General features: G+C 73.6%; 52 protein-coding genes (2 of these 52 running past the window's edge). 17 read left to right on the top strand and 35 right to left on the bottom strand.

Annotated features, from left to right (window positions below; genetic code table 11):
* From BKA00_RS31500 to BKA00_RS31475, 6 genes are all read left to right on the top strand, one after another.
* A protein-coding gene (locus BKA00_RS31500; protein ID WP_185031235.1) for a PP2C family protein-serine/threonine phosphatase crosses the window boundary here: on the top strand, positions 1-843 show its 3' end. The gene continues 876 nt to the left of window position 1, outside the view; only the last 843 of its 1,719 coding nucleotides appear in the window; its start codon lies beyond the left edge, outside the window; its stop codon occupies positions 841-843.
* The gene (locus tag BKA00_RS31495; RefSeq protein WP_230299054.1) at positions 840-1,982 is read left to right on the top strand and encodes a cobalamin B12-binding domain-containing protein; all 1,143 of its coding nucleotides are present in this window, start codon (positions 840-842) and stop codon (positions 1,980-1,982) included. Before BKA00_RS31500 ends, BKA00_RS31495 begins: the two co-directional genes overlap by 4 nt.
* Complete coding sequence (locus BKA00_RS31490; RefSeq protein ID WP_185031231.1) at positions 1,979-2,380, top strand: STAS domain-containing protein; 402 nt, start codon at positions 1,979-1,981, stop codon at positions 2,378-2,380. The genes BKA00_RS31495 and BKA00_RS31490 overlap by 4 nt, the downstream gene beginning before the upstream one ends.
* Positions 2,381-2,489: 109 nt before the next feature.
* The gene (locus tag BKA00_RS31485; protein WP_185031228.1) at positions 2,490-2,687 is read left to right on the top strand and encodes a hypothetical protein; all 198 of its coding nucleotides are present in this window, start codon (positions 2,490-2,492) and stop codon (positions 2,685-2,687) included.
* Positions 2,688-2,690: 3 nt separating this feature from the next.
* Complete coding sequence (locus BKA00_RS31480; protein WP_185031226.1) at positions 2,691-4,103, top strand: B12-binding domain-containing radical SAM protein; 1,413 nt, start codon at positions 2,691-2,693, stop codon at positions 4,101-4,103.
* A gap of 206 nt (positions 4,104-4,309) precedes the next feature.
* Positions 4,310-9,826 (top strand): ATP-binding protein, encoded by a 5,517-nt coding sequence (locus tag BKA00_RS31475; protein WP_185031224.1) that lies wholly within the window; start codon positions 4,310-4,312, stop codon positions 9,824-9,826.
* Positions 9,827-9,881: 55 nt separating this feature from the next.
* On the opposite strand, the gene BKA00_RS31470 is transcribed toward BKA00_RS31475, so the two are convergent.
* Together BKA00_RS31470 and BKA00_RS31465 are read right to left on the bottom strand one after the other, a co-directional pair.
* A complete protein-coding gene (locus BKA00_RS31470) occupies positions 9,882-10,223 on the bottom strand; it encodes a HEAT repeat domain-containing protein (protein ID WP_185031222.1) in 342 nt (113 codons plus the stop codon).
* Positions 10,224-10,297: 74 nt separating this feature from the next.
* Positions 10,298-10,528: a helix-turn-helix domain-containing protein gene (locus tag BKA00_RS31465; protein ID WP_221493371.1), complete on the bottom strand. Its 231-nt coding sequence runs from the start codon at positions 10,526-10,528 to the stop codon at positions 10,298-10,300.
* A gap of 142 nt (positions 10,529-10,670) precedes the next feature.
* Between BKA00_RS31465 and BKA00_RS31460 the strand changes: the two genes are divergently transcribed.
* Complete coding sequence (locus tag BKA00_RS31460) at positions 10,671-12,065, top strand: hypothetical protein (RefSeq protein WP_185031220.1); 1,395 nt, start codon at positions 10,671-10,673, stop codon at positions 12,063-12,065.
* A gap of 42 nt (positions 12,066-12,107) precedes the next feature.
* Here the strand turns inward: BKA00_RS31460 and dacB are convergent, their stop codons facing one another.
* The 7 genes from dacB to BKA00_RS31420 form a co-directional block, all read right to left on the bottom strand.
* A complete protein-coding gene (dacB, locus tag BKA00_RS31455) occupies positions 12,108-13,667 on the bottom strand; it encodes a D-alanyl-D-alanine carboxypeptidase/D-alanyl-D-alanine endopeptidase (protein WP_185031218.1) in 1,560 nt (519 codons plus the stop codon).
* Positions 13,668-13,801: 134 nt separating this feature from the next.
* Positions 13,802-14,845 carry a maleylacetate reductase gene (locus tag BKA00_RS31450; protein WP_185031217.1) on the bottom strand — a complete coding sequence of 348 codons (1,044 nt, stop codon included), beginning with the start codon at positions 14,843-14,845 and terminating at the stop codon, positions 13,802-13,804.
* Between the two features lie 169 nt (positions 14,846-15,014).
* Positions 15,015-16,286, bottom strand: coding sequence for a cytochrome P450 (locus BKA00_RS31445; protein ID WP_185031215.1), 1,272 nt, complete (start codon positions 16,284-16,286; stop codon positions 15,015-15,017).
* A gap of 1 nt (position 16,287) precedes the next feature.
* Entirely contained in the window at positions 16,288-17,106 is an 819-nt protein-coding gene (locus tag BKA00_RS31435; protein WP_230299053.1) for a TetR family transcriptional regulator, read from the bottom strand.
* 399 nt (positions 17,107-17,505) lie between these two features.
* Positions 17,506-18,324, bottom strand: coding sequence for an IclR family transcriptional regulator domain-containing protein (locus BKA00_RS31430; RefSeq protein ID WP_221493370.1), 819 nt, complete (start codon positions 18,322-18,324; stop codon positions 17,506-17,508).
* A 69-nt stretch (positions 18,325-18,393) separates the two neighbouring features.
* A complete protein-coding gene (locus tag BKA00_RS31425) occupies positions 18,394-18,798 on the bottom strand; it encodes a hypothetical protein (RefSeq protein WP_185031213.1) in 405 nt (134 codons plus the stop codon).
* A 117-nt stretch (positions 18,799-18,915) separates the two neighbouring features.
* The gene (locus BKA00_RS31420) at positions 18,916-19,332 is read right to left on the bottom strand and encodes a PGPGW domain-containing protein (RefSeq protein WP_185031211.1); all 417 of its coding nucleotides are present in this window, start codon (positions 19,330-19,332) and stop codon (positions 18,916-18,918) included.
* Positions 19,333-19,588: 256 nt separating this feature from the next.
* On the opposite strand from BKA00_RS31420, the gene BKA00_RS31415 reads away from it, so the two are divergent.
* The 6 genes from BKA00_RS31415 (at position 19,589) to wecB (ending at position 28,070) form a co-directional block, all read left to right on the top strand.
* Positions 19,589-20,725, top strand: coding sequence for an acyltransferase family protein (locus BKA00_RS31415; protein ID WP_185031209.1), 1,137 nt, complete (start codon positions 19,589-19,591; stop codon positions 20,723-20,725).
* 274 nt (positions 20,726-20,999) lie between these two features.
* Positions 21,000-22,424: a bifunctional cytidylyltransferase/SDR family oxidoreductase gene (locus BKA00_RS31410; protein ID WP_268248238.1), complete on the top strand. Its 1,425-nt coding sequence runs from the start codon at positions 21,000-21,002 to the stop codon at positions 22,422-22,424.
* 105 nt (positions 22,425-22,529) lie between these two features.
* Complete coding sequence (locus BKA00_RS40700) at positions 22,530-24,338, top strand: CDP-glycerol glycerophosphotransferase family protein (protein WP_185031205.1); 1,809 nt, start codon at positions 22,530-22,532, stop codon at positions 24,336-24,338.
* Between the two features lie 38 nt (positions 24,339-24,376).
* Entirely contained in the window at positions 24,377-26,356 is a 1,980-nt protein-coding gene (locus BKA00_RS31400; protein WP_185031203.1) for a glycosyltransferase family 2 protein, read from the top strand.
* Positions 26,353-26,976: an acyltransferase gene (locus BKA00_RS31395; protein ID WP_185031201.1), complete on the top strand. Its 624-nt coding sequence runs from the start codon at positions 26,353-26,355 to the stop codon at positions 26,974-26,976. Before BKA00_RS31400 ends, BKA00_RS31395 begins: the two co-directional genes overlap by 4 nt.
* On the top strand, positions 26,973-28,070 hold the full coding sequence (wecB, locus tag BKA00_RS31390; RefSeq protein ID WP_185031199.1) for a non-hydrolyzing UDP-N-acetylglucosamine 2-epimerase: 1,098 nt from the start codon (positions 26,973-26,975) through the stop codon (positions 28,068-28,070). Before BKA00_RS31395 ends, wecB begins: the two co-directional genes overlap by 4 nt.
* Positions 28,071-28,079: 9 nt before the next feature.
* On the opposite strand, the gene BKA00_RS31385 is transcribed toward wecB, so the two are convergent.
* The 15 genes from BKA00_RS31385 to BKA00_RS31315 all read right to left on the bottom strand — a co-directional run bounded on the left by BKA00_RS31385 (position 28,080) and on the right by BKA00_RS31315 (position 43,023).
* Complete coding sequence (locus tag BKA00_RS31385) at positions 28,080-28,634, bottom strand: hypothetical protein (RefSeq protein WP_185031197.1); 555 nt, start codon at positions 28,632-28,634, stop codon at positions 28,080-28,082.
* Between the two features lie 20 nt (positions 28,635-28,654).
* Positions 28,655-30,028: a glycosyltransferase gene (locus BKA00_RS31380; protein WP_185031195.1), complete on the bottom strand. Its 1,374-nt coding sequence runs from the start codon at positions 30,026-30,028 to the stop codon at positions 28,655-28,657.
* Positions 30,029-30,033: 5 nt separating this feature from the next.
* Positions 30,034-30,600, bottom strand: coding sequence for a hypothetical protein (locus tag BKA00_RS31375; RefSeq protein WP_185031193.1), 567 nt, complete (start codon positions 30,598-30,600; stop codon positions 30,034-30,036).
* A complete protein-coding gene (locus BKA00_RS31370) occupies positions 30,597-31,817 on the bottom strand; it encodes a glycosyltransferase (protein ID WP_221493369.1) in 1,221 nt (406 codons plus the stop codon). Before BKA00_RS31370 ends, BKA00_RS31375 begins: the two co-directional genes overlap by 4 nt.
* Before the next feature lie 3 nt (positions 31,818-31,820).
* Positions 31,821-33,377 carry a glycosyltransferase family 4 protein gene (locus BKA00_RS31365; RefSeq protein WP_221493368.1) on the bottom strand — a complete coding sequence of 519 codons (1,557 nt, stop codon included), beginning with the start codon at positions 33,375-33,377 and terminating at the stop codon, positions 31,821-31,823.
* Positions 33,378-33,589: 212 nt separating this feature from the next.
* Entirely contained in the window at positions 33,590-33,835 is a 246-nt protein-coding gene (locus tag BKA00_RS31360; protein WP_185031191.1) for a hypothetical protein, read from the bottom strand.
* A complete protein-coding gene (locus BKA00_RS31355) occupies positions 33,820-34,122 on the bottom strand; it encodes a hypothetical protein (RefSeq protein ID WP_185031189.1) in 303 nt (100 codons plus the stop codon). Before BKA00_RS31355 ends, BKA00_RS31360 begins: the two co-directional genes overlap by 16 nt.
* A 65-nt stretch (positions 34,123-34,187) precedes the next feature.
* Positions 34,188-35,576, bottom strand: coding sequence for a glycosyltransferase (locus tag BKA00_RS31350; RefSeq protein WP_221493367.1), 1,389 nt, complete (start codon positions 35,574-35,576; stop codon positions 34,188-34,190).
* A gap of 4 nt (positions 35,577-35,580) precedes the next feature.
* Positions 35,581-36,120 (bottom strand): hypothetical protein, encoded by a 540-nt coding sequence (locus BKA00_RS31345; RefSeq protein WP_185031187.1) that lies wholly within the window; start codon positions 36,118-36,120, stop codon positions 35,581-35,583.
* A complete protein-coding gene (locus BKA00_RS31340) occupies positions 36,117-37,340 on the bottom strand; it encodes a glycosyltransferase (protein ID WP_221493366.1) in 1,224 nt (407 codons plus the stop codon). Before BKA00_RS31340 ends, BKA00_RS31345 begins: the two co-directional genes overlap by 4 nt.
* 2 nt (positions 37,341-37,342) lie before the next feature.
* Positions 37,343-38,677, bottom strand: a complete 1,335-nt coding sequence (locus BKA00_RS31335; protein WP_185031185.1) for a nucleotide sugar dehydrogenase — start codon at positions 38,675-38,677, stop codon at positions 37,343-37,345.
* 3 nt (positions 38,678-38,680) lie between these two features.
* Positions 38,681-40,285: a glycosyltransferase family 2 protein gene (locus tag BKA00_RS31330; RefSeq protein ID WP_221493365.1), complete on the bottom strand. Its 1,605-nt coding sequence runs from the start codon at positions 40,283-40,285 to the stop codon at positions 38,681-38,683.
* Entirely contained in the window at positions 40,275-41,306 is a 1,032-nt protein-coding gene (locus tag BKA00_RS31325) for a Gfo/Idh/MocA family protein (protein ID WP_185031177.1), read from the bottom strand. Before BKA00_RS31325 ends, BKA00_RS31330 begins: the two co-directional genes overlap by 11 nt.
* Complete coding sequence (locus BKA00_RS31320) at positions 41,303-41,827, bottom strand: DegT/DnrJ/EryC1/StrS family aminotransferase (protein WP_185031176.1); 525 nt, start codon at positions 41,825-41,827, stop codon at positions 41,303-41,305. Before BKA00_RS31320 ends, BKA00_RS31325 begins: the two co-directional genes overlap by 4 nt.
* Positions 41,824-43,023: a hypothetical protein gene (locus tag BKA00_RS31315; RefSeq protein ID WP_221493364.1), complete on the bottom strand. Its 1,200-nt coding sequence runs from the start codon at positions 43,021-43,023 to the stop codon at positions 41,824-41,826. Before BKA00_RS31315 ends, BKA00_RS31320 begins: the two co-directional genes overlap by 4 nt.
* Positions 43,024-43,076: 53 nt before the next feature.
* Between BKA00_RS31315 and BKA00_RS31310 the strand changes: the two genes are divergently transcribed.
* Positions 43,077-44,405 (top strand): SDR family NAD(P)-dependent oxidoreductase, encoded by a 1,329-nt coding sequence (locus tag BKA00_RS31310; RefSeq protein WP_230299052.1) that lies wholly within the window; start codon positions 43,077-43,079, stop codon positions 44,403-44,405.
* A 4-nt stretch (positions 44,406-44,409) separates the two neighbouring features.
* On the opposite strand, the gene BKA00_RS31305 is transcribed toward BKA00_RS31310, so the two are convergent.
* Genes BKA00_RS31305 through BKA00_RS31295 form a run of 3 tightly spaced genes read right to left on the bottom strand, consistent with a single transcriptional unit; the run spans position 44,410 to position 48,072 of the window.
* Positions 44,410-46,026 (bottom strand): hypothetical protein, encoded by a 1,617-nt coding sequence (locus tag BKA00_RS31305; protein ID WP_185031172.1) that lies wholly within the window; start codon positions 46,024-46,026, stop codon positions 44,410-44,412.
* 23 nt (positions 46,027-46,049) lie between these two features.
* A complete protein-coding gene (locus BKA00_RS31300) occupies positions 46,050-47,411 on the bottom strand; it encodes a DUF2201 family putative metallopeptidase (protein ID WP_185031171.1) in 1,362 nt (453 codons plus the stop codon).
* A gap of 58 nt (positions 47,412-47,469) precedes the next feature.
* Positions 47,470-48,072, bottom strand: a complete 603-nt coding sequence (locus tag BKA00_RS31295) for a TetR/AcrR family transcriptional regulator (protein WP_185031170.1) — start codon at positions 48,070-48,072, stop codon at positions 47,470-47,472.
* Between the two features lie 35 nt (positions 48,073-48,107).
* Between BKA00_RS31295 and BKA00_RS31290 the strand changes: the two genes are divergently transcribed.
* Complete coding sequence (locus BKA00_RS31290; RefSeq protein ID WP_221493363.1) at positions 48,108-48,701, top strand: maleylpyruvate isomerase family mycothiol-dependent enzyme; 594 nt, start codon at positions 48,108-48,110, stop codon at positions 48,699-48,701.
* A gap of 62 nt (positions 48,702-48,763) precedes the next feature.
* Here the strand turns inward: BKA00_RS31290 and BKA00_RS31285 are convergent, their stop codons facing one another.
* The gene (locus tag BKA00_RS31285) at positions 48,764-49,318 is read right to left on the bottom strand and encodes a TetR/AcrR family transcriptional regulator (RefSeq protein WP_185031168.1); all 555 of its coding nucleotides are present in this window, start codon (positions 49,316-49,318) and stop codon (positions 48,764-48,766) included.
* A gap of 132 nt (positions 49,319-49,450) precedes the next feature.
* Between BKA00_RS31285 and BKA00_RS31280 the strand changes: the two genes are divergently transcribed.
* Positions 49,451-50,035 carry a DUF2867 domain-containing protein gene (locus BKA00_RS31280; RefSeq protein WP_185031166.1) on the top strand — a complete coding sequence of 195 codons (585 nt, stop codon included), beginning with the start codon at positions 49,451-49,453 and terminating at the stop codon, positions 50,033-50,035.
* Positions 50,036-50,141: 106 nt separating this feature from the next.
* Here the strand turns inward: BKA00_RS31280 and BKA00_RS31275 are convergent, their stop codons facing one another.
* The 6 genes from BKA00_RS31275 to BKA00_RS31250 all read right to left on the bottom strand — a co-directional run bounded on the left by BKA00_RS31275 (position 50,142) and on the right by BKA00_RS31250 (position 56,378).
* On the bottom strand, positions 50,142-51,752 hold the full coding sequence (locus tag BKA00_RS31275) for a solute symporter family protein (RefSeq protein ID WP_185031164.1): 1,611 nt from the start codon (positions 51,750-51,752) through the stop codon (positions 50,142-50,144).
* Complete coding sequence (locus BKA00_RS31270) at positions 51,749-52,102, bottom strand: DUF485 domain-containing protein (RefSeq protein ID WP_230299050.1); 354 nt, start codon at positions 52,100-52,102, stop codon at positions 51,749-51,751. The genes BKA00_RS31275 and BKA00_RS31270 overlap by 4 nt, the downstream gene beginning before the upstream one ends.
* Positions 52,103-52,260: 158 nt before the next feature.
* A complete protein-coding gene (locus tag BKA00_RS31265; RefSeq protein ID WP_185031160.1) occupies positions 52,261-53,991 on the bottom strand; it encodes a sodium/solute symporter in 1,731 nt (576 codons plus the stop codon).
* Positions 53,988-54,296: a DUF485 domain-containing protein gene (locus BKA00_RS31260; RefSeq protein WP_229810239.1), complete on the bottom strand. Its 309-nt coding sequence runs from the start codon at positions 54,294-54,296 to the stop codon at positions 53,988-53,990. The genes BKA00_RS31265 and BKA00_RS31260 overlap by 4 nt, the downstream gene beginning before the upstream one ends.
* An 86-nt stretch (positions 54,297-54,382) precedes the next feature.
* Positions 54,383-55,132 carry a LytR/AlgR family response regulator transcription factor gene (locus tag BKA00_RS31255; RefSeq protein ID WP_185031159.1) on the bottom strand — a complete coding sequence of 250 codons (750 nt, stop codon included), beginning with the start codon at positions 55,130-55,132 and terminating at the stop codon, positions 54,383-54,385.
* A 55-nt stretch (positions 55,133-55,187) separates the two neighbouring features.
* Positions 55,188-56,378 carry a histidine kinase gene (locus BKA00_RS31250; protein WP_185031157.1) on the bottom strand — a complete coding sequence of 397 codons (1,191 nt, stop codon included), beginning with the start codon at positions 56,376-56,378 and terminating at the stop codon, positions 55,188-55,190.
* A 392-nt stretch (positions 56,379-56,770) separates the two neighbouring features.
* Between BKA00_RS31250 and BKA00_RS31245 the strand changes: the two genes are divergently transcribed.
* Positions 56,771-57,382: a 2'-5' RNA ligase family protein gene (locus BKA00_RS31245; RefSeq protein ID WP_230299057.1), complete on the top strand. Its 612-nt coding sequence runs from the start codon at positions 56,771-56,773 to the stop codon at positions 57,380-57,382.
* A gap of 34 nt (positions 57,383-57,416) precedes the next feature.
* Here the strand turns inward: BKA00_RS31245 and BKA00_RS31240 are convergent, their stop codons facing one another.
* A protein-coding gene (locus tag BKA00_RS31240; protein ID WP_185031153.1) for an acyl-CoA dehydrogenase family protein crosses the window boundary here: on the bottom strand, positions 57,417-57,671 show its final stretch. 828 nt of this gene lie beyond the right edge of the window; the window shows 255 of its 1,083 coding nt (coding positions 829-1,083); its start codon lies beyond the right edge, outside the window; the stop codon is at positions 57,417-57,419.

Genomic DNA, 57,671 nt, shown 5'->3' with positions numbered 1-57,671 from the left:
GCCCGGGCCGGCGCGGCGATGTCGTCCGCCCGCGTTTACGCCGAGCAGGCGTCCATCACCGAGACGCTGATGCGCGAGCTGCTTCCGCCGCGCACCCAGCACCTCGACGAGGTGGAACTGGCGGCCCGCTACCGGCCGTCGGGCGCCGGGGAGCGCGTCGGAGGCGACTTCTACGATCTGCACCCGGCGGCCGACAGCCCCGACGCGGAGCAGGAGTCGCTGGTCGTGCTGGGCGACGTGTGCGGCAAGGGCCTGGAGGCCGCCGTGCTCACCGGCAAGATCCGCAACACGCTGCAGGCGCTGCTGCCGCTGGCCGACGACCACAAGCGGGTGCTGGAGCTGCTGAACGGGACGCTGCTGAGCAGCGAGTCAACCCGCTTCGTGACCCTCGTACTGGCCTCGATCCGGCGGGAGGGCGGCCACGTGCGGCTGCGCCTCACGAGCGCGGGCCACACCCGCCCGCTGATCGTGCGGGCCGGCGGCGAGGTCGAGACCCCCGAGACCGGCGGGTCGCTGATCGGCGTGCTGGACAAGATCACGTCCAAGTCCGCCACCGTGCTGCTGGAGCCGGGCGACACGTGCCTGCTCTACACCGACGGCATCACCGAGGCCTTCGGCGGCCCGCTGGGCGACGAGATGTTCGGCGACGAGCGGCTGGGCGCCGAGCTCTCCCGCTGCGGCGGCATGCCCCCGGAGGCGCTCGTGGAACGGGTGCACATGCTCGCCGCCGAATGGGTGGGCACCGGCAAGCACGACGACATGGCGGTGGTCGCCATCACCGCTCCCCGGCGCTTCCACCTGAGCGCCGTAGGGGGGCAGGGACCGGGGAGGTTCACGGCGTGACCGGAACCGCACGGCACCGGCCGCCTCCCCTCGGGGCCGACGCGTGGGCGGACGGACTCTGGGACGCCGTCATCGCCGGAGACGAGTACGCCGCCGCCGACGCCGTCACGACCGCGCTGGAGCGGGGAGCCGACGCCGAGACCGTCCTGCTGGAGATCATCGCGCCGCTTCAGGCCCGGGTGGGCCGGGAGTGGGCGGCGAACCGGCTCACCGTCGCGCAGGAGCACACCGCGACGGCCATCAACGAGCGGACCATCGCGGCGCTGGCGCACCACCCGGCCGTCCGCGAGTCGCCGGCGCGGCGCCGCGGGGCGCCGCGCGGCCGGGTGGCGGTCGCGTGCATCGACGGCGAGTGGCACGCGCTGCCCGCGCGGATCCTGGCCGAGGTGCTGCGGCTGCGCGGCTGGCAGGTCGACTACCTCGGCGCCCAGGTGCCGACCCCGCACCTGATCGCCCACGTGCACCGGACGAACCCGGCCGTGGTGGCGCTGTCCTCCTCGATCGCCACCCGGCTGCCGTCCGCGCACGCCGCCATCACCGCGTGCCAGGCGACCGGTACCCCCGTCCTGGTGGGCGGCGCCGCGTACGGGCCGGACGGCCGGTACGCCGCGCTGCTCGGCGCCGACGGCTGGGCCGCCGACGCCCGCTCCGCCGCCGACCGGCTGGCGGAGGGGCCGCTCCGCAAGCCGCCGCCCGTCCACCAGGTCCTCGACGACCTGCCGCACCTGGCCGACCAGGAGTACACGCAGATCAGCCGGACCGCGCGCGGGCTCGTGCGGCACGTGATGACCGAGCTGCCGAAGCGCTTCCCGGCGATGGCGGACTACACCGACCAGCAGCTCCGCCACACCGCCGAGGACATCGCCCACATCGTCGACTTCCTCGGGACCGCCCTCTACGTGGACGACCCCGATCTGTTCACCGGCTTCATCGGCTGGACGGCGGGCATCCTCTCCGCGCGCGGCGTGCCCGCCCGGAGCCTGCTGCCGGGCCTGGACCTGCTGGCCGAGCAGCTCGTCGACTATCCCCGGGCCGCGGACCTGCTGTCCCGCGCCCGCGACACCCTCCGGCAGCCGCTGCCGGACGCCGCCGACGCCGTTCCGGGCAAGGTGAGCCGCTCCGAAGGAAGGACCGCATGACCGCCTTTGTTCCCGATACTCCGCTGCGCGTGGTCGCCACCCTCTCCGGGACGCGCGCGCTGCGGATCGAGATCGAGGGTGATCTGGACTTCTCCACCGCCGACGGGCTGGTGGCCACCGTCCGGACGCAGATGGAGGACAACCCGGACGTCCGCGACCTGGAGCTCGCCTGCGGCGGGATGGGCGTGTGCGACTCGGCCGGCCTGGCCGCGCTGCTGATGGTGCGCCGCCGGACGTCCGCGGCCGGCGTCCACCTCTCGCTGACGGGCCGGAGCGCGCAGCTCGACCGGCTCCTGGACATCACGGGGACGCTGCACCACCTCACCGGCGCCTCGGCCGAGACCGCCAAGGACCAGCAGCGGGAGCAGGACCAGGAGCATGAACTGCCCCGGCAGTGACCTGCTGACGACCGCCGGAGGTCCGGACCAGGTTCTGTTCAGGTAGGCGAGGACGGCGAGGACGCGGCGGTTGCCGTCGCCGTCGTCGGGAATGCCGAGCTTGCCGAACATGGAGGTGCAGGGCGTCGGCGCGGCGCCGGCGGGCGGGGTGGTCCAGGCGGCGGCGCCCACCGCCGCCATGGCGATCACGGCCGCCGCCTCGGTGGCCGTCACCCTCGCCCTGACCCCGGGGGCTGCGTCCGCACACGATCTCCACACGATCCGCACACGGCGGACGCCACCGGCGCGGCGGCGCGGCGTCCAATGAGGCATGCGCGTGAAGATGATCCTCCCGGCCCTGACCGAGGCGACCTCGCCCTTCTTCCGTCCGATCAAGTACTCGCTGTTCCCGCCGCTCGGGCTGGCCACGCTCGCCGGATACCTCGACCCGGACGACGAGGTGACGGTGACCGACGAGCACGTGCAGAAGGTCGACACCTCCGACGAGCCCGACCTCGTGGTGATCCAGGTCTACATCACCTCCGCGCGGCGGGCCTACGAGCTCGCCGACCTCTACCGCGCCCGGGGCGTCCGCGTCTGCCTGGGCGGGCTGCACGTCACCTCGCTCCCGGACGAGGCGGCCCGGCACGCCGACACGATCTTCTGCGGGCCCGGCGAGGACACCTGGCCCCGCTTCCTCGCCGACCTGCGCGCCGGGCGCCCGGCGGCCCGCTACGACTCCTCCGAGCGGACGCTCGCGGCGCTGCCGCCCGTCCGCCGCGACCTCATCGCCCGCGAGCGCTACCTCGTCCCGAACTCGATCGTGGTGTCGCGCGGCTGCCCCCACGTGTGCGACTTCTGCTACAAGGAGGCGTTCTTCGAGGGCGGCAAGTCGTTCTACACCCAGACGGTCGACGCGGCGCTCGCCGAGATCGACCGGCTGCCGGGGCGGCACCTGTACTTCCTGGACGACCACCTGTTCGGCAACGCCCGGTTCGCGTCCGCCCTGTTCGACGGGATGCGCGGGATGGGACGGCTCTGGCAGGCGGCCGGGACGGTCAAGGCGGTGCTGAACCCCGGGCTCCTGGAGAAGGCCGTCGAGTCGGGGCTGCGGAGCCTGTTCGTCGGCTTCGAGACCGTCAACGCCGGGAACCTCACCGAGCAGCGCAAGTGGCAGAACATCGACCGCGACTACGGCGCGGTCGTCCGCCGGCTGCGCGACAACGGCGTGATGGTCAACGGCAGTTTCGTGTTCGGGATGGACGAGGACGACCCGTCGGTGTTCGACCGCACCGTCGAGTGGGCGATCGGCCAGGGGATCGAGACGGCCACCTTCCACATCCTGACCCCGTATCCGGGCACGCGCCTCTACGACCGCATGGCCAAGGCCGACCGCCTCCTGCACTCCGAGTGGGACCGGTACGACACCCGCACGGTCGTCTTCAAGCCCGCCAAGATGACCGCCCAGCAGCTTGAGGACGGCTACTGGCGCGCCTACCGCGACTTCTACCGCTGGGGTTCGATCCTGCGCGGCGCCGCCACCAAGCCGACGCTGCGCGGCAAGACCCGGCACGTCGCCTACGCCGGGGGATGGAAGAAGTTCGAGCCGGCCTGGGACGTGGTCATCCGCGCGAAGAGGGCGGGCCGGGCGCTTCCGCTGCTGGAGGCGACCCTGTCCGGCTTCGGCAGCCGTCCGGCCCGCTCCGAGCCTCACCGGGAACCGGAGCCGGTTTCCGTATCCTGATCCTTTCGCGCGTGCGGCGTGGGCGACCGGTTTTGCAGGTTTCCTACAACTACGGCGGCGCAGCGTGCGTTGTCGGCGGCATGGCGCCTTCGCCCTTCGGGCGGAAAGGTGAGTGTGTCCGGGTGCACCGTGTCCCGGCGCCGCACATCGTCAGGCAGCGCGCACCGTCGGGCAGCGCGCATCGTCCAACAGGAGGGCTCGGTCGGGTGTTCAGTCGTGTCGCCATCGTGAACCGGGGTGAGGCCGCCATGCGGCTCATCCACGCCGTACGGGACATCGCCGCGGAGAGCGGGACGCGGATCGAGACCGTCGCCCTGTACACCGATGTCGACCGGACGGCCACCTTCGTCCGCGAGGCGGACCTGGCCTACGACCTCGGTCCCGCGTCCGCCCGGCCGTACCTGGACCTGGAGGTCCTGGAGCGCGCGCTGGTGGAGACCGGCGCCGACGCCGCGTGGGTCGGCTGGGGCTTCGTCGCCGAGGACCCGGCGTTCGCGGAGCTGTGCGACCGGATCGGGGTGGCCTTCGTCGGGCCGAGCGCGGAGGCCATGCGCCGGCTCGGCGACAAGATCGGCGCGAAGCTGATCGCCGAGGAGGTCGGCGTGCCGGTCGCGCCGTGGAGCCGCGGCGCGGTCGAGACCCTGGACGAGGCGATCGCGGCGGCGGCGCGGATCGGCTACCCGCTGATGCTCAAGGCGACCGCGGGCGGCGGCGGGCGCGGCATTCGAGTGATCACCAGCGAGGCCGAGCTGGCCGACGCCTACGAGCGCACCAGCCAGGAGGCGGCGCGGGCGTTCGGCAGCGGCGTCGTGTTCCTGGAGCGCCTGGTCACCGGCGCCCGGCACGTCGAGGTCCAGGTGATCGCCGACGGCGAGAGCGCGTGGGCGCTCGGCGTGCGCGACTGCTCGGTGCAGCGCCGCAACCAGAAGGTCATCGAGGAGTCGGCGTCGCCGGTGCTCGGCGCCGAGCAGACCGCCGAGCTGAAGGCGTCGGCCGAGCGGCTCGCCGTCGCGGTCGGGTACCGCGGCGCGGCGACCGTCGAGTTCCTCTACCACCCCGGCGACCGCATGTTCGCGTTCCTGGAGGTCAACACCCGCCTCCAGGTCGAGCACCCGATCACCGAGTCCACCACCGGGTTCGACCTGGTCAAGGCGCAGCTGCACGTGGCCTCCGGCGGACGGCTCGAAGGCGCGCCGCCGGCGGAGCGCGGGCACGCGGTCGAGGCGCGGCTGAACGCCGAGGACCCCGACCGCGACTTCGCGCCCTCGCCGGGCCGCATCGCCCGCCTGGACCTGCCCGCCGGGCCGGGCATCCGGGTGGACACCGGCGTCAGCGAGGGCGACACGATCCCCGCCGACTTCGACTCGATGATCGCCAAGATCATCGCCTACGGCCGCGACCGCGACGAGGCGCTCGGCCGGCTGCGCCGCGCGATGACCCAGACCACGGTGATCATCGAGGGCGGCGCGACGAACAAGAGCTTCGTGCTCGACCTGCTCGACCGGCCCGAGGTGATCGACGCGAGCGCCGACACCGGCTGGATCGACCGCGTCCGCGCCGACGGCGGCCTCGTCACCCACCGGCACTCCGCCGTCGCGCTCGCGGCCGCCGCCATCGAGGCCTACGAGGAGGCGGAGGGCGCCGAGCGGCGGCGGCTGCTGTCGACGGCGTCCGGCGGGCGCCCGCAGGCGCGGCACGAGAGCGGCCGGCCGCTGGACCTCAAGTTGCGCGGCGCCGGCTACCGGGTGCGGGTGGCCCGGGTCGGCGCGGACCGGTTCCGCGTCGCCGTCGAGGCGGGCGGCGAGGTCCGCACCGCCGACGTCGAGCTGGAGCGCTTCGACCGGCACCTCGGCCAGATCACCGTCAACGGCTCCCGGTACCGCCTGCTCACCGGCACCCACGGCCCGGTCCACTTCGTCGAGGTGGACGGCGTGGCGCACCGGGTCAGCCGCGACGAGGGCGGCGTCGTCCGCTCGCCCGCGCCCGCGCTGGTCGTCGCCACGCCCCTGGAGGTCGGCGCCGAGGTCGAGGCGGGCGCGCCGGTGCTGGTCCTGGAGAGCATGAAGATGGAGACGGTGCTGCGGGCGCCGTTCAAGGCGCGGCTGAAGGAGTGCGTCGTCTCCGTCGGCAGCCAGGTGGAGACGGGGGCGCCGCTGCTGCGGCTGGAGCCGCTCGCCGACGAGGCCGAGGTCGCGGACGTCGCGGCGTCCGGGGCCGTCGAGCTGGACCTGCCCGCCGCGCCCGAGGCCGTCCCGGCGCGCGAGCGCGCCGCGCGCGGCCAGGAGGACCTGCGCAGCCTGCTGCTCGGCTTCGACGTCGACCCGCACGACGAGCGCCGGGCCCTGGACGGCTACCTCGCCGCGCGCCGCGCCGCCGCCGCGGAGGGGCACCGGCCGGTGGCCGAGGAGCTCGGGCTCATCGACGTGTTCGCCGACCTCGCCGAGCTGGGCCGCAACCGGCCGGCGGGCGGCGACGGCACCGACGGCGGCCACGTGCACAGCCCCCGCGAGTACTTCCACACCTACCTGCAGAGCCTCGACGTCGAGCGGGCCGGGCTGCCGCAGGCGTTCCAGGCCAAGCTCGCCAAGGCGCTCGGCCACTACGGCGTCACCGACCTGGAGCGCACCCCCGAGCTCGAGGCGGCGGTGTTCCGGATCTTCCTGGCGCAGCAGCGGGCGTCCGCCGACGCCTCGGTCGTCGCGACGCTGCTGCGCGAGTGGCTGGGCGAGCCGCCGCCGGAGGAGGCGCTGCGCGAGTCCGCCGGCCTCGCGCTGGAGCGGCTGGTGGCCGCGACGCAGGTCCGGTACCCGGTGGTCTACGACCTGGCGTGCGGCGTGGTGTTCGCCTGGTTCGCCCAGCCGCTGCTGCGCCGCAACCGCGCCGCCGTCTACGCCCGCGTCCGCCGCAACCTGCGGCACCTGGACGCGCACCCGGACGCGCCGGAGCGCGAGGAGCTCATCGCCGAGATGGTGCGCAGCACCGAGCCGCTGGTGCGGCTGCTCGGCCAGCGGCTCGCGCGCGGCAACGGCGGCAACGCGGTGATGCTGGAGGTGCTCACCCGGCGGTACTACGGGAACAAGGGCCTCACCGGCCTGCACACCCGGGAGGCGGGCGGCTGCTCGTTCGTGGTCGCCGAGCACGCGGGCTCGCGCCTGGTCTCCTCGGCGGTGCGCTTCGACGCGCTCGGCGCCGCGCTGCGCGGGCTCGCGGAGCTGGCGGACGGCGGCGACGACGTCGACGCCGACATCTACCTGTCCTGGGAGCGGCAGCCCGAGGACTTCGACGCGATGGCCGCCGCGCTGCAGGAGGTCGTCAACGCGCACCCGCTGCCGCCGCGGGTCCGCAGGATCACCGCGACGGTCGCGGGCAGCAGCGGCGCGGTGATGCACCACCACTTCACGTTCCGCCCGGCGGAGGGCGGCGGGACGGATGAGCGGAGCGATCCGGGGGGTGTGGGGAGTCGTCCCCCCACAGGAGGCATGGCCGAGGATCGGCTGATCCGCGGCCTGCACCCGTTCATCGCGCGGCGGATGCAGATGGAGCGGCTGCACAAGTTCGACCTCACCCGGCTGCCGTCCTCGGACGAGGAGGTCTACCTCTTCCAGTGCGTGGCGCGCGACAACCCGTCCGACGACCGGCTCGTCGCGTTCGCGCAGGTGCGGGACCTGACCGCGCTGCGCGACGGCGACGGGAGGCTGCGCTCGCTGCCGACGGCCGAGTACACCCTCGCCACCTGCCTGGACTCGATCCGCAGGGCGCAGGCGCGGCGGCCGTCCAAGAAGCGGTTCCCCACCAACCGCATCGTGATCTACGTCTGGCCGACGAGCGACCTCACCCGCGCCGAGCTGCAGCGGCTGGCGGGCCGCATGCTGCCGGCGGCGGCGGGCGCCGGGCTGGAGGAGGTCCTGCTCATCGCGCGGCAGCGCGACCCGCGGACGGGCGAGCCGGTCAAGATCGCCGTGCGGGTCTCCTTCGACGCCGCGGGCGGCACCCGGCTGACCGTCGGCGCGCCGTCGGACGCGCCGGTCGAGCCGCTCGACGGCTACCGGCAGAAGGTGCTGCGGGCGAGCAGCCGCAACACCGTGTACCCGTACGAGCTGACCGGCCTGCTCGGCGACTTCGTCGAGCACGACCTCGACGACGCGAACGTCCTGGTCCCGGTGGACCGGCCGAAGGGGCGCAACACCGCGGCGATCGTCGCGGGCGTCGTCACCAAGCGGACCCGGCGGCACCCGCAGGGCGTCACCCGGGTCGTGCTCCTCGGCGACCCGACCAAGTCGCTCGGCGCGCTGTCGGAGGCCGAGTGCCGCCGCGTGATCGCCGCGCTGGACCTCGCCGAGCGGATGCGGGTGCCGCTGGAGTGGTACGCGCTGTCCTCGGGCGCCCGGATCTCCATGGAGTCGGGCACGGAGAACATGGACTGGGTGGCCGCGGCGCTCAAGCGGATCGTCGAGTTCACCCAGGACGGCGGCGAGATCAACGTCGTCGTCGCGGGCATCAACGTCGGCGCCCAGCCGTACTGGAACGCCGAGGCGACGATGCTCATGCACACCAAGGGCGTGCTGATCATGACGCCGGACTCGGCGATGGTGCTCACCGGCAAGCAGGCGCTCGACTTCTCCGGCGGCGTCTCGGCCGAGGACAACTTCGGCATCGGCGGCTACGACCGGGTGATGGGCCCGAACGGGCAGGCGCAGTACTGGGCGCCGAACCTCGTCGCCGCGCGGGACGTCCTGATGTCGCACTACGACCACACCTACGTCGCGCCCGGTGAGCCGGGGCCGCGCAGCGCCGGCACGACCGACCCCGTCGACCGGGACGTCTCGGCCTTCCCGCACGTCCTGGAGGGCAGCGAGTTCACCACGGTCGGCGAGATCTTCTCTCCCGAGGCGAACCCGGACCGCAAGAAGCCGTTCGACATCCGGACCGTGATGCGGGCGCTGTCCGACCAGGACCACCCGGTGCTGGAGCGCTGGGCGGGCATGGCCGACGCCGAGACCGCGGTGGTGCAGGACGTGCACCTCGGCGGCATGCCGGTGTGCCTGCTCGGCATCGAGTCGCAGTCGGTGCCGCGGCGCGGCTTCCCGCCCACCGACGGCCCGGACGCCTACACCGCCGGCACGCTGTTCCCGAAGTCGTCCAAGAAGGCCGCGCGGGCGATCAACGCGGCCAGCGGCAACCGGCCGCTGGTGGTGCTGGCGAACCTGTCGGGCTTCGACGGCTCGCCGGAGTCGATGCGCCAGCTCCAGCTGGAGTACGGGGCCGAGATCGGCCGGGCGATCGTCAACTTCCGCGGCCCGATCGTGTTCTGCGTGATCTCCCGGTACCACGGCGGCGCGTTCGTGGTGTTCTCCAAGGCGCTGAACCCGAACATGACCGTGCTGGCGCTGGAGGGCTCGTTCGCGTCGGTGCTCGGCGGCGCCCCGGCCGCCGCGGTGGTGTTCGCCGCCGACGTCAACGCCCGGACGGCCGCCGACCCGCGGGTGCGGGACCTGGAGGGCCGCGTCGCGGCGTCCTCGGGGCCCGGCCGTGCCGCGCTGACCGCGGAGCTGGACGAGCTGCGCGCGACGGTCCGCACGGAGAAGCTCGGCGAGGTGGCCGCGGAGTTCGACCGCGTGCACGACATCCGCCGCGCGGTCGAGGTCGGCTCGGTCGACGCCGTCATCCGCGCCGCCGAGATGCGCCCGCGGATCATCGAGAGCATCCGGTCGCGGACGAAGTGACCGCCGGGCGGCGCGGGGGCACGGCCCCCGCGCCGCCCGCGGCGCGGCCGCGGCGCTAGGAGATCCAGCCCGCGCCCTGCGCCTGGTCGAGGACCTCCTCGGCCTCCCGGGTGTCGAGCATCTCCAGACCGCGGACCGCCCAGAACCGCAGCGACTCGTCGGAGCTCTCCAGTTCGCCGCGGAACACCTCCAGGGCCTCCGGCGACCGGGCCTCGGCGATCAGTTCGAGCAGCCAGCAGCGCAGGCCGGGGTCGTCCCGCTCCGCCGCGAACTCCGCGATCAGCTCGCCGGTGTAGGCGTCGGCGTGCTCGCGCAGGAAGTCGAACGCGTCCTCCCGGACCCGCGGCTCCCTGGTCCGCATGAGCTGCATGGCCTGATCGAAACGCCGCCGCGACATGCGCCGACCCTACGACCGCCCGCTGACAGAACGCACACCCGCGGACGTACCGGGCACCCGTCGCCGGGAACGGGTCAGCGGATGCCCTTCCAGAGGTCGGCCAGGAGGGCGGACAGGTTCTGGACCGTGTCGACGTGCCGCTCGGCGAGGGCCTGCTCGTGCGCGCGGGCCAGCGCCTCCAGCCGCTCCAGCTTGGCGCGGCCCAGGTCGGAGACGTGCACCGACACCCGGCGGCGGTCCCGGGCCGAGTGGGACCGGTAGAGGAAGGCGGAGTCGACCGGCGTCCACGCGCGTCTGCGTGACACCGCCGAGAGCTACCTCTCCCAGCGCTGACGACGCCGGGCCCGGCCTTCCACGTCACCCACTCTCCGTGTTCATATAATTCCGATGCGTTGCGACGTTCGGGGGCGGAGCGCGGCCGCGCGCTCCGCGGGAGGGGTGTGCGTCTTGAGGACGAACTGGAGAGTGGCGGGCGTGGCCGCCGGGACGGCCGCAGCCGCGGTCGTGTCCGCGGGCTGGTCCGCCGGGACCGCCGGAGCCGGAGACCCGGGAGGCGGCGGCCGGTGGAGGCTGGTCGCGCAGGAGGAGTTCGACCGGCCGCTGCGCGTCGACGGGGCGCCGTGGCGGCGGGACCCGCAGGGGCCGCGCAGCCCGTGGGCGGTCGACGCGTTCGACGACGACGGGGCGGCCTGGAAGAAGATCAGCGGGCCGCTGTTCGAGCGGCAGATGAAGACCCTCGACGTGTTCCGCAAGCGGGTCGCCTTCGGGCGGCGGGGGTGGCTGACGGCGGAGGTCGCCGCCGTCGACAAGGACCGCGACGGGCGTCCCGACTCCCGGCCGGGGCTGTCGGCGGTGACGCTGCCCGGCGGGCACCGCGTCGCGCGGATCTCCGAGCCGAGCTGGGACGCGGGCGTCCTGATCCGGCCGACCCGCCCGCTGCCCCGGTACTACCGGGTCGAGATGACGCTGCGGGGAATCCGGTTCGGCGGCGAGCGGGGCGGCACGTTCGACTACGACGGCAGGCACAACGGGTACACCAGGGAGCCCTGCAAGACCCGGTACCCGTGGACGTTCCAGGGCGCGCTGCCCGGGAAGTCCCGGTGCCAGTACCCCGACGTGACGCGGGAGAACGGGTTCTACTACCTGACGATCCTCGACCACGCGAACCCGGCGCCGCACGGCAACCCCGGCATCCACTTCCGGCGCAAGGCCATCATGGACGGCTACTACAGCGACGACGCCCGCTGGAAGAACGCCGCGACCTGCAACCCGAAGACCCGCGAGATGTACCGGACGTTCGACGGCACCTTCAACGGCGTCAACGCGCTGTTCCCGCGCGGCGACCTGTTCCGCGAGACCGCCAACAACAACATCAGCAACGAGTACTACGCCAAGACCGCGTGCGGCGAGGCGTCCATGGACCGGCGGTACGGGCCGGGCGGCCGGTTCGAGGGGCACCTGACCAGCGCCGAGCTGCGGCCGGAGCTGATGCCGAAGGCCGCCTACCGGTTCGCCATCGAGCGCGACCGCACCGGGTACACGCTGGAGATGAGCGGCCCGTTCCTGCACACCGGGCAGACGACGCTGCGCGTCCACCACGACTTCGTGGAGAACGGGCGCCCGATCTGGCACTACAACCAGACGCCCGGCGAGTACGACGGCCGGTTCGACCGCAGGCTCGTCCACAAGGGCCCCGCCGGGACGTACACGACCGAGCACAGCTGGCCCAAGGGCTCGGCCTACCCCGACTCCTTCATCATCGGCGACCCGCACCTCAACTACTACGAGGGCGAGGCGTACGTCGACGACGTCCGCCTCTACGTCCCCGGGCACCAGGGCTGACCGGCGGCGGCGGGGCGCGTTCCACCGCGCGCCCGCCGCCGTTCAGCAGCGGACGATCCAGGAGCACTCCAGCTGCGGGGCGTTCCCGGAGGTGCGGAACGTCCGGACCGCGGCGGGGTCTCCCCCGGCCAGCCGGATCGCTACCTTGTCCTCGATGTCCTTGGGCGCCCCGCCCTGGTAGCCGTTCAGCACGACCGAGAAGACGAGCCGCCTCCCGGACGGGTCGGTGACGTAGCCCGACAGCGCGGAGGCGCCCGTCAGCGTTCCGGTCTTGGCGTGCACGTTGCCCGCGGCCGGGGTGTTCCGCATCCGCGACCGCAGGGTTCCGCCGTCGAGGCGGTCGGGGTCGCCGGCGACCGGCAGCGCCCGGTACCAGGTGCCGAACCACGGCGCGCTCTGCGCCTTCTTCAGGATGGTGCTGACGTCCTGCGCGGTCGTGCGGTTCTCGCGCGACAGTCCGGATCCGTCGGCCATCGCCAGCCGCGCGGTGGGGACGCCCTGGCCGCGGGCGTACCTCTCGATCACCGGCAGGCCCGCCGTCCAGCTCCCCTCCCCCGCCTTCTTCCGGCCGATCGCCTTGACCAGGGTCTCGGCGACCATGTTGTTGCTGAGCTTGAGGAACGGCACCATCAGCTGCGACAGCGGCATCGAGGAGCGGGCGGCGAGCGCGGCGGCGCCCCTCGGCGTCCTGCCGCGCTCGGTGGCGCCCTCGACCTCGACGCCGTGCGCCCGGAGCGCGCTCCGGAAGACGTCCGCCGCGTACAGGCTGGGGTTCTCGACCGTGCGCAGGGTGGTGTAGGCCGCGGCGCCCGCCGGGTAGGAGCCGCTCACCACGATGGCGCCGCTGCCGTTGGCCCGGTCGACCGACAGTGTGGACGGGGACCCGGGAGCGCCCGTGACCGCCTTGTTCTCGATCTTGACGGTGTGCGTGGCCGGGGCGAGCCCGGCCTCGACCGGTGCGCCCTCGGCGGCGCCCGGCCTCACCGACACCTCGACCGAGCCGGCGTCGAACTCGTCGTCGGGCGCGACGGTCAGCGCGGACGTCTGCGCGGCGTAGTAGTACTGAAGGTCGGTGGGGTCCCAGTGGGAGGGCGTGCGGACGGCGTCGAACCAGGTGTCGTCCGCGACGAGGCCGCCCTCGACGCGCCGGACGCCCCGCGCCGCCACCTGGGCGGCGAGCCGGTCGTAGTCGGCGGCCCGCGTCGTCGGGTCACCGGTGCCCTTGAGGTAGAGGTCGCCCTTGACGGCCGATCCGGACACCGTCCGGGCGTACACGCCGGTGCGGAACCGGTACCCGGGCCCCAGCAGCGACAGCGCCGCGCCCGACGTGTAGAGCTTCATGTTCGAGGCGGGCATCACCTGCGCCGTCGCACCGCGCGAGTAACGGACGGCGCCCGTGCGCGCGTCCCGCACCACGGCGCCGACGGTGGCGCCCTTGAGACGGCTGTCGGCGAGGATGGCGTCGAGATCCTTGCCCAGATCTCCCTTGGCGGCGGTGCCTGCCTTGGCGGTGGCAAGCGCCGCGGGGTGCATGGTGGGAGCGGCGAGCAGGGACGCCCCGGCGACCAGGACGGACGTGATTCGCACCAGTGGTCCACGCATGGGGTGTGAGCGTAAAGCACCGGCCGGACCATCGCAGCGAAACGACACGACCCCATCAGTCTCCCGCGCAGACCAGGGAGAGCTCCCCGGAGAAGTACTCGGGCAGACCGCTCCACGGGTTCGCTACCGGCCGCTCACCACATCGCGTCGAGCAGTTCCGCGACCGCGTCGGCGTCCGGCGGCCGGGGGTTGGGATAGGGGTCGGCGGCCACCCGCCGGGCCATCTCGGGGAGCCGTTCGCGGGGGACGCCCAGGGCGGACAGGCGGGTCGGGCCCCGGTGCTCCCGGGCCAAGGCGGCGACGACCGCGACCGGGTCGGGCCCGGCCACCCTGGCCAGCCGTGCCGAGGCGGCGGGCGCCGACGGCAGGTTGAACGCCATGACGTGCGCCAGCAGCATCGTGTGCAGTTCGGCGTGCGGAAGGCCGAACGCGCCGCCGAGGACGTGCGCGAGCTGGTGGTGCAGCCCCATCCGGGTCCGCGCCAGGCAGATCCCGGCGAGCCACGCGGCCGACTGGAGGCGCGCGCGCCCCGCCGGCCCCGCCGGGTCGGCCAGCACTTCGGGCAGCGCGTCCAGGATGCCGCCTGCGGCCTCGGTCGCCAGCGCGTCCGTGACCATCGTGGCGTCCGGCGCCCACAGCGCCTCGACGGCGTGGGCGAGCGCGTTCATCGCGCTGGTCCGGGTCAGCCCGGACGGCATGCCGAGGGTGAGGCGGGGGTCGTAGACGACCGTCCCGGGCGCCAGCGACGGGGAGCGGCGCGTGGTCTTCACACCGTCCTCGGTCTCTCCCAGCACGGGCGTCATCTCCGAGCCCGCGTACGTGGTCGGCACCGCGACCTGCGGCATCCCCGTCCGCGCCGCCACCGCCTTGGCCAGGCCGATCGCGGAGCCGCCGCCGACCGCGACCACGCAGTCCGCGCCCACCGCCGCCTCCATGGCGCGCGCCGTCACGGCGACCGGGGTGTGCGGGGCGGGACGGTCGAAGCGCGCCGCGAGCCGGGCCCCGAGCGCCCCGGCGATCCGGTCGGCGGGCCCGGCGGCGGACGGCGCCGCGACCAGCAGCACCCTCGCCGCCCCGGTCCGCGCGACCTCGTCCGCGACGAGATCGCTCGCCCCCGGCCCGATCAGGACGCGGGACGGCAGCGTCTCGTGGACGACGACCTCGTCCGCACCGCTCATGACGACCGGCCCGACAAAACGATCATGTTCACTCTCCTGTACGGCGCTGCGGGCTCTATACCGCGTGACCTCTCTCTTACTCAGCGCCACGGCCCCCGCAGACGACACACACCTCCCCCGCGCCGTCGACCGGGCGAACGCCTTGCGCCTGCTCCCCCGGCCGGACGCCTCACGTGATGCGGACGGGGAGGGTGCGGGGGCCGCGGACCTGCCCGGCGGCCCAGGTGACCGCCGCCGGGTCGGCCAGGGCGAAGGACGGGACGCGCTCCAGCCAGACTTCGAGGGCCGTGCGCAGCTCCATGCGGGCCAGGTGCGAGCCGACGCAGCGGTGGATGCCGAGGCCGAAGGCGGCGTGCCGGTTGACCTCGCGGTCGATGACGACCTCGTCCGCCCGGTCGAACTGGGCCGGGTCCCGGTTGGCGGCGGGGAACGACAGCAGGATCCAGTCGTCGGCCTTCATCTCGGCGCCGCGCCAGTCCATGTCCTCCCGCACCAGCCTCGCCATCGTGACGGGCGCGAAGGCGCGCAGGAACTCCTCCATCGCGGTCGGCACGAGCGACGGGTCGGCGACGAGGCGCTCGCGGTCCGCGGGCGTCCCCGCCAGGTGCCACAGCGACGCGCCGATCGCGCTCCAGGTGGTGTCGATGCCCGCGATGAGCAGCAGCGCCATCGTGCCCGAGACGTGGGACGGCTCCAGCTTGCGGCCGTACAGCTCGGCCTCTATGAGGTAGGTGGTGAGGTCGTCCCGCGGGTTCGCCACATGGTCGCGGATCTGCTCCAGCAGGTAGTCGAACAGCTTGTCCATGCGCGCGATGCGCTCGTCCGGGGGGAGGTTGACCCCTTCGAGGGTGTTCTCGACGAACTCGCGGAACCGGGGCCCGTCCTCGGGCGGGAAGCCGAGCATGTCGGCGATGACCCGGATCGGGATGTGCTGCGCGTACTCCTGGGCGGCGTCCACGACGTCGCGGCCCTCGAAGGAGTCGATGAGCTCGTGGCAGTACGCCCGGGTCGCGGGCTCCAGCCGCGCCACCGCGGACTTCTTGAACGCGGGGAGCAGCAGCCTGCGCGCGTCGTGGTGGAACGGCGGGTCGGAGGAGATCGGCGGCGTGACGCCGACCGGCGCCGCCTCGCGCGGCGGGCGGAAGTTGCTCATGACGACCGAGCGTGAGGTGAAGCGCTCGGTGTCGTAGGCGATCGCCGCGACGTCCTCGTAGCGGGTCGGCAGCCAGCCGCCGCCGAACCGCTCGGTCCGCGCGACCGGGCAGCGCCGCCGCAGGTCGTCCTGGATCGGGTAGGGGTCGGCGGCCCATTCCGGTTCCAGGTGGGAGAAGTCGGTCGCCCAGTCGGAGACCGGGCCCGTGACGGCCTCGTTGCGCGTGCCGAGCGGCCGGTTCCCCCGCTCGTCCCGGAAGTCCCTGCCGAAGCGGTCGTCGGCGGTCATCTCACTCCTCCCCGAGGACGTCGATCGCCCGCTCGGGGCAGTTCGCGACCGCGAGGCGGGCCTCGTGCTCCCCGCCCTGGGGGACGGAGCCGTCCCCGAGGACCGTGCCGTAGCCCTCGTCGTCCTCGCCGAACAGGCCGGGGGCCAGGTCGTAGCACCGGCCGTGCCCCTGGCAGCGCTTCGGATCGATCCGCACCTTCATCGTGTTCCTCCCGTGTGGGACGGCGGCGGAGCCGGGCGGAGCGAGCGCGCCCACGATCCGCGCGAGCAGCGCGGCCCACTCCTCGTCGCCGACGGCGTGCAGGTCCGGTGGGATGAGCGCGCTCCCCATCCCGAGCACCAGGCAGAAATGGGCGAGCGCGTCCGGTGACAGCGCCGGGTCCATCTCCTCGCCCGCCTGGGCGACGCGCATGAGACCGGCGAGCCAGTCGGCGCGCTCGCCGACGTAGTCGCGCATGGGACGGGCGACCTCCTCGTCCCGGCGGGCCGCGACGAGGGCCTCCACGACGAGGTGGGCGCGGGCGTCGCGGCGCTTCGGCAGCCACCGCCCGATGGCGAGCAGCAGCTCGACGACCGGTCGCTCGGGGTCGGCGTCGAACAGGTCGGCCAGCAGCCGCCGCCCGTGCGCGCGCAGCGCGGCCACCAGCAGCTCGGCCTTCGACCCGAAGTGCGCGTACAGGGCGCCGTTGCTGACGCCGGCGGCCCGCGCGATGTCGGCGACGCGCGTCCCGTCGTAGCCGCGCCGGGCGAACTCGTCGGCCGCGGCGCTCAGCAGCCGTTCCCGCGTCTCCGCCCGGGTGACGCCCGCGACACGCCCCATACCGGAATTAAACGAGCGTTCATTTGAGGGGTCAAGGGACTTGGCAAAGCAGGAGGTTCCGGACAGGTTCCCTTGACTCCGGGTCCGGCGGGCTCCGATACGCGTGGCGCATAATGAAAGCTACTTTCACAAACTGAAAGAAATGGCGGGCAGGACGACGTTTCCAACGGGTCTGCGACCCCGTCCGGGCCCCGGGCCCGGACGGGACCGGGTGCTGCGCACCAACCTGTCCACCGCGTCCGGCGCCGCGCAGGCGGCGGGACGGCTGGGCACGGCCGCGGAGATCGTCGGCCCGATACTGTTCCTGTCCTCGCCGCACGCGGCTCCGCGCGCCCATCCGGCCGAAGCTTCGTCGCCGGACCGGGGAGCGGGGGCCCGCCCGCCGCCGGCTGAGCCGGGTCAGCGCCCGCCGAGCAGGCGGGAGATCTCCGCGCACGCCTCCTGGACCCGGGGCCGGATCTCCTCCAGGAGGCGCGCCGTCGGCACCTCCGTCGCGGGCACGGCCACGTTGACGGCGGCCACCGCCGCGCCGGACGCGTCCCGGACGGGCGCCGCGACCGACCGGAGCCCGTAGGCGAGCTCCTCGTCCTGGAGGGCCCAGCCGCGGCTCCGGATCTCCGCCAGCGCGGGCCGCAGCGCGTCCAGTGAGGCCGCGGCGTTGGGGCCCGCCGCCCCCGCGAAGGACTCCTCGGTCAGCACGCGCTCCAGCTCCGCGTCGTCGAGCTGGGACAGCAGCATCTTGCCCATCGAGCTGCGGACGGCCGGAAGCCGCGACCCGACCTGGATGTTCGCCGTCACCAGGTCGTTGTTGCGCAGCCTCACCAGGTACAGCACGTGGTCCCCCGACAGCACGCCGAGGTTGGCCGTCTGCCCGGTGGCGTCGGCGAGCCTGCGCAGCGGCCCGTCCGCGAGCTGGACGAGGTCCAGGCTGCGCAGGGCCGAGAAGCCGAGCGTGAGAACCTTCGGCGCGGGCCGGTAGGCGCCGTCCGGAAGCTGCTCCAGGAACCCCTCGGCGGTCAGGGTGGCCGCCATCCGGAAGGCGGTCGGAAGGGGCAGGCCCGCCGCCGCGGCCATGTCGGTCAGCTTCATGGCCGGGCGCTGCTCGGAGAACAGCCCGAGGAGGCGCAGGCCCTTCGCCAGCGCCTCCACGTGGTAGCCGCTCTTCGGACCGCCCCGGTCGCCGGCGGCGCGGGGCGGCGTACGGTCACGCGGGGGCACGGGCGCCTCGCTTTCTGCCTGGCCTGCGGACACTGCGCCCTCATCGTACGGACGCCGCGTCCGTGCGCGTCACCGCACGGCGGCGGAGTAGGAGTCCGCGTGCTCGTTCCTCCTCACGGTGAGGAATCCGGCGAGCGCGGCGAGCGCCGCGACGGCCTCCCCGGCGAAGCTGATCGTCTTGTCGGCGTACCACTGCGGGTCGTACATCCGGGGGATCGGGCCGAGCTGCCCGAAGTCGACGAAGTAGTACAGCAGCACGGCACCGGCCGCGCTCGCCGCGACGACGAACGCGATCGCGTACGTCCACCTCCGGGCCCAGGCGAGCACGAGCAGGGCCGCGACCGCCGCCGCGATCGCCTGGCCGTAGAACAGGTCGTCTCCCGGGATGACGTCGCTCGGGGTGTTGGGCCCGGGGGCCATGTCGGGCGCGAAGCGCCAGTGCACGACGGCGTCGGCCGCGAGTCCGGCGGCCACGAGTACACGAAGAAGGATGCCCATGCCCATTGCACGGCGAGACCCGTCCGGCGGATCAACCCGGCGGAACATTCGTCTTGGCCGGGCCCGGCCAAGACGGTCCGTCCGCCCGGCGCGTCACTCGGGGAAGCTCTCGGCGCGGCGGGCCCTGACCCGCCGCCAGCTCCAGAACAGCAGCCCGAAGAGGATGAAGCCGGACAGGATGAGCCCCGAGCCGGTGCTCCATCCGCTGAGCGGCAGCTCCTCCACGAGCCCCCAGGCCACGCCCGCGCCGAACAGCGCGAGACCGGTGAGGACGGAGCCCGTGAGGCGCCACCAGGACGTCACGCTCTCCTCGGCGGCCTGGATCGCCCGCTCCCGGACGGGCTCGACGTAGCGGTTCACGGCCGGGAACTCGCGGGAGAGGATGAGCAGGCCCGCCAGCACGAGCAGCAGCCCGGGTCCGGGCAGCACGAGCAGGGCGACACCGGCCAGCAGCACGGCGCCGCCGACGATGATGACAAACCCCTGCCGGGTGGACCTCCCGTATCCCATGCGCCTCCCCGTCCCCGAGTTCCACCGGGCCCGTTCCCGGTCCCTGCCCCGCCCGCGGCATCCGGTAACGGCCGCGCCGGGTACCGGCCGGTCTACCCGCCTCAGCGGATCTTGCGCGCGGCCCGCCGCCGATTTCCGCGGGTCCGGCCCCGCGGCGCCCTCCCGTGACGCCCCGGCAGCGCGCTGTGACTCCGGGGGTTCTGGCGCGTTTCGTTAGGTATGCTCCACGAGCCCCTCCCAGGATCAGAGATCTTTCATGACACAGACACCCGAGGCGTCCGTCGTGCCGGTTCCAGACTCCGCCGAGGCGGCGGTCCCCGGCTCCGCCCCGGCGGCCGCGTCCCCCGCATCCCCCGCCCCCGCGGAGCGCCCGCTGGACAAACCGCGGACACCGGGCGGCGCGGCTCCCCGAGGACGCGACCCGCACCTGGACAACGCCAAGTACCTGGCGATCCTGCTCGTCGCGGGCGGGCACGCGCTGTCCGGCCTGCGGGACGTCCCGCTGGCCGCGGCGCTCTGGAACTTCATCTACCTGTTCCACATGCCGCTGTTCCTCATGATCAGCGGATACCTGTCCAAGCGGTTCACGCTCACCGACGACAAGGCCGTGCGGCTGGTCGGCTCGACCATCGCGCCGTACCTGATCTTCCAGTGCGCCTACAGCCTGTTCGCCTGGGGCGTCGACGGGCGGAAGCTCCAGTTCGACGCGCTGGACCCCTACTACCTGACCTGGTTCCTGCTGGCGCTGTTCGTCTGGCGGCTGCTCACCCCGGTGTGGCGGCGGCTCAGGTTCCCGCTCGCCACGGCCGTGCTCGTCGCCCTCCTCACGTACATGGCCGACATCGGGAACACGCTCGACCTGTACCGGATCCTCGGGCTGGCGCCGTTCTACGTCCTCGGGCTGACGCTGTCGCCGGAGGTGATCCAGATCGTCCGGCGGCCGTGGGCGCGGATCACGGGCGCCGCGCTCCTGGCGGCCGCGCTCGCGGGCGCGTACCTCACCCAGGACCGCATGAACGCGCGGTGGCTGAACTGGGACACCTCCAACGGCGACCTCGGCGTGGACGAGCTCACCGGCACCGTGATGCGCGCCGGGCTGCTGCTCACCGGGACGGTGCTGATCCTGGCCTTCCTCGCGGTCACCCCGTCCCGCCGCACCTGGTACAGCGATCTCGGCTCCGCCACCATCTACGGCTACCTGCTGCACGGCTTCGTGATGCGGCTGTTCACGTTCGAGGGCTGGCACAAGCTCGCCTGGTTCGACACGATCCCCGGCGTGCTGTCGGCCCTGCTGGCCGGTTTCGTCATCGTCACGGTGCTGAGCACCTCCCCGGTGCGCCGGGTGACCCGCTGGGCCGTCGAACCCGACATGAGGCCCCTCTTCGGCAAGTGAGACGGGCCACGGCGCGGGGGGGCGCGGCGGCCGCAACGATCACGGTCCGGGCCGCCGCAACCCCCGTCACGCAAGGGTTACCGGAAGCTGGAAGGTCGATGAATTCGCCTCAAAGTTCTACAGACCGGGTAGAGTAAGGCGGCAGTTCCCCCCTGTGCGGATCACCAGCCCTGCGAAAGCCGCGCCGCCCGCACCCCCAGATCCCACGGGTGACTGCACCACGTTCGGTTGTCGGCCGCCGTTCCGGCTGCCATGAAGGAGAAGGACGGTCGCATTGGTCAAGGCGCCGCAGGGTGAGCATCGCGTCGTCGCCGTCATCCTGGCGGGTGGCAGCGGACAGCGGATGGGTCTCAGCACTCCCAAGCAGCTCCTCAAGATCGCCGGGAAGACGATCCTCGAACACACGCTGGGCGTGTTCGAGGAGGCCCCCGACGTCGACGAGATCATCGTCCTGATGAACCCCGGCTTCCTCCAGGACGCCGCGGACTGCGTGCGCAAGGCCGGCTGCACCAAGGTCAAGGCCGTGCTCCCCGGCGGGACGTCCCGGAACGCCACCACGCAACTCGCCCTCGACGCGCTCGCCGACCACCCGGCCGAGACGACGAGCGTGCTGTTCCACGACGCGGTGCGCCCGCTGCTGTCGCAGCGCATCATCCGCGACTGCGTGGCCGCGCTGCGCGAGCACCGTGCGGTGGACGTCGCCATCCCGTCCGCCGACACGATCATCCAGGTCGACGAGGACGTCATCGTGGACGTCCCGCGCCGGGCGAACCTGCGCCGCGGGCAGACCCCGCAGGGCTTCCGCCTCGCCACCATCCGCGACGCCTACGAGAAGGCGTGGCGGGACGAGAACTTCGAGGCGACCGACGACTGCACGGTGGTGCTGCGCTACCTGCCCGGCACCCCGATCTACGTCGTCCCCGGCGACGAGCACAACATGAAGGTCACCGAGCCCGTCGACATGTTCGTCGCGGACAAGCTGTTCCAGCTCGCCTCCTCCGACGCCCCCGACCTGACCGAGGACGAGTACGCCGAGGCGCTCGGCGGCAAGACGATGGTCGTGTTCGGCGCCAGCCAGGGCATCGGCCTCGCCATCGCGGAGCTGGCCCAGCGGTTCGGCGCCCGCGTCTTCGGCTACAGCCGCGGCGCCACCCGCACCCACGTCGAGCGGCCCGAGGACGTCGCCGGCGCGCTCGCGCAGGCCTACTCGGCGACCGGCCGCGTCGACTTCGTCGTCAACACGGCGGGCATCCTGCGGATCGGCCGGCTCGACGCGATCGACCCGGACGCGATCGAGGAGGCGCTGCGCGTCAACTACCTCGCGCCGATCCACATCGCGCGGGCGTCGTACCCCTACCTGGCGAAGACCGGCGGGCAGCTGCTGCTCTACACGTCCAGCTCCTACACCCGCGGGCGCGCCGACTACAGCCTGTACTCCTCCGCCAAGGCGGCCACGGTGAACCTCACCCAGGCGCTGGCGGACGAGTGGTCCGGCGACAAGGTGCGGATCAACTGCATCAACCCCGAGCGGACCAGCACCCCCATGCGGACCGCGGCGTTCGGCCAGGAGCCCCCGCACACCCTGCTGAGCGCCGACCAGGTGGCCCGCACCTCCCTGAACGTCCTGCTCTCCGGCCTCACCGGGCAGGTCATCGACGTGCGCCGTGAAGACCCCCTCAGCGGCGGCCGCTCCGGCTGACCGTCCCACCCCCGCACGCGCCCGCTCGGCCCGGCGGGCGCGTTCCCCCCTTCCCTTCTCCCCAACTGCGCCACCCCCCAGGCGCTGACAAGACGGAGGTGTGCCGTGCGGCGTCTCGTCTCCCGGTACTCGGCTCTCACGCGGTACTCATCGGTGCTGTGGCTGCCCATCACGCTCGGGCTGCTGGTCGGGGCGGCCGCGGCCGGGTCGCCCTGGGCGTTCCTCGGCGCCGCCGTGCTCTGCTACGCGGCCGAGTTCGGCGTCGGCCGGACGCTGCCGGACGCGGCCAGGCCGCTGCGCTGGGGCCAGATGAGCCCGGGCGCGCGGGTCCTGGTCCGGCAGGCGGCCCTGGTGCTGCTGCTGGTCCAGTCGGGCGACGCCGGGAGGCCGACCGTCGTCCTGGCGGCCATCGGCCTGCTGCTGGTCGACTGGCTCCGGGCCGCGACCCTCGCCGGCGCGGTCGCCTCGCGCCGCGTCAACCGGCTGCCCTTCGCCACCCGCAACCTCGGGGAGGGCGAGCCGACGCTCCCCGCCCCCGCCGCCCCCTGGCAGGCCCGGCTCACCCTCCTCCTGGAGAGCCACGCCGACCTCCCGGCGCTGCTGTTCGGGACCGTCGGGCTCCTGCTCGGCGTCCCGGTCCTGGTGGTCGCCGGGCTGCTCGGCACCGCCGCCGCCGCCGTCGCCGTCGCGGCCGCGCAGCTCCCGCGGCTGCGCCGGATGCGCGCCCTCCTCAACGCCGACCGGACGGGCCGCGACGTGCAGCGCCGCGTGAACCGGTACAAGCCCGAGGTCGTCCTGTACTTCACCGGCCCGCCCACGACCGTCTACCAGGCCAACATGTGGCTGGAGACGCTGGAGCGGCTGGACCGCAAGGCGATGGTCCTCGTGCGCTCCCCCGAGGTCGTCCGCGCGCTCGCGCCCACCTCGCTCGCCGTCGTGTGCATCACGCGGGCCGAGGACATGATGAACTTCGACCTCGGCACCGTGAAGGTCGCGCTCTACCCCGGCAACACCGGCAAGAACCTCCACCTGCTCCGCGAGGAGCACATCAAGCACGTGTTCGTCGGACACGGCGACAGCGACAAGGGCCCGAGCTCCAACCCGGTCAGCAAGGTCTTCGACGAGGTGTGGGTGGCCGGCCCGGGGGGCCGCGACCGGTACCACAACTCCGACGCCGGGGTGCGCGACGAGGCCATCGTCGAGGTGGGCCGCCCGCAGCTCGGTGAGATCACCACCGAGCCGTCCGGCGGACCCGTCCCCACCGTCCTGTACGCGCCCACCTGGGAGGGCTGGGACAACGAGCACGGCTACAGCTCCCTGCTCGGCATGGGCGAGCGGATCGTCCGGACGCTGCTGGAGCAGGGGCCGCGGCTGCGCGTCATCTACCGGCCGCACCCCTACACCGGCCGGCGGCTGCCGGAGGCCGCCGCCGTGCACGCCCGGCTCATCAAGATGATCGAGCAGGCGAACCGGGGCGGCGCGGGCGGCCACCAGGTGGTCACCGGCGCGGACGCCTCCCTCTACGAGTGCTTCAACCGGTCGGACATGCTGATCACCGACATCTCCAGCGTGATCTCCGACTACATCCCGAGCCTGAAGCCCTACGTCGTCACCAACCCCGACGGGATGGACGAGAACCTCTTCAAGACCGAGTTCCCGTCCGCGTCGGCCGCCTACCTGCTGAGCCCCGGCTGCGGCGAGCTGGCCGACATCCTCGCCGTCGCGGCGACGCCCGGCCAGGACCCGCTGGCCGCGGAGCGGCGCACGCTCCGCGACTACCTGCTGGGCCCCGAGCACCCGGACGCCATGACGCGGTTCGCCGCCGCCGTCGACGCGCTCGCGCAGGCCGGCCCCAGGTCGACGATGTACCGCGACTCCGGCCGAGCCGTCTCGGCGGCCACCGAGCACGCCTAAAGTGGCCCTCACAGTCACTTCGCGAGCGTAGAGGGGCCATGACGCAACCCCTGGTCAGCGTGATCGTCCCGGTGTACCAGTGCCGGGACGCGGTGGGCGGGGCACTGGAGTCGGTCTTCGCCCAGTCCCTGCCCGCCGAGCAGGTCGAGGTCATCGCCGTCGACGACGGCTCGACCGACGGCGGCGGCGAGCTGCTCGACGAGCTCGCCCGCGCCCACGACCGGCTGACGGTCGTCCACCAGCCGAACTCCGGAGGCGCGGGCGCGCCGCGCAACCGCGGCCTGGAGCTGGCGACCGGGACGTTCGTGTTCTTCCTGGACGCCGACGACCGGCTGGGCCCGGAGGCGCTGGAGCGCATGACGGCGATGGCCGAGCGCAACGGCACCGACATCGTCCTCGGCAAGCAGGTCGGGACGGGCGGCCGCAGGGCGCCCAAGGTGTTCGACCGCTCCATCGAGCGCACCCACGTCCTCGACCCGGACTGCGACCTGTTCCCCCGGATGTCGATGGCCGCGCTCCAGCTCTTCCGCCGCTCCCTGGTCGAACGCGAGAGGCTGCGCTTCACCGAGGGCATGCTCTCCCACGAGGACCAGCTCTTCACCGCCGGCGCCTACCTGGCGGCGAGCGGCGTGTCCGTCCTCGCCGACTACGACTGCTACTACTGGGCGGCGCGGACGGACGGGTCGAGCGCCACCCAGGTCGGCGGGGCCCCGCCGGCCGAGGTGCACGCGATCGCCAACCGCGCGATGGCCCTGGTCGCCGAGTACGCCGAGCCGGGCGAGCTGCGCGACCGGCTGCACTACCGGTACCTGCTCCTGGAGGTCTTCGGCCTGCTCGAACAGCGGTACCTGCCCGCGTCGGGCGAGGGCCGCGAGATCATCCTCAAGGGTTGCCGCGAGCTGCTGGAGACATGGCTCACCCCGGGCCTGCTGGAGCTCTACGACCCCCGGCGGCGCGTGTTCGCGCACTGCCTGAAAAACCATCTCGACGAGGAGCTCGCGGAGGTCCTGCGGTTCCACCAGACCGGAAGGCACCCCGGCCTCCACATCGAGGACGGGCGCGTCTACCTCAAGTACCCGTTCTTCCGTGACGCGTCGGCGGCCATCCCCGACGCGTGCTACGAGACCCGTGAGCCCGTGCGGGTGCGGCACGACCTCACCGGACTCTCCTGGACGGACGACGCCCTGCGGCTCACCGGCGAGTTCCTGCCGCACCACGTGGACGAGGCGGCTTCCGCCCTGCACCTGGTACTGGAGGACGGCACCGGAACCCGTCACCGGATCGAGTGCCAGGTCTCCTCCTCCGTCCGCACCGACAAGGGCCTCGCCACCACCTACACGGCATCGTTCCTCCCGGTCCCCGGCTCATGGCCTGATGGACGGTGGACCATGGCCCTGGAGGCGGCGGTCGGCGGCCTCACCCTGACCTCCCCCGTCGTGAAGCCGCGCGGGTTCGCCGTCCCGCGCGCGGCGGTCGCCCCGGCGGACGGACGGTGGCGCCTCGTCCGGCCGCTGGCGCCGCACGAGCGGAAGAGGCTGACGATCGAGGTGGGCGGCGCGCTCAAGCCCACCGACTTCGAGGACGTCCAGATCGGTCAGGCGCGGGGGCGCCGGCTGCGCGTGGAGGCGGATCCACCTCCCGTCCTGGGGGCAGGCGAGTCTCCGGCGATGACCGTCGTCCTGCGGCGCTCCGGCAAGGGCGGCGGAGAGATCCGCACCGCCCTGCGGCACCATCCCGGACGGCCGTCGCACCGGTGCGCCGACCTGCCGGTCGCCCGCGCGCACCCCGGCGTCTGGCGCGCCTCATTCCAGATCGACGGCGTGGGCGATCCGGTCGCCGTGCGGCTGCCGGAGGGCACCGGGCGCCTCGGGCCGCTGACCGCCTCGCTGGTGCCGCCCCGCCGCGCGTACGTCAGGCTCGACGAACGCCCGCTGGCCGTGCACATCACAGACCCTCTGCGCGCGCGGGCGGGCAGAGCGCTGGGCTCGATAGCTTCGCGACGGAAAGGTACCGAATGAGCCACCGCATCCTGCCGAGTGCGCAGGTAGACCCGAGCGCCGAGCTCGGCGACGGCACCACCGTCTGGGACCTCGCCCAGGTGCGCGAGAACGCCCGGCTCGGCGAGGGCTGCATCGTGGGCCGCGGCGCCTACGTCGGCGCGGGCGTGCGGATCGGCGACAACGTCAAGCTGCAGAACCACGCGCTCGTCTACGAGCCCGCCGTGCTGGAGGACGGCGTGTTCGTCGGCCCCGCCGTGGTGCTCACCAACGACCGCGAACCCCGCTCGGTGGCGCCGGACGGCAAGCTGAAGCGCGGCGACGACTGGGAGGCCGTCGGCGTCCACGTCGCCGAGGGCGCCTCGCTCGGGGCCCGCAGCGTGTGCGTCGCGCCGGTCCGCGTGGGCCGCTGGGCGATGGTCGCCGCGGGCGCGGTGGTCACCCGCGACGTCCCCGACTTCGCGCTGGTCGCGGGCGTCCCCGCCCGCCGCATCGGCTGGGTCGGCCGCGCGGGGGCCCGGTTGACCGAGCGGCCGGACGAGCAGGGAGTATGGGAGTGTCCGCGGACCGGCGAGCACTACGCCGAAGTGCCCGCCGGGGACGGTTCGCAGGTGACGGTCCTCATCGAGAGGGAACAATGAACGTCAAGGTCCTCAGCATCGTCGGCGCGCGGCCGCAGCTGGTGAAGCTCGCTCCCATCGCCGCCGCCCTGGCCTCGCAAGACCACCGGCACGTCATCGTCCACACGGGGCAGCACTACGACGCCGACCTGTCGGACGTGTTCTTCTCCGGTCTCGGCATCCCCGACCCGGACGTGCACCTCGGCGTGGGGTCCGGCAGCCACGGCGTCCAGACCGGGGCCGTCATGTCGGCGCTGGACCCGATCCTGGAGAGGGAGCGTCCCGACTGGGTCCTCGTCTACGGGGACACGAACTCGACGCTGGCCGGGGCGGTGTCGGCCGTCAAGCTGCACCTTCCCGTCGCGCACCTGGAGGCGGGGCTCCGGTCCTTCAACCGCCGGATGCCGGAGGAGCACAACCGCGTCCTCACCGACCATGCCGCCGACCTGCTGCTCGCCCCCACCGAGGAGGCGATGCGCCACCTCGCCGCCGAGGGACTCGCGGAGCGCAGCGTCCGCACGGGCGACGTGATGGTGGACGTGTGCCTCCGGATGCGGGACTCGGTCCTGGCGGGCACCGCCGGCGCCCCCGGCCTCCCGGAGGGGATCGATCCCGATCAGCCCTACATGGTCGCCACCCTGCACCGGGCGGAGAACACCGACGACGCCGCGCGCCTCGGCCTGCTCACCGACTCCCTCGCCGACCTTCCGGTCCCGGTGGCGCTCCTCGCCCACCCCCGGCTCGTCGCCCGCGCCGAGGCGCACGGGATCAAACTGGAGCGGGGCGCCGTCCGGGTCGGCCGCCCGCTCCCCTACGCCGGCATGGTCGCGGCCGTGCTCGGCTCGCAGGGTGTGATCACCGACTCCGGAGGCCTCCAGAAGGAGGCCTTCCTCCTCGAACGTCCGTGCACGACCCTGCGCACCGAGACCGAATGGCCGGAGACGCTGGCCGGCGGGTGGAACGCGCTGGTCCCCGACCCCGGTGAGCTCGGCGCCTCCCAGTGGGCGGCGACCGCCACACGGCCCGCCCCGGACGCGCCGCGCGGCACCCCGTACGGCGACGGCCGCGCGGCCGAGACCGTCGCGGCCGTCCTCGCGGAGCGTGCGCGCGGCTGAGCCTCCCGGTCAGCCCGCCGGATCGAGCGTCCTCACCTGCTGCGTCGTCACGGTGAGGTCCGGATGCCGGCGGGCCAGCCGCCAGGCGCACGGGACCGACACGTCGTCCATCACGATGACCCGGCCGACCTCCGCCATGTCGACGGCGCGCAGGGCGCCGCGGCGCGCGAGGCGGGCCAGCAGGAGCGGCCGGACGTGCCGGTAGAAGGGCAGGAAGAGCCGCCGGTGGACGGCACTGGAGACGCGGCTCTGCACGCGTTCCGCAACGGCGCCCGGACGGCCGAGCCGCTTCAGGGGCCGCACGATCCTGCGGGGCGCCCTGCTCACGAGCGCATGCTCCAGCCTGAGCAGCGGATGCCCGGCCTCGGGCCCGTCCAGCCGGTGCAGCCGAGCCCTCTCGTCCAGAGTCTCCCAGCCCCTCGGCTCGGCGGTGACCACGTCGACCCGCGCTCCCTGCTCGTCCAGGAAGGACGCGGCCAGGCCCATCACCCTCTTGTGGCCGCGTCTGTGGCTTCTGGGGTCCATGGCCAGGATGAGCACCCGGGGGGCCCGTCCAGCGTTCATGTCGTCGCCTCCCAGCGTGGTCATCCGGCGGCGTGCCCGCGGTCCGCCAGCTCGGTCAGCCGCCGCACCAGCGGCTCCAGCGACACACCGCGCTCGAACCGGCCCGCGTAGGAGCGCGCCTCGTCGAGCTGCCGCTGGTCGAGCCCGGCGGCGGCCTTCGCGGCCGCGACCATCGACCCCGCGACGGCCCTCGGTTCCAGCCCGCCGGGGTTGAACCACAGCGGGTAGTCCCGGAGGACCTCCTCCGCCGCAGAACCCGGGGCGTGGACGGACACGACGGGACGTCCCGCCGCCATGTACTCGAAGATCTTCCCGGAGGTCACGTAGCGCGCGCCTCCCGCCAGGAACACCAGGACGTCGGTGTTCCGGTAGACGTCGTGCAGCTCTGTCTTGGACACCGGCCCGCGGTACCGCACGCCGGGCGGCAGGCTCTGCCCGCCGTCGCCCTCCCCTTCGAGGCCGGTCGCGAGCCTCTGGTGGAGGCTGCCGTCGGCCCCCTTGAAGAACCCGAGGTAACCGTGCAGGTCCAGCCCCGCGTTCGCCAGGTCGGGATGCTCGCGGGCACGGTCGAAGCCCTCCAGCATCGCCTCGATGGGCTGGTTGCCGGTCAGCGTGCCGACGTAGGAGAAGCGCGGGCGGCGCTCCTTCCCTCCGTCGAGGATCTTCGTGGGCGGTCCGACCGTGTCGGCGAGGGTGTCGGAGTCCCAGCCGTTCGGCACGACCATCATCCGGTCCGCCGCGTGCGGGTAGCGCTCGGCGTGCCAGGACCGGATCGCCTCGTTGACGAAGACCACGTTGGACGCCCGCCCCAGCACCCGGCGCTCCCACGCCAGGGCCGGGTGCCCCTCGTCGAACGCGGGCCTCTCGTTGAACAGATCGAGGGTCCAGGCGTCGCGGTTGTCCAGGATGTAGGGCGTCCGGGTCAGCCGGTTGAACAGCCACGCCGCCCCGAACGAGGTGAACGGGTTCCCGGTCGCCAGGACGACGTCGAACCCGCGGCGGGCGTGCATGCGCAGCGCGCGGCGCACGCTCGCGAGTCCCCAGGACGCGTAGTGCTCCGGGAACACGTGCTTCTGCCCCCAGTCGTAGCTCCGGCGGGCGAGATGCGGGAACGTCCCGCGGAACCTGCCGAAGTCGTGCAGGTCCCGCTGCCATGCGAACTGGTGCAGACCCGGCCGCACCACGGTGATCCGCGGATCGACCGAGTCGAGCAGCTTCTCGTCGAGCGAGCCGATGGCGTCGCGCAGGAAGGACATCGGCGCGGCGAAGACCGTGACGTCCCATCCCCGCTCGACGAGGAGGTTCGCCGTCGCCCGGGGACGGTAGACGCCGCTGGCCCGCGAAGGCGGGAAGTAGAAGGCGAGGTACAGAAGACGCGGACGGCGTTTCGTCATGGTTCTCACCTTTCGGGCCGGCCGACGACAGTCCCTGCGCCGGCGGCGGTGGAGACGGGCCCCGCATGGGCGGCGGTGTAGGCGAGCCGGGCTCCCGAGCCGACGACGAGGTCGCGCAGCTCGGAGGCGGTGACCGCCGACTCCGCGTCTCCGACGACGACCAGGTCGATCGATCTTCTGACCAGGAGGTCGCGGTGGGCGACGCGCTCCCGGACCCGGACGGGATCACGCTGGTAGAAGCCGAGGAGCCGGTGGTGGATCGGCCGGGCGACGCGGCGCCGGTGGAACGACTGCATGCGCGCTCCGACCCCCTCCACCGGGCCGCGCAGGCACACGCGCATCAGGAACAGGGGGACGCGGTCCACCAGCAGCCGCATCACCGCGGGCCGATGGCCGCGCACGAGCCTGCGCCATTCGACCATCTCGGCGTCTTCGGGCAGCGGGTCGTTCCGCCACCTGGCCGGGTCGCCGACCAGCACGGTCGCGGCTCCCCCCGCCGCGAGGACGTGTTCGGCCTCTGCGACGATCACATGCCGGCGTGATCCGCCCAGAGCGAGGAAAAGGACGTTCACGATTCCCCTCCTCCCTTCGCGCCCGTGTCCGGGAACCAGTGCCGGTGATGCGCCTCCGCCACCGCGCCGTATCCGAACCGGGCCTCCAGCACCCGCCCGGCCTCGGCCAGGTCGAGGTCGTGCGGAAACCGGTCGCGCAGCCGGCGGTAACCGTCGATGATCGGCTCCGCGCCCTCGCCGACCTCGACCATCTCCCCGGCCGCGCCCTCCACGCCCGCCAGCGTCCGCTCGGGGCCACCGCAGCGGGTGACCAGCACCGGCATCCCCGCCGCCACCGCCTCGACGACCGAGACGCCGAACGTCTCCCAGCGGGCCGGGTGGACGAGGAGGTCGTGCTCGCGCATGAGCCGGGTGCACTCGTCCAGGGGGACCGGGGGCAGGAACGACACGGCGTCCTGGACCTCCAGCTCCGCGGCGCGCTGCGCGAGCCGGTCGCCCAGAGCCCCCTTCCCGACCATGGTCAGGGTGAGCGCGGGGTCCTCCGCCCGGCACTTGGCGAACGCCTCCAGCAAGGGGCCGACGCCCTTGCGCTCGATGAGGCTGCCCACGTACAGCCAGCGGCGCAGCTCGGTGACCGGCCGGGCACGGGTCACGCCGAACGAGATCGGGTTCGGGATCACGTCGATCTTGCCGGAGTACGCCGGGAACGCCGCCACCAGCTGCTCGCGCAGGGCCTCCGTCACCGCGAAGAAGCGCGTGCACCGGTCGAGGACCCGCTCGTACAGCGCGTGCGAGTCCGGCTGTTCGAGGACCTGGTCGAGGTAGGAGGCGTGCTCGGTCACGAACACCCTCGCGTCCGGACGGGCGTTCTCCAGCGCCGTCCAGCCACCCCGGAGGCCGACGTGGGCGTGCACCACCCTCGCCGGGATCGGCTCGCCGTCCAACGCCAGGCGAAGCCCCTCCGCGTGTTCCCGGGCCTGCGCCCCGAAGGTGCGTCCCCGCATGAGGACCGGGACGCGCAGCAACCGGGCCGCTCCGGGCGCCGGGACGTACTCCAGCGCGTCCGGCAGCAGACGCCGGTGCGCCTCCTCAGCCGCCGCCCCGGCCTCCGGCCCGCCCCTGAGCGGCCAGCCGTCGGTGTGGTAGACGGTGACCGCGCCGCAGCCCGGCGCGGTCGCCTCCACCATCGCCTGGACGAACGCCCCCTGGAACTTGTGGTGCGGGGCGGGGTACCAGGGCGTGAGGACGGCCACATCCCTTTCGCCGGCGCCGTTCATCGCCTAGGCCGCCCTCGGGGAGGGCCGCGCGGCGGTCGGCAGCAGTTCCGTGTAGACGCCGTCCAGGATCTCGGCCTGCGCCTCCCAGGTCCACGCGCGGAGCAGGTCCGGGCGTGCGTCGTACACGGCGCGGTACCGCTCCGGGTCGCTCAGCACGGCCTCGGCGGCCCGGACGTAGTCGTCCTCGTCCTCGGCCCGGAACACCTCGCCCTGCCCGGTGCCCCGCACCATCTCGCTCATCGCCTTGACGTCGCTGACGACGATCGGGAGCCGCGCGTGCGAGTACTCGAAGAACTTCGTGATCAGCGCGATCTCGTGGTTCGGCCAGTGGTGGATCGGGATGGCGCCGAAGTCCGCCGCCGCCAGGAACGGGACGACCTGGTCGAACGGAACGTACGGCAGGATGTGCACCCGGTCCCGGACACCGAGCTCGTCGGCGCGCTGGAGCAGCCGCTTCGCCTCGCTGCCTCCCGGCACCGGAACGACCAGGGCGACGTGCAGCCCCGCCAGCCGCGGCAGGGTCTCGATCATGATGGTGAGGCCGCGCGGCTCGGAGGCGCCGCCGCTGTAGACGGCGATCGGGGTGCCGGCGTCCACGCCGCACAGCTCCCGCAGGTCAGGAATGAAGCCGGAGGCGGCCGGGTCCTCCCCGATGAGCGGCGCGTTGAGCACGACGGCCGGCTTGTGCCGGAGCCCGTGGTGCTCGACGAGCATGTCGGCGAGGGCCGCCGAGACGGTCACCACCGCGTCGGCCGCGCCGGCGTACTCGCGTTCGTAGGCGCACACGGCGGGATGCCAGCGCGCCCCGTCATGCCAGGGGCGGATGCCGGGAAGGAACTCGTGCGCGTCCCACACGAGCTTCACCTCGCGGCCTCTGGCCCGCGCACGCCGCACGGCGCGCGCGCCGACCCCGAGCATGCGGAAGTCGTTGGCGTGGATGATGTCCGGTTCGAGCTCGTCGACGGTCGCCCTGTAGGCGGTGTCCCAGTCCCACAGGCCGCGGTCCAGAACGCGCCAGGCCCGATCGCCCAGGAGCTTCCGCCAGAACGCGAGGGTGAGGCGCTCGACCGGCGAGTTCGCGTCCGTGCGGGCCCTGGTGAGGGAGTCCGTCTGGTGGGCGCGCAGCGCGACCCAGCTCTGCTGGGTCTTCGCCGAGATCCGCCGGGCCCACAGCCATGCCTTCCACACCGGCCCGTCGAAGCCGGGTGCGAGGCGGGTCGCGGCGATGTCGGCCCGCCGGGACTGGACCAGCCGCCGCCGGTACGCCGCGACCTCCGTGTGCGGATAGGCCAGCGGACGGCGGAGCGTGGACCGCCAGACCCGGGCGCGCGGCCTGCTGAGGATCTCCTGCCGCGGGACGAGCAGGACGCGGGCGCCGCCCAGCCGCCAGGTCTGCCTCCTCCGGCCCCGGACGCAGCCGAGGAGGTGCACCTCCCACCCCGCGGCGGCGATGGACGTCGCGGCCTTCTGCACCCGGGAGTCCTTGTCGACGCCGTTGTCGACGAGCATGACGACACGGCCACGCGATTCCCCGGGATCGCTCTCCCCCACGGTGCGCATACGGCATCCTCCGTTCGGTCCAGCCGTGCCATCCGGCGCCGAGTGGCGGATGAGCGGCACGGTCGTTCGGCGGTAAGACGCGACTCACCTGCAAGTATGTGAGGTCTGGCCTCGACAGCCGGTGAGGGCGCGGTGAACGCCGGGCGAACGGAAACGGTCGTCGCGGGTCGTCAAGGGTCGTCGCGGGTCGGCCGCGCCGGCCCGCGACGGGGTCAGCCCCGGGCTTCCAGCGACTTGTCCATCCGGGTCGTCACGGTGACGCCGGGATGCCGCCGCGCCAGCCTCCAGGCGAGCGGAACCCCGTCCCTGTCGGCGACGACGACCCGCACCACCTGGGTCATGTCGATGTCACGCAGGACTTTCCGGCGGGCGAGCCGGGCCAGCAGCAGCGGCCGGACGTGCCGGTAGAACGGCAGGAACAGCCGCCGGTGGACGGCACTGCTCAGCCGGCCCCGCACCCGTTCCAGCACCGCGCCGGGACGACCGAGCCGTGCCAGCGGACGCACCACGAGCCGCGGCGCCCGGACGACGATGGCGCGCTCCAGCCACGGCAGGGGATGCCTGGCCTCCGCCTGGTCGAGCCGGTGCAGCCGGGCCCGCTCGTCCAGCCGCGCCGCTCGGCGGTCAGAACGTCCACGTGCGCGCCCTCGTCCAGGAAGTGGGCGGCCAGCCGGATGACGTTCTTGCGCTTGCGATCGGGGTCCATGGCCACGAGCAGGACCCGCGGGGGTCGTTCACCGTTCACGTCGTCACCCTCCCGCACCGTCGTTTCCGGCACCGTCGTTTCCGGCACCGTCTCTTCCGGCGCCGTCATCCGGCCACGGCCCGCTTACGGCCCGCCAGCCCTGCCAGCCGCTGGACGAGCGGCTCCAGCGCGACGTTCCGCTCGAACCGGTCGGCGTACCCGCGCGCCTCCGTGACCTGCCGCCCGTCGAGCCCGGCCGCGGCCTTGGCCGCCGCGACCATCGACGCGGCGATGTCCTCCGGGTCGAGACCGCCCGGGTTGAACCACAGCGGGTAGTCCCGGAGGATCTCCTCGGCCGCGGAGCCGGGGGCGTGGACCGACACGATGGGCCGTCCCGCCGCCATGTACTCGAAGATCTTCCCGGAGGTCACGTAGCGCGCGCCGCCCGCCAGGAAGACCAGCACGTCGGACGTCCGGTAGACCTCGGCGATCTCCGTCTTGGACACCGGGCCGCGGTACCGCACCGAGGGCGCGGGGTCCTGCTCCCCCGGAGCGTCCGGCTCCGCGTCGCCGGCTCCGGCGGCGAGCCGCTTGCGGAGCCCGCCGTCCGACCCCTTGAAGAACCCGAGGTATCCGTGGAGGTCCAGTTCCGCGTTCGCCATGTCGGGATGCTCGCGGGCACGGCGGAACCCCTCGACCATCTGCTCGATCGGCTGCTTGCCGGTCAGTGTTCCGACGTAGGCGAAGCGGGGCGCGAGGCCCCCGGCGGGCGCGGCGGCCGACGGCGGCGGCTCGGCGACGGCCGGGAACGTGTCGGCGTCCCAGCCGTTGGGGACCACGAACATCCGGTCGGCCTGGCCGGGGTAGCGCTCCGCGTGCCAGGTCCGCAGCGCCTCGTTGACGAACACGATGCCGGACGCGGATCCCAACACCCGGCTCTCCCACTTCCAGGCCGGGTCGCCGTCCGCGAACGCGGGCTCCTCGCTGAACAGGTCGAGCGTCCAGGAGTCCCGGTAGTCGAGGATGTAGGGGATCCGAGCCAGCTGGTGAAGGCGCCAGGCCGCACCGAACGACGCGAACGGGTTGCCGGTCGCCAGCACCACGTCGAACCGGCGGCGCGCGTGCATGCGCAGAGCCTTGCGGACGCAGGCGCGGGCCCACGAACCGTACCGTTCCGGGAAGCGGTGCTCCTGCCCCCACTCGTACATCGACTGGGCCAGGTGGGGGAACCTGCCCCGGAAGCCGCTGTAGTCCTGGAGTTCCGTCTGCCAGGAGTACTGGTTCAGCTTGGGCCGCACCACCGTGATGCTCGGGTCGACGGTCTCGCCGAGCTTCTCGTCGACCGACCCGATGGTGTCGTACAGGAAGGGCAGCGGCGCCGTGAAGACCGTGACGTCGAAGCCCTGCTGGACGAGGCGGTTGGCGGTGGCTCGTGCCCGGTAGACCCCGCTCGCCCGGGAAGGGGGGAAGTAGAAGGCGAGGTAGAGCAGGCGCGGGCGGCGGTGGGGGGACATGGCTTCATCCTCTGGCGTGACCGGCCGTGGGTAGGTGGTGGTCGATGGTGTAGGCGAGGGGCGCCCCCGTGCCCGTCAGGACGTCCGCGAGCTCGGAGGCCGTCACGAGTGACTGGGCGTCGCCGACGACGACGAGGCCGACGGACCGGCCGGAGATCACGTCCCGCTCGACGGCCCGGCGGCGGACCTGGACGGGGTCGCGCCGGTAGCGGCGGGCCAGCCGGCGGTTCAGGGGCTTCGCGACGCGGCGCCGGTAGGCGTTGTCGAGCCGGTCGCGCCATCGGCGCAGCGGCCCGGGCAGGCAGATCCGCAGCACCAGCCGCGGTGCCCGGTACAGCCAGAACCGCACCCAGCCGGGCCGGTAGCCGCGCTCGACCTCGGCCAGCTCGACGACCTCGGCGCCCTCCGGGAGCGGGTGCTTGCGCCACGCCGACGGCTTGCCGATCAGCACGGTCGCGGTCCCGCCGCCCGCGATGACGCGCTCGGCCTCCGCGGAGACGGCGCCCTTGCGCGAGGCTCCCAGGGCGAGAAAAAGGACGTTCACGATTCTCCTCCCCCGTTCGGACCCGGTTCCGGGAACCAGTGCCGGTGATGCTCATCGGCCACGGCGCGGTACCCGAACCGCGACTCCAGCACCCGCCCGGCCTCGGCCAGGTCGAGGTCGTGCGGGAACCGGTCCCGCAGCCGGCGGTACCCGCCGACGATCGATTCCGCGTCCTCCCGGACCTCGATCATCTCTCCCGCGGCGCTCTCCACGCCCGCCAGGGTCCGCTCGGGCCCACCGCAGCGCGTGACGAGCACCGGCATCCCGGCGGCCACGGCCTCGATGACCGACACCCCGAACGTCTCCCAGCGGGCCGCGTGGACGAGAAGATCATGCTCGCGCATGAGCCTGTGGGCCTCGTCCGGGGGGACCGGGGGGACGAACGACACGGCGTCCTGGACCTCCAGCTCCGCGGCGCGCTGCGCGAGCTGGTCGCCCAGGGCTCCCGCCCCGACCATCGTGAGCGTCAGCGCGGGGTCCTCCGCATGGCACTTGGCGAACGCCTCCAGCAGCCAGCCGACGCCCTTGCGCTCGATGAGGCTGCCCACGTACAGCCAGCGGCGCAGCTCGGTGACCGGCCGGGGACGGGCCGTGCCGAACGAGATCGGGTTGGAGATCACGTCGATCTTGCCGGAGTACGCCGGGAAAACCGCCAGCAACTGCTCGCGCAGGGCCTCCGTCACCGCGAAGAAGCGCGTGCAGCGGTCCAGGACCTGCTCGTACATGTCGCGCGAGTCCGGCTGTTCGAGGACCTTGTCGAGGTAGGAGGCGTGCTCGGTCACGAACACCCTCGCGTCCGGACGCGCGTTCTCCAGCGCCGGCCAGCCGCCCCGCAACCCCACGTGGGCGTGCACCACCGGCTCCGGGAACGGCTCGCCGCCCAGTGCCTCACGCAGCCATGCCGCGTGGTGCCGGGCGAGCTCGGCGTAGCTGCATCCGGCCGGGATCAGCACCGGGACGCGCAGCAGCCCGGTGCCCGCGACGGTCGTCGCGCGGTGCAGCGCCCGCGGCATGAGGGCCCGGTGCGCCTCGGCCGCGGCGGCCGCGGCCTCCGGTTTCATCTTCGCCGACCACGCGTCGGTCTGGTAGACGGTGACCTCGCCGCACCCCGGCGCCGTCGCCTCCACCATCGCCTGGACGAACGCCCCGGCGAAGGGCGTCTGCGGAATCGGGTACCAGGGGGTGACGACCGCGACGTCGCGGTTGCCGGCTTCTCTCATTTTCACCTCTCGGCGGGCGCCGGCCGCCCGGCCGGCGCCTTCTGCTCGGCGGCGGGGGCGCCGATCACGACGTGGGCGACGCCGGGCCAGCGGGCGGCGTCGGTGACGCGGCGGCCGTCGACCAGGGCCTTGACGCCCGGCAGGTCGTCCGCGCCGAGTTCGCGGTAGGCGGAGTGGTCGGCCTGCACGATCGCGGCCGTGACCGACTCGCCGCGGTGGGGCGGCAGGCCCAGGGCCTCCAGTTCCTCGGCGGTGTACATCGGGTCGGACACGTACGGGACGGCGCCGCGCCGCCGCAGCGCCTCGACCGTGGGGAAGACGCCGGAGAACGCCGTCTCTTTGACGCCGCCCCGGTACGCCGCGCCCAGCACGAGGACGCCCGCGCCGGTCAGGTCGCCGTAGGCGTCGGCGAGGAGGCCGACGGCGTACTCGGGCATGCCCGTGTTGGCCTCGCGGGCGGCGCGGACGACGGTCGCGTCCGGGTCGTTCCACAGGTACATCCGCGGATACACCGGGATGCAGTGGCCGCCGACGGCGATGCCCGGCTTGTGGATGTGGCTGTACGGCTGGGTGTTGCAGGCCTCGATGACCTTCATGACGTCCACGCCCGCCGCGTCGGCGTAGCGGGCGAACTGGTTGGCGAGGCCGATGTTGACGTCGCGGTAGGTGGTCTCGGCGAGCTTGGCGAGCTCCGCCGCCTCCGCGGAACCGAGGTCCCAGACGCCGTTCGGGCGGTCGAGGTCGGGCCGCTCGTCGAAGTCGAGGACCCGCTCGTAGAACTCGACGCCGTGCCGGGCGGACGCCTCGTCGATGCCGCCGACGAGCTTGGGGTAGCGGCGCAGGTCGGCGAAGATCCGGCCGGTCAGCACGCGCTCCGGGCTGAACACCAGGTGGAAGCCGTCGCCCGCGGTGAGGCCCGAGCCCTCCGCCAGCATCGGGGCCCAGCGGTCCCGGGTGGTGCCGACGGGCAGCGTCGTCTCGTAGCTGACGAGCGTGCCGGGGCGCAGGCCCTGCGCGATGGAGCGGGTCGCGGCGTCCATCCAGCCGAAGTCCGGGACGCCCTCCGCGTCGACGAACAGGGGCACCACCACGACGACCGCCTCGGACTCGGCGACCGCCGCCGCCGTGTCGGTCGTCGCGGTGAGCAGCCCCGCCCGCACCGCCTCGGCGAGGTGGACGTCAAGCTCCGCCTCGCCGGGGAACGGCTCGCGCCCGGCGTTGACCTCGGCCACGACACGTTCGTCCACGTCGGCGCCGATCACCTGGTGGCCCTTGCGGGCGAACTGCACCGCGAGCGGGAGACCGATCTTGCCGAGCGCGACCACGCAGATCCGCATGTGCTACTTACCTCCAAGGGACGTCACGCGCCGGACCCGCTGGGCGACGGCCTGGGCCGGACGTACCGGACGTGTCTCGATCATCGTGCCGTGCCGGTCGTCGCCGGAGACCCCCAGCCGGTAGGGCCTGGCCCGGTGCCAGAACAGCTCGCCGCGCGGGCCGGGCACGACGGACGCCCCCGGCGGCACGGGGACGTCGTGCGTCTCGCCCGCCGCCCGCACGACCAGCCGGAGGGCGTGCCGGTTCCGGCCGGACGCCGCGATGAGCGCCGCCGGGATCCGGGCGGTGACGTGCAGGCCGTCCTCGCGCGCCTCGCGGGTGGTGTACTCGTCGAGGCCGAGGGTCTCCCCGCCGCCGCGGGGGGCGAGCGCGAGCCGCACGGTCGCGGGGTCGCCGGCCTCGGGGCCGGTGAGCGGGGTCCGGACGGTGATGTCCACCGTGTCCCGTCCGCACCGCGCGGCGACCGTCCGCACCTCCCGGGACAGCCGCTTGCGCATCCCCTTGGTGATCTCGAACAGGTCGTCCGGCAGTCCGAGGCGCGGGTCCTCGAAGCCCTGGTAGGCGAGGTAGGTCCGGCCGTTCTTGAGCGCGATCGGGTAGGGCCGCTCGGCGACCCCGTCCCGGATCGCCTCGCACAGCAGGTCGACCTCGCCGAGCTGCGCCAGCCGGAGCCGGGCGCGGCGGACGATCGGCAGCGTGTAGAGGACCTCGTCGGTCACGTAGCGCTCGACGAGGCCACCGACGCGGGCGCAGACGTCCTCCTGCGTCGCGCGGTCGAGTTCGAGGAACCCCTCCCGCGTCGGCATCGTCAGCTCCCAGCGGGTGTGCCGCCTGAGGATCGCGTCCCGCTTCGGGCCGGGTTCGATCAGGTCGGCGACGACGCCGAACAGGCTCTCCGCGCATTCGAGCCGGGTGTGGACCTGGACGGCGCCCTGCGTGATGTTGCCGCCGTCGTCGCGCAGCACCGCGTAGTAGCAGGTGTAGTCGGCGAGGACGGAGATCCGCCGGGCGCGCACGCAGGCCTCGAGGGTGAACGGCTGGTCGCTGCCGATCCGCATGTGCTCGTGGAACCGCAGCTTGTGCCGCTCCACCAGCTCGCGGCTGAACAGCTTGCAGTTCGACAGCACCCACGGCAGCACCGAGTCGTACAGGTCGATCTCGGGGCGGTTCTCGGCGAACAGCTCGGGCCGCCGGACGGCCCGCCCGTTGACGCCCTCCATCTTCCCGACCAGGACGTCCGAGCCCCACTCGTCGGCCGCCGCGACCATGCGCTCCAGCGCCTCGGTGCCCAGGTAGTCGTCGGCGCCGACGAAGTAGACGTAGCGGCCGGTCGCGTGGTCCAGCGCGCGGTTGCTGGGAGACGCCGGGCCGCCGGAGTTCGGCTGGCGCAGCACCCTGATGACGCCGGGGTACTGCGCGGCGAACCGGTCGAGCTCGGCGCCGCTGCCGTCGGTGGAGCCGTCGTCGACCGCGACGACCTCCATGCGGTCCGGGCCGATGCTCTGCCCCACCAGCGAGTTCAGGCAGTCGGTCAGGTACGGCATCGTGTTGTAGACCGCGACCACGACGGTGACGTCGGGCACCCCGGCACTTCCGTCAGACGGCACCGAGGGCCTCCTCGGGGAGGAGCGTCACCGTCTCGCCGAGGCGGGCGGACTTCAGGACGGCGGCCGACACCTGGACCGTCCGCAGGCCCTGCCGCAGGGTGACGACGTCGCCCTGGGCCGCCCCGCCGGGGCCGGCGAGGACCGCGTCGCGGAAGCGCTCGTGCTCGACCAGCAGCGGCTCGCGCTTGGGGATCGCATACCGGATCATGTCGCCCTCGGAGACGCCGCGGAACGCGCGCAGCGCCTCCCACTCGGTGCTCACCTCCCCGTTGGCGTAGAAGGTGAGGTCGGCGGTGAGCGTGTCGGCGATGAAGCATCCGCGCTCGCCGGTGACGACGGTGGTGCGCTCCTTGAACGGGCTCAGCCAGTTCACCAGGTGGTTGGCCATGGCGCCGTCGGCCAGGCGGCCGACGGCGGCGACCATGTCCTCGTGGGGGCGGCCGCTGCGCGCCACGGTGTGCGCGGAGACCGACACGTAGTCCTGGCCGGTCACCCACCCGGTCAGGTCGATGTCGTGGGTCGCGAGGTCCTTGACGACGCCGACGTCGGCGATCCGGTGCGGGAACGGGCCCTGGCGGCGCGTGACGACCTGGAACACCTCGCCCAGCTCGCCCGCCTCCAGCCGGGTCCGCATGCTCTGCAGCGCCGGGTTGTAGCGCTCGATGTGGCCGACCCCGGCCACGAGACCGCGCGACTCGAACGCCGTCACGAGCCGTTCGGCGGCCTCCACCGACTCGGCGAGCGGCTTCTCGATCAGCGCGCCGACGCCGCCCTCGGCGAGCGCGAGCCCGATCTCCTCGTGCAGCGCCGTCGGGCAGGCGACCACCGCGTAGTCGACGCCGGCGTCCAGCAGGTCCTGGAGGGAGGCCATCATCGGCACCCCGTGCGGGGCGCCGTCGGGCCGCCCGGCCGGGTCGACGATGCCGACGAGGTCGACGCCGTCCAGCCCGGACAGGACCCGGGCGTGGTTGCGTCCCATCACGCCCAGCCCGACCAGGCCCGCGCGCAGCGGCGCGCTCACGACGCGGCCCCGGCGGCGTTGACCGCGTCCGCCACGCGCGCCAGCTCGTCGTCGGCGAGGGACGGGTGCACCGGCAGCGACAGCACCTCGGCCGCCGCGCGCTCGGTCTCGGGCAGGTCCCAGCGCGGGTCCGGGGCGCCGTCCTTCAGGAACGGCCTGAGCCGGTGGACGGGCGTCGGGTAGTAGACGGCGCTGCCGACCTTCCGCTCGTCGAGGCGCCGCTGGAAGGCGTCCCGGTCGCCGGCGACGCGAACGGTGTACTGGTGGTAGACGTGCCGCACGCCGGGCGCGACCGGCGGCACCGCGGCCCCGGTGATCTTGGCGTCCAGGAACCGGGCGTTGGCGATGCGGCGCTCGGTCCAGCCGGGCAGCCGCCCGAGCTGCACGCGGCCGATGGCCGCGGCGACGTCGGTGAGCCGCACGTTGGCGCCGACGATCTCGTTGGCGTAGCGCTGCTCCATGCCCTGGTTGCGCAGCAGCCGCAGCGTCCGGGCGGTCTCCGCGTCGGCGGTGGTGATCATGCCGCCTTCGAGGGGTACGGAGGATTCTGCAAGGCGATCTGGGCGCGGAGACCCTTGATGCGTCGCCCGGCCAGGGACCACTCCTGCGTGACCTCCATGAGGCGGGCGAAGGTGGCCTTGTCCTTGGGGCGGTTGTACTCGTCCCAGACGATGGCCTTGTCACCGGGCTCCAGGAACGGGCCCGACAAAAGGTTGTCGAGGGTTCCGTCCAGGGTCGGGACGGGCGCGCACAAGTCCTCCACGTTGGTGACGGGCAGCGAGAAGTAGAGCGGGTCCGCGCCGAGTTCGTCCCGGACCACCTCCTTCACCACCTCCGTCTTGCCGCAGCCGGGAGGTCCCTGCACGAGCACGGCCCAGCGCCGCTCGATCGCCGTGCGGACGACCCGGCGGACGGCGTCCGGCACGTGCGCCGGGTCCGGGACGTCGGCCCCGGCGCGCCGCAGCTCGGAGGCGATGCGGCCGAGGATCTCGGGGGCCTGGTCGTTCGCCCGCTTCCCGCCCGAGGCGGCCAGGGGCAGGCGGCGTCCGTCCACCAGGGGCAGGCCCCAGGCGAGCGGCAGCCCGGCGAGCGCGCAGTCGAGGACGTGCTCCAGCGTGCGCGGCGACAGCAGCCGGCGCAGCTCGGCGGGCAGCGACGCCCACACCCGGAACACGCCGGTGAGGTCGACGCCGCGGAACCTGCGCGACAGCGCGGCCCGCCACGCGGTGTCGGCGGCCGTGACCCGCAGCGTCGCCATCCGGTCCAGGACGGCCGGGTCCGTGCGGAGCGCGGCGGTCTCGGTGAGCGTCTCGTTGTCGGTCAGGAACACCCCCACGCAGCCGAGCGCGCGCAGGTCGTGCTCGCCGAGCGTCCAGTTGCAGGCGATCTGCATGAGCTGCGACTGGATCGTCGCGCCCGCCTGGAGCGAGTCGTCGATGAGCAGCACGAACGGCCGGCCCGGTTTGAGCTGCCTCATGATGAGCTGCCGCAGCACCAGCTCCCCGTCCTGCCGGACGGGCGCGTTGACGAGCAGGTCGTCGGGGGTGAGGTTCGCGGCCGGGACGTAGACGAGCGCGGTGTCCCCGCGGCGGCGGACGTGGTGGAAGAACGTGGAGGTCTTGCCGATGCCGTGCTCGCCGAAGACCTGCCCGGTGATCCCGAGGTCGATCATCGTGTCGATGAAGCGGGCCAGCCGCGGCCCGTCCGGCATGCTCATGCGATCAAGTACAGCGGTCCGGACCGTCCGGTTCAGCCGATTTAATGGCGCGCATGCGCGACGACGATGTGCGGACCTGCCTGCGCGTCCTGGCGGAACTGGCGGACGCTCCGGACGGCGACCCCGACGTGGCGCGGGTGCGGGCGGCGGCGGGCGCGTTCGTGCGGCGGACGCGGGAGCGCGAGCGGGCGGAGGCCCGGCTGCGGCGCGCGGCGGCCGACGCGCGGATGCTGGCCGCGACCGCCACCGGCGCGGCCGGACGCGTCGAGGGCGCGCCCGCCGAGCCGCCGCGCGAGGCCGTCCCGTCCGGGACGGTGACGGGCGGGCTGCGCGCCTGCTACGTCTGCAAGGCGCACTTCCGGGAGGCCGACGCGTTCTACCACCGCCTCTGCCCGCCGTGCGCGCGGGAGCACCGGCGGCACCGGCACGCGCGGGCCGACCTGGCGGGGCGCCGCGCGATCGTCACGGGCGGGCGGGTCAAGGCCGGGTTCGAGCTCGTGCTGAAGCTGCTGCGGGACGGCGCCGCCGTGACCGCCCTGACCCGGTTCCCCGCCGACGCGCGCCGCCGCTTCGCCGAGGTCGCCGACCGGGACGACTGGCACGACCGCCTCACGGTCGCCGGCATGGACCTGCGGGACGTCCCGTCCCTCGTGCGGTGGTGCGACGCGCTCGTCGAGGCCGGCGAGCCGCTCGACATCCTGGTGAACCTGGCGGCGCAGACGCTGCGGCATCCGCCGGAGTCGTACGCCGAGTTGCTGGCGGGCGAGGGGGCGCCGGGCGGGGAACTGCGGGCGGGCGGTCTCCACCACCGGCGGGGGCTCGCGGCGCCCGGCCCGCTGCCCGTACCCCTGGCGACCGGAGCGGTCGACATCGCGGGCCTGCTGCGCGACCCGTCCCCGGTCAACTCCTGGACGCGGCTGGTGCACGAGGTCGATCCCGTCGAGCTGCTGGAGGTGCAGCTCATCAACGTGACGGCGCCGTTCGTCCTGCTGGGACGGCTGCGTCCCCTGCTGGAGCTCTCGCGGCATCCGCGGCGGTACGTGGTGAACGTCTCGGCCGTCGAGGGGCAGTTCGACCGCGTGTACAAGGGCGCCGAGCACCCGCACACGAACATGGCGAAGGCGGCGCTGAACATGCTGACGCGCACGACCGCGTCCGAGCTGGCCGAGCACGGCGTGCACGTGACCAGCGTCGACCCTGGCTGGTTCACCGACCAGCAGCCGGAGCCCGCGCGGGCGCGCCGGACCGCCGCCGGGTTCCGCCCGCCGCTGGACGTCGTCGACGCCGCGGCCCGGATCTACCACCCGATCGTGCGCGGCGAGCGCGACGGCGACCCGCCGAGCGGCTGCCTGCTGAAGGACTACCAGGTCGTCAACTGGTGAGCGCTCAGCCGGAGACGGCTCCGGCGGTCGCGAGCAGCTCGGGGAGCGTGCCGACGAACCCGTCCTCCAGCAGCTTGAGCGCCACCATCCACGCTTCGGGGCGCCCGCCGAGATGCCGGTCGACGTGCTCGGCGAGGCGGCGCAGCACCCGCGGGTCGGGCATGCCCTCGACCTCGCCGAGGAGCGGCTCGACCTCCACCGCCGCGAGCAGGGCGTCGACGTCCGCCGCCGCGAGGACGGCGTCGGCGGTGACCTCCCGGTCCGCCGCGAACAGCCGTCCCGCCCGCTCGCCGTAGGCGAGCACGGGGTCCCAGTGGCGGCGCACTCCGGGTTCGCGGAGGCGGCGCGTACGCCCGTGGCCGGTCTCGTCGACGAACGGCGGCGTCAGGGGGACGTCACCGTCCAGCCCGAGCCGCGCCCTGACCTGCGCCGTGCCGCGCAGCCCCGGGAGCCACAGCGTCTCGGCGACCGCCCGCAGCGCCTTCTCCGGGACGGTCGCGGTCACGAACTCGGCGGTCAGCGTCCCGGCGGCGAAGCCGTTCCCGGCGACCTTGACGATCACGTCCGGGCCCGCCCCCGCCGCGGCGAGGTCGGCGAGCACCTCGGGCGCGGGGTCGGGCAGCAGGACGGCCAGGTCGGGATGGTCGGCGACGACGATCCGGACCAGGTCGAGCGGGGCGTCGGTGCGCCTCGCCACGAACCGGGCCGCGCGAAGGGGGAACGGCCCCTCCGCCGCCCGGCGCCGCGGCTCGTCGGCCAGCACCGCGTCCCAGCCCACGCGCGGGACGCACGGGTGGCGGCGGTTCACGACCGTCCGGACGAGCGGCCTGCCGCGCCACGGCTCGCAGCCGTCCACGTCGGCGATCTCGGCGACCGAGCGGAGGAACTCGGGCCTGCGCACCCGCTGCGAGAGCTCCCGCAGCCGCCGCTCCCCCTCCGCGCTCGCCAGCGCCGCCTGCGCGTACGCCAGCACGCTGGGCTCGGACTCTTCCGGTCCCCAGCGGAACGCGGGCAGCCGCCCGTCCTCGACGAGCCGCCGGATCTCGTCCCGCCGGTCGGCGTCCAGCAGCGTCAGGCAGGCCAGGACGGCGCCGTGCGGATCGGCGCCCGCGCCGAGGTAGAGCAGAGCGTCCCCGGCCAGGTCCGGGTCGGCCGCGCACAGCAGCGCGTGGTCGAGGGGCTCCTGCCCCCGCGTGGACAGCAGGGCCTCCCGCACCTCGGAGGGCAGCGGCAGCGGCGTCACGCCGTCCCGCCGGGACGTCTGGTGGGCGAGCTGGCGGCGCAGGTTCCGCGGGATGCGCCCGAGGGCGCTCTCGGCGGTCAGCAGGGTCGCGTTGACCTCGGGGTCGTCCAGGTCGAGCAGCCGCCCCAGCAGCTCCGGCGGGTCGCCCGCGAGCACGGCGTGCTGGACGAGCAGGTCCAGGTCACTGGGCCGGCCGCGGCGCAGCAGCGCCTCCAGGACGACCCGGTTCGGCCTGCCGAAGCTGTGCACCGCGACCTCGACGCGGCTCTTCGGGAGATGGCCGAGCAGCGCGTCCATCTCGCCGGGCGCCGCGAACCGCAGCAGGCCGGCCGTGCAGCGGGCGATGTTCCTGGCGCGGGTCCTGGGGTGGGGGGCCATGAGCCGTCACCGTAGCCGAAAGATCACCCTGGGCGGACCCGGTGGCAGGCCATTCCCCGCCGCTCCGGCCACTCGTCTCCCCCGGAGGTGATCAGCCAGATCCACTTCCCCGGGTCGGCCGGGGCGATCGGGTCGGCGTACCCGTCGGTCACCACGATGACGGCGTCGGCGGGCTCGTCCCGTCCCTCCGCGTGCCGCCGGACGGCGTCGAAGTCCGTCCCGCCCCCGCCGCGGAGCGGCTCCCCGGGCCGGAACGGCTTCACGGAGGCGTCGAAGGCGACCCACTCGGCCTCGGCCCCGTCGATCCGGCCGACCAGCTCGCCCAGCCACTCCACGAGGCCGTCCGGCATCGACCCGGACGTGTCCAGCGCGATGACCAGCGACTTCACCCGCTGCGGCCCGCGCCGCGCCAGCATCGGCTCGTGGCCGAGCGCCGCCAGCACGGCGCCGCGCTTCTTCGGGTACACGAGCCGCTCCCCCTCCTCAAGCTTCGAGGCGAGGACGTCCACGAGCCACCGCTGCCACCACTCCACCCGCCGCGTGGCCGACGTGGCGCCCCGGAGCGCGTGCGCCCCGAGGTCGCCCCAGATCCTGTCGACGCCCTCCGAGGCCCCCTCGGTGCGCCGCAGCAGGTCGAGCAGTTCGTCGCGCGCCACCCGGTCACCCCGCCGCGCCGCGATGAGCACGCTCCGCAGCACGTCGTCCCCGACCCGCGCGACCGTCTCCTGGTCGAGCGCGTCGACGAGCACGTGGATGCAGGCCGCCTGCCCGGCGCCCGGCGGGTTCCGCATCCGCCCGAGCTCCCGGTAGACGCTCATGTCGGTCTCGACCCACCGCTCGAACTCGAGCGGCTCGGCGCCCTGCTCCCGCAGATCCTCGGCATAGGACGCGTACACGCCGCGCGGCGAGATCCCCACGGGCGCGCCACCGATCTCGGGGAGCCCGGCTCCGAGGCGCACCATCGCGACATGATTGATCGTGACCTCGCACGCCAGCGTGAACACCGGGTCGCTCCGCAGGTCGGCGTCCGCGAACAGGTGCCGCTGGACGAGGTGCCGGGCCTCGTGGAACAGGACGAACCGCACCCCCTCGCCCCCGATCGCCACGAAGAACTCGGGGTTGTAGAGGAGCAGGCAGGACCCGTCCCCGGAGGCGACCACGGCCGCCGTGTCCACGGCCGTCGTGGGCACCTGGTGGTGGCACTTGCTGAACAGCCACGACGCGACGGCGCTGTGCGTCATCCCCAGTTCGAGCAGCGCCCGCTCCTTCAGCCGCCGCGCCGCGTCGACAACCTCCGCGCCGGCGGGCCGCCACCGCTCCAGCGCCCGCCGGTCGGCCAGCTCGACGACCGGCACCCGCGGCCGCCCGACCTCTCCGTACCCCACACCCCCACCTTCCCGGCAGCCCGCGCCCCCGTTCCACCGATTTACGGAGGCCCGGGGATCAGGCGGGCAGCCCGGCCGCGTGGCGCATGGCGGCCCGCGCCCGGCCCGCGGCCGAGGGGTCGCCGAGCAGCTGGATCTCCTGGTTGGCCGCCATCGACAGGCCCGTCAGCGCCGTGGCGACCTCCTCCGCGGGGCGGTGCGGACCGGGCAGCGCCTCCTGGGCGGCGGCGACCTCCGCCGCCAGCGCCCGGCGGTGGGACGCGACGATCTCGCGCAGCCGGTCGCGCAGCGGCCCCGGCCGCCCGTCGAGCTCGGACGTGGCGGCCGTGACGAAGCAGCCCCCGGGGAACGGGCAGTCGGCCAGGTAGCCGACCCACCCGTCGATGAGCCGTTCCAGACGCTCCGGCCCGGGCGGCAGGCCGTCCAGGGGCCCGGTCACCGCCGCGCGGAAGACCTCGCAGGCCTGGTCCAGCGCGGCCATGAGCAGCCGCTCGCGCGACCCGAACGGCCCGACCAGGCCCGCCTTGCTCATGCCGAGCCGCTGCGCCAGCGAGCCGACCGTCAGTCCTTCCAGCCCCACCCGCGAGGCCTCGGACACCGCCGCGCCCACGATCCGCTCACGGGTCCGGGCCGCTTCGGCCGCCGAGTGTCGAGGAGACATGGAGCCAGAATAGCGAACGTACGTACGCTATGGTTTTGACGAACGACCGTTCGCCAACGATGGGACGCGACATGACCCGCCTGCTCAGCCTCGACGCCACCGCGGTGGCCCTGATCGGCCACGACGTGGCCCTGATCCCCGACGCCGCGATGGCGGACCCGACCCCCTGCGAGGGATGGACGGTCACGGACCTCCTCCACCACATGAACGAGCGGCACGAGGCCATCGCGCGGACCGCGCTGCCGCCCCTCGAACCCTCCGCCGACCCGCGCGGCGACTTCGCCCTGGTCGCCGCCCGCTGCCTCGCCGTCCTCGAACGGGCGGGCGAGACCGTCACCATGCCCCGGCTGGGCCCGGTGCCGACCGAGTGGGTGCTCGGCATCCACGCGGTCGACATGCTGGTCCACCGCTGGGACCTGGCGCGCGCGCTCCGCACCACGCCCGCCGTCCCGTCCTGGATCGCCGAGGCGGCGCTGCCTCTCGCCCGCGCCAACACCGCGCCCGGCAGCCCCCTCAACGGACCCGGGGGCGCCTACCGCCCCCCGCGGGCCGAGGAGCCGTCCCGCCCGGCGATCGACAACCTGGCCGCCCTCCTGGGCCGCGACCCGAACTGGGCACCCCCACGTTGACTTGCGGCGTGTTGCCCTTCTGCGAGGGCCGATAAGGGCGACACGCCGCAAGTCAGCGCACGTCAGGTGTCGCCCAGCAGGAGGCTGCCGGCGCGTTCCACTACCTCGCTCCGGGTTCTCGGGCCGTGGTCGGCGGCCAGGAAGTGGCTGCCGACCAGGAGGCAGAAGGCAAGCATGCTGCGGGCCTCGACCTCGTCGGGGTCCGAGCAGAAGGTGCCGAACAGCTCGCGCAGGTAGTCCATGCGCTGGTTGTCCACGCGGCGGACGCGCTCGGCGACGGCCGGGTCGCGGCGGGCCCAGTCGCGCATGGCGAGGTCGATGTGCAGGTGGTCGCCCGCCCGGGTGAGCATGCCCGCCCGCCGGATCTTCGCGCGGGCGTCGCCGCCCTCGCGTTCGACCTGGGCGCGCATGTCGGCGACGGACTGCCGCTCCCAGTGGTCGAGCATGGCCGCCAGCAGCGCCTTGCGGTCGGGGAAGTGGCCGTAGAAGCCGCCCTTGGTGACGCCGAGCGCCTGAGCGAGGGCCTCGACCCGGACCGCGTCGGGCCCCCCGACTGCGAGGGCCTTGAGGCCCTGCTCGATCCAGCTGCTGCGTGGCGTGCGGAGGACGGCGGGCATAGCCCATTATCGCCTCCCCTCCGGATATCCGGATCTCACGGCCCCCCGCCCGGGGCGGATTCATACGGTGCCGTATATTTGAGTGGAGGCGGGCGCGACGGCGCGCCCGCCGACCTTGGAGGTGGCTTGGCGATGAAGCTCCCCGCGAGCGCGCACACCGACCGTCCCTGGCGGATCCACGAGATCACGCCCGACTTCCGGCTCGAGGACGTGTGGGCGCTGCCCGTCACCGGCGGGCCGGACGACTTCCCGAAGCTGCTGGAGCAGATGACCTCCAGCGAGAACCACCTGCCCGGCGTCGCCGGGGTGCTCTTCGCCATCCGCTGGCGGCTCGGGCGGCTGCTCGGCTGGGACAAGGAGGACTCAGGGCTCGACGGGCGGGTGCCGTCGCTGCGCGAGCGGCTGCCGGACGACCTGCGCGGCGGCCCGGCGGGCCCCGCACCCCGTTCGCTGCCGTTCCGGCCGCTCTACCTGACCGGGGACGAGTGGGCCGCCGAGATGGCCAACCGGACGGTGCACGGCGTGATGCACATCGCCTGGGTCCCGGACGGCTCCGGCGGCCACCGCGCCCACATGGCCGTCCTGGTGAAGCCGAACGGCCTGCTCGGCAAGGCCTACATGGCCGCGATCCTGCCGTTCCGGTACACCCTCGTGTACCCGACGCTGATGCGGACCATCGGGCGGGCGTGGAAGGCCCGCGAGACGGCACCGGCCTGACGCCGGGCATGGTGCGGCCCCGTCCCCGCGGGGGCAGAGGGGGACGGGGCCGCGAGCCGCGCGGGTCCGGGCGAGGCCCTCCCGCGCGGCGGCTCTCAGTGGTCGGTCAGTGCTCGCCCGCCGGCTCGGCGCCCGCGCCCGTGAGGGAGCGGACCTCGATCTCGGCGTACTTCTCCGCGTTGAACTCCTTGCTGAGCAGCGTCCCGATCCAGCCGCACAGGAAGCCGAACGGGATGGAGATGATGCCGGGGTTCTCCAGCGGGAACCAGCTGAAGTCGGAGTCGGTGAACAGGGCCTTCTCCGAGCCCGACACGACCGGCGAGAACGCCACCAGGAAGATGGCCGAGCCGAGGCCGCCGTAGATGGCGGAGACGGCGCCGGTGGTGTTGAACCGCTTCCAGAACAGGCTGTACAGGATCGCGGGCAGGTTCCCCGACGCCGCGACCGCGAAGGCGAGGGCGACCAGGAACGCCACGTTGAGGCGCTGGGCGTAGATGCCGAGGACGATCGCCACGGCGCCGATCACGAAGGCGGAGATGCGCGCGACGCGCACCTCGTCCCGCTCCGAGGCCTTGCCCTTCTTGAACACGTGGGCGTACAGGTCGTGGGAGAACGACGAGGACGAGGCGAGCGTGAGGCCCGCCACGACCGCGAGGATCGTCGCGAACGCGACCGCCGCGATGACCGCGAGCAGGATCGTCCCGCCCGCGTCCCCGAAGACGATCTCGCCGATGCGCTGGGCGAGCTGCGGGGCGGCGGTGTTGCCGGCCGGGTTGGCCTTGGCGATCTCCTTGGACCCGACGAGCGCGGCGGCGCCGAAGCCGAGGACCAGCGTGAGCAGGTAGAACACGCCGATGATGCCGATGCCCCACAGCACCGACTTGCGGGCGTCACGGGCGGTCGGGACGGTGTAGAAGCGGATCAGGATGTGCGGCAGCCCGGCGGTGCCGAGGACGAGCGCGAGGCCGAGGCTGATCAGGTCGAGCTTGCCTTCCAGTCCCTGCTTCTCGGTCGCGTAGCGCAGCCCCGGCTCCAGGAACTCGCCGCCCTTGCCGCTCTGGTCGGCGGCGTCCGTCAGCAGGCTGGACAGGTTGAACCCGAACTTGCCCAGCACCAGCAGCGTGATGAGGGTGGCGCCCGTCATCAGCAGCACGGCCTTGACGATCTGGACCCAGGTGGTGCCCTTCATTCCGCCGAACACCACGTACACGATCATCAGCACGCCGACGAGCGCGATCGTCGCGCCCTTGGCGAAGTCGCTGGTGAAGCCGAACAGCAGCGACACCAGGGCGCCCGCGCCGACCATCTGCGCCAGCAGGTAGAAGATCGACACGACGATGGTGGAGACGCCGGCGGCGGTGCGGACCGGGCGGGGGCTCATCCGGAACGCCAGCACGTCCGCCATCGTGAAGCGGCCGGAGTTGCGCAGCAGCTCGGCGACGAGCAGCAGCGCCACGAGCCACGCGACGAGGAACCCGATCGAGTACAGGAACCCGTCGTAGCCGTACAGGGCGATCAGCCCGGCGATGCCGAGGAACGACGCGGCGGACATGTAGTCGCCGCCGATCGCCATGCCGTTCTGCAGGCCGGAGAACGACCGCCCGCCGGCGTAGAAGTCGGTGGCGTTGCGGGTGTTGCGGCTCGCCCACACGGTGATCGCCAGGGTGGCCGCCACGAAGACCAGGAACAGGGTGATCGACAGGGTCTCGTTGCTCACTTGGCCTCCTCCGCGGCCGGGGAGGACTCCGCCTCGATGCGGGCGCGGATCCCGTCGGCGACGGGGTCGAGACGGCGCTCGGCGTGCCGCGCGTACAGGTAGGCGATGAGGAAGGTGGAGACGAACTGCAGCAGCCCGAACACCAGGGCGACGTTGACGGCCCCGAACAGCTCGGTGCCCATGAAGTCGCGCGCCCACCCCGAGAGGACGACGTACAGCAGGTACCAGGTGAGGAACGCCGCGGTCATCGGGAACACGAATCGGCGGAATCTTCGCCGGAGTTCCTGGAACTCCGTGCTGCCCTGGAACCGTTCATAGACGGTGCCGGGGGCTCTCTTGTCGACGGACACGCCCACCCCTCCTCGCTTGTGACGCCGGTCACGCGCAACCGTAAAGATCCTGCTGGGGGGCGGACGAGGGGTCGGGGACAAGGCTGCGACCAGCCGCCGTTCACCGTCGGCCAAAGGCCGCCCCCGTCGCCGAACGGTCGCTCCTGCGCGACGAACGGTCACACCCGCTTGGGCCGCCACGTGCCCCGGTCGACGTCGAGGGACTCCGGGGTGTGCAGCCGCACCATCATCCGCGCGACGCCGCGCGGGACCCGTCCGGGCGTGCACAGCGACACCAGGACCATGACGGTGAACGCGATCGGGACCGTCCAGGCGGCGGGCTGGGCGAGCAGCGCGCCGAGCAGCCCGGGCGGCGGTCCGGCGGCGATCGTCACCACCACCGCGGTGCCGGCGAGCGCGCCGCCGAGGACGAGCCCGGCGAGCGCGCCCGGCACGGTGAGCCGCCGCCACCAGACGCCGAGGACGAGCAGCGGGCAGAACGTGGACGCGGCGACGGCGAACGCCAGCCCGACGACGTCCGCAACGGCGAGGGACCGGGCCGCGATCGCCAGCCCCAGCGGGACGGCGAGCGCGAGCAGCGTCCCGGCGCGGAACGAGCGGACGCCGCCGCGCAGGATGTCCTGCGCCAGCACCCCGGCGACCGACACGGTGATGCCGGACGACGTCGAGAGGAACGCCGCCACCGCTCCGCCCGTCACCAGCGCGCCCAGCAGGTCGCCGCCGAGCCCGCCGACGAGCCGTCCGGGCAGGGTGAGGACGACGGCGTCGGCCCGCCCGGTCATCAGCAGCTCGGGCGTGTAGAGGCGTCCGAGCACCCCGTACAGGGCGGGCAGCAGGTAGAACGCGCCGAGGAGCGTCAGCACCACGACGGTGGTGCGGCGGGCGGTGCGCCCGTCCGGGTTGGTGTAGAAGCGGACGAGGACGTGCGGGAGCCCCATCGTCCCGAGGAACGTGGCGAGGATCAGCGAGTAGGTGGCGTAGAGGGAGTGGTCGCGCCCGTCCAGCGGCAGCGCCCACTCCCTTCCGGTGGTGGCGGGGCGCCCGCTGACGTGCGGGACGTCGGCGCCCGCCGGGAAGGTCACGGACGTGTCCTTGTCGAAGCGGTGCGTCCCGGGCCCCAGCGCGAGCGGGAAGCCGGAGTAGGCGCGGCCGTCCACCCGTCCGTCCACGGTCACCTGGACGGGCGCCGCGACCTCCACGGTGACCGCCATGCCGACCGCGACGGTCGTCCGGTCGCCGAACCGCGGCGGAACGTCCGACGACAGGCCGGGCGCGCCGTCGAACCGCCACGCCATCAGCAGGAACACCAGCGGCACGGCCAGCGCGGTCAGCTTCAGCCAGTACTGGAACGCCTGCACCATCGTGACGCTGCGCATGCCGCCGACCAGCACGTTCGCCGCCACGACGACCGCGATGAGCACCCCGCCCGTCCACACCGGCGCGCCCGTGACCGTGCGCAGCACCAGCCCGGCGCTCTGGAACTGCGGAAGCAGGTAGAGCCAGCTGATCAGCACGACGAGCACGCTCGCGACGCGGCGCACCGCCATGGACTCCAGGCGCGCCTCGGCGAAGTCCGGCAGCGTGTAGGCGCCGGAGCGGCGCAGCGGCGCCGACACCAGGACGAGCAGCACCAGGTACCCGCCCGTCCAGCCGACGGGCAGCCACAGCATGTCGGCGCCGTAGGCGAGGATCAGCCCGGCGATGCCGAGGAACGAGGCGGCCGACAGGTACTCCCCGCCGATCGCGGACGCGTTGCGCAGCGGCGTCACCGTCCGGGACGCGACGTAGAAGTCGGACGTGGTGCGCGAGATCCGCACCCCGAGCACGCCGACGAGCATGGTCGCGACGACGACCAGCAGCACGCCCGCCAGGCCGTACGCGGCGCTCACAGCCGGTCGGCCCGGTCGACGAGGTCGGCGAAGTCGTCCTCGTTGCGCTCGGCCTGCCGGACGTACCACCAGCCGCAGGCGACGAACCACGGGTAGATCAGCCCGCCGAGCAGCACCCACGGCAGCGGCAGCCCCAGCACCTCCTGCTCGCGCACCGCGGGGACGAGCGCGAACAGCAGCGGCAGGCCGAGCACCACCACGGCGAGGACCAGGCACAGCCGTGCCGCGAGCCGCCACTGGGCGCGCACCAGCGACCGCATGTACGCCTCGCCGAGCCCCGTCTGCTCGTCGATCTCCCGCGTCACCGGGTACCGGGGCCGCCGGACGGCCCGGGTCCGCGGCCCGGTGACCAGTGTCCGCCCGGGCGCGGCGTCCCGCGCGTCCGGGGCGCTCAGAACGACCGCCTCGCCCGGCGGACGAGCAGGTCGCGCAGCTCGCGCACGTGCCGCCGCGCGACGGGCAGCTCGGCGCCGCCCACGACCACGGTGCAGCGCCCCGAGTCGAGCCGCAGTTCCGTGATGGCCGCCAGCGCCACGAGATGGCTGCGGTGCACCCGGACGAACCCGGCGCCGCTCCACCGCTCGCTCAGCGCGGCGAGCGGGATCCGCACCAGATGGCTGCCGCCCGACGTGTGGAGCCGCGCGTAGTCGCCCTGCGCCTCCACGTACAGCACCTCCCCGGGCGTGACGAACCGCGTCACCCCGCCCAGCTCGACCGGCATGGCCTCCGGCTCGGACGGCTCCGGCGCGGCCTCGTCCTCCCCGGCGGCCTCGGTGACCCGCCGGATCGCCACGGCCAGCCGCTCCGGCCGCACCGGCTTGAGGATGTAGTCGGTCGCCTTGATCTCGAACGCGTCCACGGCGTGCTCCTCGTACGCCGTCACGTAGACGATCTGCGGGGCGCGGGCGAACTGGGCGAGGACGCGGCCGAGCACGGTGCCGTCCAGGCCGGGCATCCGGATGTCGAGGAAGACGGCGGCGACGGGACGCCCCTCGGCGAGGGCCCGGTCGAGCTTGCGGAGCGCGGCGGCCCCGTCCCGGGCGGTGTCGATCTCGCCGATGCGCGGGTCGGCGCGCAGCAGGTGGACGAGGTCGTCGAGCGCGGGCGCCTCGTCGTCCACCGCCAGGACACGCAGGGTCACCGCACCGTCCCTTCCCACGCCGTCCGCCACATTCCAGTCAAGGACCGACCGGGCGTCAAGAGGCCGTGACACCGGGCCGGTACTTCGGCACCCGCACCGTGACCTTCGTCCCGGCGCCCGGACCGGTCTCCACCGCGAGGCCGTACTCGTCCCCGTACACCTGCCGCAGCCGCGCGTCGACGTTGGCGAGCCCGATCCCCGCCGCGTCGTCGGCGGACGGCTCGGGCCGCTCCCCCGACAGCAGGCGGCGGACGTCCTCGGGATCCATGCCGACCCCGTCATCCTCCACGCTGATCACGCAGTCGGCCCCCGCGTCCTCCGCGATGATCGTGATCAGCCCGGGCTCGGACCGGTCCTGGAGCCCGTGCCGGACGGCGTTCTCCACGAGCGGCTGCAGGCAGAGGAACGGCACCGCCACCGGCAGCACCTCGGGCGCGATCCGCAACGTCACCCGCAGTTCCTCCCCGAACCGGGCCCGCTGGAGCAGCAGGTACCGGTCGATCGACCGCAGCTCCTCCGCCAGCGTCGTGAAGTCGCCGTGCCGCCGGAACGAGTAGCGCGTGAACCCGGCGAACTCCAGCAGCAGCTCCCGCGCCCGCTCCGGGTCGGACCGGACGAACGAGGCGATCGTCGTCAGCGAGTTGTAGACGAAGTGCGGCGAGATCTGCGCCCGCAGCGCCCGCATCTCCGCCTCCATCAGCAGCGTCCGCGAATGGTCCAGCTCCGCGAGTTCGAGCTGGGCGTCCACCCACTGCGCGACCTCCTCGGCGGCGCGGATCAGCCCCGCCGGAACGTCCTCCCCGTACGCGGCCAGCGTCCCGACCACCCGGTCATCGGTGGCGAGCGGCACCACCACGACCCTGCGGATCGGGCAGTCGAGCCGGTCGCACTCGACGTCGTGCACCTGGGTGCGCCCGTTCCCCCGCGTGGCCTCCGCGTGCCCGGGGCCGTCCACGGCGTGGTGGTCGTGCTCCCCGTCCCAGGCCAGCAGCCGCTCCCCGTCGGTGATGGCGAGCGCCTCGCACCCGAGCAGCGCCCGCAGATGCCGGGCCGCCTTCTGCGCCCCCTGCTCGGTCAGCCCGCCCCGGAACGCCGGCGCCGCCCGCGAAGCGGTGTGCAGGGTCTCGAACGTCGCCCGCCGCTCCGGCCCCCCGAGATCCCCCCGCCGCCGATGCCGCCGCCCCCACAACAACGCCGGCACCCAGGTGAGCACCAAAGCCGCGACAACGGCAACGACCACACTCATCCGGCCAAACTACGCCGAACCAGGGTCTTTCCCGCCTTCTCGTCCACTCCGCTCGCCTGACAAACTTTGTCGATGAATTTCGGGAGCTCGTAGAAGTGGGTCCTGGCCGCTCTGCGGCCGGGACTTTCTTTCGCCATGGCCGCTCAGCTCATGTGCGGGTGTGGAACCAGCGCAGCGTGTCGGGCAGGGGGCGGTGGAGGGTGGCGAAGTGGTCGGTGCCGCTGCCCGTGCCGTAGTCGACGGGTGTATCCAGCCACACCCGACGCCTGCGATGGTGAAGCGGCTCCCCCGGACGGGGAACCGGCGTCCCGCTCTCAACGACCGGGCAGTCGCCTGCCTGCGCGGCGCGTCCGGCATGCTGGCGCTGAGCGTTGGGAGGGGCTGTGGACTCGATGCCTGAGCGGATGACGGACCACTGGTGGTGGTTGCCGGGGATGCGGCCCGGGCGGCGGATGCTGCTGTGGCACATCCTGCTCGACGGGCAGCAGGAGGTGAGCGGTCTGGTCCGTCGCTACCAGGACATGCTCGCGGGGGTGGGCGGGCTGGACCTCGTCCCCGCCGAGTGGCTGCATATGACCACGCAGATCGTCGGGTTCGAGGACGAGATTCCACGCGAGCAGGTCGAGGCGCTTGTCGCGGGGGCCCGGCGCCGTCTGGGCGCGCTCGCGCCGATCGAGGTGGAGGTCGGGCGGCTCTGGGTTCACGGTGAAGGGGTGGCGCTCGGCATCCGTCCGGAGCGCGGGCTCGACCCGGTCCGGGAGGCGGTGCGCCAGGCCGCGGCCGAGACCGCCGGGGTGCACCCGCTCGACGGCGAGCCCGGCTGGACGCCGCATGTCTCCGTCGCCTACAGCAACGCCGACGGGCCCGCCGCGCCCATCGCCGATGCCCTTGACCGGCGTCCCGATCCGGTTCCGTTCCGTGTCGGCGCCGCGCACCTGGTCGCCCAGGTGAGGGACGGCCACCTGTACCGGTGGGAGCACCTCGCCGAGGTCCCCTTGGGCTGACGCCCGGCCGGGGTCCGGCCGGGGCGCCGGCGCGTCAGGCCAGGTCGAGGGACGTGGCCAGTTCGTCTAGGTGGAAGTGGGCGTCGCCGAAGGCTAGAGATGTGGCCAGTGCGTGTTCGGAGAACAGGTGCAGGTCGTGTTCCTGGGTGAAGCCGATGGCGCCGTGCACCTGGTGGCCTAGGGCGCATACGCGTTCGTATGCCTCGCTCACCCAGGCCTTGGCCATCGTCACCTGTTGTGCGGCTTCTCGGTCCACCGACAAGAGCCAGATGGCCTCATAGGCGGTGAA

This window comes from Actinomadura coerulea (genome assembly GCF_014208105.1).
GTDB classification, from domain to species: domain Bacteria; phylum Actinomycetota; class Actinomycetes; order Streptosporangiales; family Streptosporangiaceae; genus Spirillospora; species Spirillospora coerulea.
This window is presented reverse-complemented; position numbering and strand designations above follow the sequence as displayed.

Coding starts and splice junctions, on each gene's coding strand:
- BKA00_RS31335 (WP_185031185.1), bottom strand. CDS start 38,677: ATGCGGATCTGCGTGGTCGCGCTCGGCAAGATCGGTCTCCCGCTCGCG.
- dacB (WP_185031218.1), bottom strand. CDS start 13,667: ATGCGTGGACCACTGGTGCGAATCACGTCCGTCCTGGTCGCCGGGGCG.
- BKA00_RS31285 (WP_185031168.1), bottom strand. CDS start 49,318: ATGCCCGCCGTCCTCCGCACGCCACGCAGCAGCTGGATCGAGCAGGGC.
- BKA00_RS31340 (WP_221493366.1), bottom strand. CDS start 37,340: ATGAGAGAAGCCGGCAACCGCGACGTCGCGGTCGTCACCCCCTGGTAC.
- BKA00_RS31445 (WP_185031215.1), bottom strand. CDS start 16,286: ATGACCGCCGACGACCGCTTCGGCAGGGACTTCCGGGACGAGCGGGGG.
- BKA00_RS31420 (WP_185031211.1), bottom strand. CDS start 19,332: ATGGGATACGGGAGGTCCACCCGGCAGGGGTTTGTCATCATCGTCGGC.
- BKA00_RS31305 (WP_185031172.1), bottom strand. CDS start 46,026: ATGGCCCCCCACCCCAGGACCCGCGCCAGGAACATCGCCCGCTGCACG.
- BKA00_RS31310 (WP_230299052.1), top strand. CDS start 43,077: ATGCGCGACGACGATGTGCGGACCTGCCTGCGCGTCCTGGCGGAACTG.
- BKA00_RS31365 (WP_221493368.1), bottom strand. CDS start 33,377: ATGCGCACCGTGGGGGAGAGCGATCCCGGGGAATCGCGTGGCCGTGTC.
- wecB (WP_185031199.1), top strand. CDS start 26,973: ATGAACGTCAAGGTCCTCAGCATCGTCGGCGCGCGGCCGCAGCTGGTG.
- BKA00_RS31280 (WP_185031166.1), top strand. CDS start 49,451: ATGAAGCTCCCCGCGAGCGCGCACACCGACCGTCCCTGGCGGATCCAC.
- BKA00_RS31470 (WP_185031222.1), bottom strand. CDS start 10,223: ATGTCGCGGCGGCGTTTCGATCAGGCCATGCAGCTCATGCGGACCAGG.
- BKA00_RS31490 (WP_185031231.1), top strand. CDS start 1,979: ATGACCGCCTTTGTTCCCGATACTCCGCTGCGCGTGGTCGCCACCCTC.
- BKA00_RS31485 (WP_185031228.1), top strand. CDS start 2,490: ATGGAGGTGCAGGGCGTCGGCGCGGCGCCGGCGGGCGGGGTGGTCCAG.
- BKA00_RS31380 (WP_185031195.1), bottom strand. CDS start 30,028: ATGACGAAACGCCGTCCGCGTCTTCTGTACCTCGCCTTCTACTTCCCG.
- BKA00_RS31245 (WP_230299057.1), top strand. CDS start 56,771: ATGCCTGAGCGGATGACGGACCACTGGTGGTGGTTGCCGGGGATGCGG.
- BKA00_RS31295 (WP_185031170.1), bottom strand. CDS start 48,072: ATGTCTCCTCGACACTCGGCGGCCGAAGCGGCCCGGACCCGTGAGCGG.
- BKA00_RS31315 (WP_221493364.1), bottom strand. CDS start 43,023: ATGAGCATGCCGGACGGGCCGCGGCTGGCCCGCTTCATCGACACGATG.
- BKA00_RS31415 (WP_185031209.1), top strand. CDS start 19,589: ATGACACAGACACCCGAGGCGTCCGTCGTGCCGGTTCCAGACTCCGCC.
- BKA00_RS31350 (WP_221493367.1), bottom strand. CDS start 35,576: ATGTCCCCCCACCGCCGCCCGCGCCTGCTCTACCTCGCCTTCTACTTC.
- BKA00_RS31395 (WP_185031201.1), top strand. CDS start 26,353: ATGAGCCACCGCATCCTGCCGAGTGCGCAGGTAGACCCGAGCGCCGAG.
- BKA00_RS31250 (WP_185031157.1), bottom strand. CDS start 56,378: ATGAGTGTGGTCGTTGCCGTTGTCGCGGCTTTGGTGCTCACCTGGGTG.
- BKA00_RS31435 (WP_230299053.1), bottom strand. CDS start 17,106: ATGGGGCGTGTCGCGGGCGTCACCCGGGCGGAGACGCGGGAACGGCTG.
- BKA00_RS31400 (WP_185031203.1), top strand. CDS start 24,377: ATGACGCAACCCCTGGTCAGCGTGATCGTCCCGGTGTACCAGTGCCGG.
- BKA00_RS31450 (WP_185031217.1), bottom strand. CDS start 14,845: ATGAGCGGTGCGGACGAGGTCGTCGTCCACGAGACGCTGCCGTCCCGC.
- BKA00_RS31320 (WP_185031176.1), bottom strand. CDS start 41,827: ATGATCACCACCGCCGACGCGGAGACCGCCCGGACGCTGCGGCTGCTG.
- BKA00_RS31480 (WP_185031226.1), top strand. CDS start 2,691: ATGCGCGTGAAGATGATCCTCCCGGCCCTGACCGAGGCGACCTCGCCC.
- BKA00_RS31385 (WP_185031197.1), bottom strand. CDS start 28,634: ATGAACGCTGGACGGGCCCCCCGGGTGCTCATCCTGGCCATGGACCCC.
- BKA00_RS31370 (WP_221493369.1), bottom strand. CDS start 31,817: ATGAACGGCGCCGGCGAAAGGGATGTGGCCGTCCTCACGCCCTGGTAC.